This is a genomic window from Bradyrhizobium sp., assembly GCF_049519115.1.
Classification (GTDB): Bacteria; Pseudomonadota; Alphaproteobacteria; order Rhizobiales; family Xanthobacteraceae; genus Bradyrhizobium.
In genome coordinates this window covers 57,152-114,530 of the sequence record NZ_JBEKRB010000013.1, presented here as the reverse complement: position 1 = coordinate 114,530, position 57,379 = coordinate 57,152, and the positions used below count along the sequence as shown (strand labels likewise).

49 protein-coding genes and 1 tRNA gene (2 of these 50 cut by a window edge) are annotated in these 57,379 nt (G+C 61.3%); 21 read left to right on the top strand and 29 right to left on the bottom strand.

Going from position 1 to position 57,379, the window contains the following annotated elements; all coding sequences use genetic code 11:
• The 3 genes in view from pxpB to ABSE61_RS13025 are tightly spaced (at most 27 nt apart) and all read left to right on the top strand, a layout consistent with a single transcriptional unit that may run on beyond the window.
• Positions 1–417, top strand: partial view of a 5-oxoprolinase subunit PxpB gene (gene pxpB, locus ABSE61_RS13035; protein WP_423871522.1) — the 3' portion only. Its footprint begins 315 nt before the window's first position; only the last 417 of its 732 coding nucleotides appear in the window; the start codon falls outside the window, past its left edge; its stop codon occupies positions 415–417.
• Entirely contained in the window at positions 414–1,478 is a 1,065-nt protein-coding gene (locus ABSE61_RS13030) for a 5-oxoprolinase subunit C family protein (protein ID WP_423871521.1), read from the top strand. Before pxpB ends, ABSE61_RS13030 begins: the two co-directional genes overlap by 4 nt.
• A 27-nt stretch (positions 1,479–1,505) precedes the next feature.
• Positions 1,506–2,273: a LamB/YcsF family protein gene (locus ABSE61_RS13025; RefSeq protein ID WP_423871520.1), complete on the top strand. Its 768-nt coding sequence runs from the start codon at positions 1,506–1,508 to the stop codon at positions 2,271–2,273.
• An 18-nt stretch (positions 2,274–2,291) separates the two neighbouring features.
• Here the strand turns inward: ABSE61_RS13025 and ABSE61_RS13020 are convergent, their stop codons facing one another.
• The 5 genes from ABSE61_RS13020 to ABSE61_RS13000 form a co-directional block, all read right to left on the bottom strand.
• Entirely contained in the window at positions 2,292–2,444 is a 153-nt protein-coding gene (locus ABSE61_RS13020; RefSeq protein WP_423871519.1) for a hypothetical protein, read from the bottom strand.
• A 194-nt stretch (positions 2,445–2,638) separates the two neighbouring features.
• Positions 2,639–4,231 carry a sulfite reductase subunit alpha gene (locus tag ABSE61_RS13015; protein ID WP_423871518.1) on the bottom strand — a complete coding sequence of 531 codons (1,593 nt, stop codon included), beginning with the start codon at positions 4,229–4,231 and terminating at the stop codon, positions 2,639–2,641.
• Positions 4,228–6,009: a NirA family protein gene (locus ABSE61_RS13010; protein WP_423871517.1), complete on the bottom strand. Its 1,782-nt coding sequence runs from the start codon at positions 6,007–6,009 to the stop codon at positions 4,228–4,230. Before ABSE61_RS13010 ends, ABSE61_RS13015 begins: the two co-directional genes overlap by 4 nt.
• A gap of 352 nt (positions 6,010–6,361) precedes the next feature.
• Positions 6,362–7,528 (bottom strand): CmpA/NrtA family ABC transporter substrate-binding protein, encoded by a 1,167-nt coding sequence (locus ABSE61_RS13005; RefSeq protein ID WP_423871516.1) that lies wholly within the window; start codon positions 7,526–7,528, stop codon positions 6,362–6,364.
• The gene (locus ABSE61_RS13000; protein WP_423871515.1) at positions 7,525–8,115 is read right to left on the bottom strand and encodes an ANTAR domain-containing response regulator; all 591 of its coding nucleotides are present in this window, start codon (positions 8,113–8,115) and stop codon (positions 7,525–7,527) included. Before ABSE61_RS13000 ends, ABSE61_RS13005 begins: the two co-directional genes overlap by 4 nt.
• A 110-nt stretch (positions 8,116–8,225) precedes the next feature.
• Between ABSE61_RS13000 and rimO the strand changes: the two genes are divergently transcribed.
• From rimO to ABSE61_RS12985, 3 genes are all read left to right on the top strand, one after another.
• Positions 8,226–9,551: a 30S ribosomal protein S12 methylthiotransferase RimO gene (gene rimO / locus ABSE61_RS12995; protein WP_423871514.1), complete on the top strand. Its 1,326-nt coding sequence runs from the start codon at positions 8,226–8,228 to the stop codon at positions 9,549–9,551.
• Positions 9,552–9,785: 234 nt separating this feature from the next.
• Positions 9,786–10,982, top strand: coding sequence for an acetylornithine transaminase (locus ABSE61_RS12990; RefSeq protein WP_423871513.1), 1,197 nt, complete (start codon positions 9,786–9,788; stop codon positions 10,980–10,982).
• 2 nt (positions 10,983–10,984) lie between these two features.
• On the top strand, positions 10,985–11,473 hold the full coding sequence (locus ABSE61_RS12985) for a GFA family protein (protein WP_423871512.1): 489 nt from the start codon (positions 10,985–10,987) through the stop codon (positions 11,471–11,473).
• On the opposite strand, the gene ABSE61_RS12980 is transcribed toward ABSE61_RS12985, so the two are convergent.
• From ABSE61_RS12980 to pcsA, 3 genes are all read right to left on the bottom strand, one after another.
• Positions 11,463–12,437, bottom strand: coding sequence for a quinone oxidoreductase family protein (locus ABSE61_RS12980; RefSeq protein ID WP_423871511.1), 975 nt, complete (start codon positions 12,435–12,437; stop codon positions 11,463–11,465). The two genes, ABSE61_RS12985 and ABSE61_RS12980, sit on opposite strands and share 11 nt — an antisense overlap.
• Before the next feature lie 103 nt (positions 12,438–12,540).
• Complete coding sequence (locus ABSE61_RS12975) at positions 12,541–13,260, bottom strand: TerC family protein (protein ID WP_423871510.1); 720 nt, start codon at positions 13,258–13,260, stop codon at positions 12,541–12,543.
• Positions 13,257–13,991 (bottom strand): phosphatidylcholine synthase, encoded by a 735-nt coding sequence (gene pcsA, locus ABSE61_RS12970; protein WP_423871509.1) that lies wholly within the window; start codon positions 13,989–13,991, stop codon positions 13,257–13,259. Before pcsA ends, ABSE61_RS12975 begins: the two co-directional genes overlap by 4 nt.
• Positions 13,992–14,249: 258 nt before the next feature.
• Here pcsA and ABSE61_RS12965 point away from each other — a divergent pair, with 258 nt between their 5' ends.
• Positions 14,250–15,482, top strand: a complete 1,233-nt coding sequence (locus tag ABSE61_RS12965; protein ID WP_423871508.1) for a UbiH/UbiF family hydroxylase — start codon at positions 14,250–14,252, stop codon at positions 15,480–15,482.
• Here ABSE61_RS12965 and ABSE61_RS12960 read toward each other — a convergent pair.
• Positions 15,451–16,404 (bottom strand): AEC family transporter, encoded by a 954-nt coding sequence (locus tag ABSE61_RS12960; protein WP_423871507.1) that lies wholly within the window; start codon positions 16,402–16,404, stop codon positions 15,451–15,453. The two genes, ABSE61_RS12965 and ABSE61_RS12960, sit on opposite strands and share 32 nt — an antisense overlap.
• A 119-nt stretch (positions 16,405–16,523) precedes the next feature.
• Here ABSE61_RS12960 and hspQ point away from each other — a divergent pair, with 119 nt between their 5' ends.
• Positions 16,524–16,856, top strand: coding sequence for a heat shock protein HspQ (gene hspQ / locus ABSE61_RS12955; RefSeq protein WP_298101889.1), 333 nt, complete (start codon positions 16,524–16,526; stop codon positions 16,854–16,856).
• 244 nt (positions 16,857–17,100) lie between these two features.
• On the opposite strand, the gene ABSE61_RS12950 is transcribed toward hspQ, so the two are convergent.
• Positions 17,101–17,919, bottom strand: a complete 819-nt coding sequence (locus ABSE61_RS12950; protein ID WP_423871506.1) for an invasion associated locus B family protein — start codon at positions 17,917–17,919, stop codon at positions 17,101–17,103.
• 342 nt (positions 17,920–18,261) lie between these two features.
• Between ABSE61_RS12950 and ABSE61_RS12945 the strand changes: the two genes are divergently transcribed.
• The 4 genes from ABSE61_RS12945 (at position 18,262) to ABSE61_RS12930 (ending at position 23,340) form a co-directional block, all read left to right on the top strand.
• Positions 18,262–20,001, top strand: a complete 1,740-nt coding sequence (locus ABSE61_RS12945) for an extracellular solute-binding protein (protein ID WP_423871544.1) — start codon at positions 18,262–18,264, stop codon at positions 19,999–20,001.
• A gap of 36 nt (positions 20,002–20,037) precedes the next feature.
• Complete coding sequence (locus ABSE61_RS12940) at positions 20,038–21,540, top strand: AMP-binding protein (RefSeq protein ID WP_423871505.1); 1,503 nt, start codon at positions 20,038–20,040, stop codon at positions 21,538–21,540.
• Between the two features lie 92 nt (positions 21,541–21,632).
• Complete coding sequence (locus ABSE61_RS12935; protein WP_423871504.1) at positions 21,633–22,868, top strand: GGDEF domain-containing protein; 1,236 nt, start codon at positions 21,633–21,635, stop codon at positions 22,866–22,868.
• Positions 22,869–22,944: 76 nt separating this feature from the next.
• A complete protein-coding gene (locus ABSE61_RS12930) occupies positions 22,945–23,340 on the top strand; it encodes a PRC-barrel domain-containing protein (RefSeq protein WP_423871503.1) in 396 nt (131 codons plus the stop codon).
• Positions 23,341–23,392: 52 nt separating this feature from the next.
• On the opposite strand, the gene mfd is transcribed toward ABSE61_RS12930, so the two are convergent.
• A complete protein-coding gene (mfd, locus tag ABSE61_RS12925) occupies positions 23,393–26,911 on the bottom strand; it encodes a transcription-repair coupling factor (RefSeq protein WP_423871502.1) in 3,519 nt (1,172 codons plus the stop codon).
• Complete coding sequence (locus ABSE61_RS12920) at positions 26,908–27,198, bottom strand: FAD assembly factor SdhE (RefSeq protein WP_423871501.1); 291 nt, start codon at positions 27,196–27,198, stop codon at positions 26,908–26,910. Before ABSE61_RS12920 ends, mfd begins: the two co-directional genes overlap by 4 nt.
• 159 nt (positions 27,199–27,357) lie before the next feature.
• Here ABSE61_RS12920 and recG point away from each other — a divergent pair, with 159 nt between their 5' ends.
• On the top strand, positions 27,358–29,466 hold the full coding sequence (recG, locus tag ABSE61_RS12915; RefSeq protein ID WP_423871500.1) for an ATP-dependent DNA helicase RecG: 2,109 nt from the start codon (positions 27,358–27,360) through the stop codon (positions 29,464–29,466).
• Positions 29,467–29,479: 13 nt separating this feature from the next.
• On the opposite strand, the gene ABSE61_RS12910 is transcribed toward recG, so the two are convergent.
• The 4 genes from ABSE61_RS12910 to glmU form a co-directional block, all read right to left on the bottom strand.
• Entirely contained in the window at positions 29,480–31,111 is a 1,632-nt protein-coding gene (locus ABSE61_RS12910; RefSeq protein ID WP_423871499.1) for a tetratricopeptide repeat protein, read from the bottom strand.
• A gap of 114 nt (positions 31,112–31,225) precedes the next feature.
• Positions 31,226–32,005, bottom strand: a complete 780-nt coding sequence (locus ABSE61_RS12905) for a DUF502 domain-containing protein (RefSeq protein ID WP_423871498.1) — start codon at positions 32,003–32,005, stop codon at positions 31,226–31,228.
• 97 nt (positions 32,006–32,102) lie between these two features.
• Positions 32,103–33,929: a glutamine--fructose-6-phosphate transaminase (isomerizing) gene (gene glmS / locus ABSE61_RS12900; RefSeq protein WP_423871497.1), complete on the bottom strand. Its 1,827-nt coding sequence runs from the start codon at positions 33,927–33,929 to the stop codon at positions 32,103–32,105.
• Positions 33,930–34,057: 128 nt separating this feature from the next.
• Positions 34,058–35,413 carry a bifunctional UDP-N-acetylglucosamine diphosphorylase/glucosamine-1-phosphate N-acetyltransferase GlmU gene (gene glmU, locus ABSE61_RS12895; protein WP_423871496.1) on the bottom strand — a complete coding sequence of 452 codons (1,356 nt, stop codon included), beginning with the start codon at positions 35,411–35,413 and terminating at the stop codon, positions 34,058–34,060.
• Positions 35,414–35,621: 208 nt separating this feature from the next.
• On the opposite strand from glmU, the gene ABSE61_RS12890 reads away from it, so the two are divergent.
• Positions 35,622–37,091 carry a hypothetical protein gene (locus ABSE61_RS12890; RefSeq protein ID WP_423871495.1) on the top strand — a complete coding sequence of 490 codons (1,470 nt, stop codon included), beginning with the start codon at positions 35,622–35,624 and terminating at the stop codon, positions 37,089–37,091.
• Positions 37,092–37,247: 156 nt separating this feature from the next.
• On the top strand, positions 37,248–37,628 hold the full coding sequence (locus tag ABSE61_RS12885; RefSeq protein ID WP_423871494.1) for a hypothetical protein: 381 nt from the start codon (positions 37,248–37,250) through the stop codon (positions 37,626–37,628).
• Here ABSE61_RS12885 and ABSE61_RS12880 read toward each other — a convergent pair.
• Positions 37,588–39,213: a glycoside hydrolase family 17 protein gene (locus tag ABSE61_RS12880; RefSeq protein ID WP_423871493.1), complete on the bottom strand. Its 1,626-nt coding sequence runs from the start codon at positions 39,211–39,213 to the stop codon at positions 37,588–37,590. The genes ABSE61_RS12885 and ABSE61_RS12880 overlap by 41 nt on opposite strands.
• A 310-nt stretch (positions 39,214–39,523) precedes the next feature.
• Here ABSE61_RS12880 and ABSE61_RS12875 point away from each other — a divergent pair, with 310 nt between their 5' ends.
• From ABSE61_RS12875 to ABSE61_RS12865, 3 genes are all read left to right on the top strand, one after another.
• Complete coding sequence (locus tag ABSE61_RS12875; protein WP_423871492.1) at positions 39,524–40,075, top strand: beta-1-3, beta-1-6-glucan biosynthesis protein; 552 nt, start codon at positions 39,524–39,526, stop codon at positions 40,073–40,075.
• Between the two features lie 174 nt (positions 40,076–40,249).
• On the top strand, positions 40,250–43,081 hold the full coding sequence (locus tag ABSE61_RS12870; RefSeq protein WP_423871491.1) for a glycosyltransferase: 2,832 nt from the start codon (positions 40,250–40,252) through the stop codon (positions 43,079–43,081).
• Positions 43,082–43,217: 136 nt separating this feature from the next.
• Positions 43,218–43,293 (top strand) — tRNA-Lys (locus ABSE61_RS12865).
• Between the two features lie 354 nt (positions 43,294–43,647).
• Here ABSE61_RS12865 and ABSE61_RS12860 read toward each other — a convergent pair.
• On the bottom strand, positions 43,648–43,842 hold the full coding sequence (locus ABSE61_RS12860) for a hypothetical protein (RefSeq protein ID WP_423871490.1): 195 nt from the start codon (positions 43,840–43,842) through the stop codon (positions 43,648–43,650).
• Positions 43,843–43,907: 65 nt separating this feature from the next.
• Positions 43,908–44,111 carry a cold-shock protein gene (locus ABSE61_RS12855; protein WP_423871489.1) on the bottom strand — a complete coding sequence of 68 codons (204 nt, stop codon included), beginning with the start codon at positions 44,109–44,111 and terminating at the stop codon, positions 43,908–43,910.
• A gap of 304 nt (positions 44,112–44,415) precedes the next feature.
• On the opposite strand from ABSE61_RS12855, the gene ABSE61_RS12850 reads away from it, so the two are divergent.
• Positions 44,416–44,712 (top strand): hypothetical protein, encoded by a 297-nt coding sequence (locus tag ABSE61_RS12850; RefSeq protein ID WP_423871543.1) that lies wholly within the window; start codon positions 44,416–44,418, stop codon positions 44,710–44,712.
• A gap of 1,054 nt (positions 44,713–45,766) precedes the next feature.
• Here the strand turns inward: ABSE61_RS12850 and ABSE61_RS12845 are convergent.
• The gene (locus tag ABSE61_RS12845; RefSeq protein ID WP_423871488.1) at positions 45,767–45,979 is read right to left on the bottom strand and encodes an HNH endonuclease; all 213 of its coding nucleotides are present in this window, start codon (positions 45,977–45,979) and stop codon (positions 45,767–45,769) included.
• A 1,332-nt stretch (positions 45,980–47,311) separates the two neighbouring features.
• On the opposite strand from ABSE61_RS12845, the gene ABSE61_RS12840 reads away from it, so the two are divergent.
• On the top strand, positions 47,312–47,521 hold the full coding sequence (locus ABSE61_RS12840; RefSeq protein WP_423871487.1) for a hypothetical protein: 210 nt from the start codon (positions 47,312–47,314) through the stop codon (positions 47,519–47,521).
• Positions 47,522–47,706: 185 nt separating this feature from the next.
• Here ABSE61_RS12840 and ABSE61_RS12835 read toward each other — a convergent pair whose 3' ends face one another.
• The 9 genes from ABSE61_RS12835 to ABSE61_RS12795 all read right to left on the bottom strand — a co-directional run bounded on the left by ABSE61_RS12835 (position 47,707) and on the right by ABSE61_RS12795 (position 56,853).
• Positions 47,707–48,153 carry an SRPBCC family protein gene (locus ABSE61_RS12835; RefSeq protein ID WP_423871485.1) on the bottom strand — a complete coding sequence of 149 codons (447 nt, stop codon included), beginning with the start codon at positions 48,151–48,153 and terminating at the stop codon, positions 47,707–47,709.
• 15 nt (positions 48,154–48,168) lie between these two features.
• Positions 48,169–49,005, bottom strand: coding sequence for an XdhC family protein (locus tag ABSE61_RS12830; RefSeq protein WP_423871483.1), 837 nt, complete (start codon positions 49,003–49,005; stop codon positions 48,169–48,171).
• Between the two features lies 1 nt (position 49,006).
• The gene (locus ABSE61_RS12825) at positions 49,007–50,218 is read right to left on the bottom strand and encodes a vWA domain-containing protein (protein WP_423871482.1); all 1,212 of its coding nucleotides are present in this window, start codon (positions 50,216–50,218) and stop codon (positions 49,007–49,009) included.
• On the bottom strand, positions 50,215–51,087 hold the full coding sequence (locus tag ABSE61_RS12820; RefSeq protein WP_423871481.1) for an AAA family ATPase: 873 nt from the start codon (positions 51,085–51,087) through the stop codon (positions 50,215–50,217). The genes ABSE61_RS12825 and ABSE61_RS12820 overlap by 4 nt, the downstream gene beginning before the upstream one ends.
• Positions 51,087–53,510, bottom strand: coding sequence for an aerobic carbon-monoxide dehydrogenase large subunit (locus ABSE61_RS12815; RefSeq protein WP_423871480.1), 2,424 nt, complete (start codon positions 53,508–53,510; stop codon positions 51,087–51,089). The genes ABSE61_RS12820 and ABSE61_RS12815 overlap by 1 nt, the downstream gene beginning before the upstream one ends.
• Positions 53,507–54,007 carry a (2Fe-2S)-binding protein gene (locus tag ABSE61_RS12810; protein ID WP_423871479.1) on the bottom strand — a complete coding sequence of 167 codons (501 nt, stop codon included), beginning with the start codon at positions 54,005–54,007 and terminating at the stop codon, positions 53,507–53,509. The genes ABSE61_RS12815 and ABSE61_RS12810 overlap by 4 nt, the downstream gene beginning before the upstream one ends.
• Before the next feature lie 13 nt (positions 54,008–54,020).
• Positions 54,021–54,884: an FAD binding domain-containing protein gene (locus ABSE61_RS12805; protein ID WP_423871478.1), complete on the bottom strand. Its 864-nt coding sequence runs from the start codon at positions 54,882–54,884 to the stop codon at positions 54,021–54,023.
• 177 nt (positions 54,885–55,061) lie between these two features.
• Positions 55,062–56,246, bottom strand: a complete 1,185-nt coding sequence (locus tag ABSE61_RS12800; RefSeq protein WP_423871542.1) for an MHYT domain-containing protein — start codon at positions 56,244–56,246, stop codon at positions 55,062–55,064.
• 211 nt (positions 56,247–56,457) lie between these two features.
• Positions 56,458–56,853, bottom strand: coding sequence for a nuclear transport factor 2 family protein (locus ABSE61_RS12795; RefSeq protein WP_423871477.1), 396 nt, complete (start codon positions 56,851–56,853; stop codon positions 56,458–56,460).
• Positions 56,854–56,986: 133 nt separating this feature from the next.
• Here ABSE61_RS12795 and ABSE61_RS12790 point away from each other — a divergent pair, with 133 nt between their 5' ends.
• Positions 56,987–57,379, top strand: the 5' portion of a protein-coding gene (locus tag ABSE61_RS12790) for an Lrp/AsnC family transcriptional regulator (protein ID WP_423871541.1). The gene runs 87 nt beyond the window's last position; only the first 393 of its 480 coding nucleotides appear in the window; it begins with the start codon at positions 56,987–56,989; its stop codon lies off the right edge, out of view.

Genomic DNA, 57,379 nt, shown 5'->3' with positions numbered 1-57,379 from the left:
GTCGATCTTGAAGACGTCGCCAAGATGCTCGGCACCACGCCTGAGGACATCGTGGCGCGGCATGTCGCCGGCGATTATCGCGTCGCCATGATCGGGTTCACGCCGGGCTGGTCCTATCTCAGCGGTTTGCAGGATTTCCTGCATACGTCGCGGCGGCAGAATCCACGGCTGCTCACGCCGGCCGGTACGGTTTCGATCGGCGGCGTGCAGACCGGGATTCAATGCATCGCCGGCCCGAGCGGCTGGCATTTGTTGGGCTGCACGCCGGTTCGGACCTATCAACAGCATCGCGACCCGATCTTTCTGCTCGAACCTGGCGATCGCGTGAAATTTTATCAGATCGACGCCAAGACCTATGCCGAGCAGGACCGCGCGGCCGAACATGGCGAGATCATCGCCGAATTGGTCGCGGCATGAGCAAGCTCGTCATTTCGTCGATAAGTCCGGCAAGTTCGGTGCAGGATGGCGGACGCTTCGGCGCCCAGCGTTACGGCCTGACGCCAAGCGGCGCCATGGACCGGCTGGGATTAGCCGCCGCTAACTGTCTTGCCGGCAATTCACTGTTTGCGCCCGCGATAGAGATCGGTCCCTATGGCGCGGCCTTCAAGGCGCGAGAGGGGGCAGTTCGGGTTGCGATGGCTGGTACGCCGCGCACTGCGGAGATCGCCGGACGAACGGTCGCTTGGGATACATCCCTCATGATTGCCGATGGCGAGACATTGAAGCTCGGCATGGCGCAGGATGGCGCTTTCAGCTATCTCGCGATCGAGGGAAGCCTTCGCGGCGAGCCGATGTTCGGAAGCTTTTCGGTAAATGCACGCGTTGGTCTCGGCAGCCCCTTTCCGCGGCCTTTGCAGGGCGGCGACGAATTGGATGTTGCGCCCGCAAGTGGGCCGACGAGTTTTGGGCCGGAACGCCGGATCGATTTTCGCGCGCCGGTCGCCGGTCCAATCCGCGTTGTCCTCGGACCGCAGAACGATGAGTTCAACGACGAGGCCATCAGGCTTTTTCTCGACAGCGAGTGGAAGATATCGGCGACCAGCGATCGCATGGGCTATCGGCTCGAAGGGCCGGTCATCAAGCATCTTTACAGCCACAATATCGTTTCCGATGGCACGGTGAACGGCAGCATCCAGGTCCCCGGCAATGGGCAGCCGATCGTGCTGATGTCCGATCGCGGAACCAGCGGCGGCTATCCCAAGATTGCGACTGTGATTACGGCTGATTTCGGAAGGTTTGCGCAAACGCCGGCCGGAAGGGCTTTCCGGTTCAAGGTTGTCACCATGGATGAGGCGCAAGCCGAAGCGCGCAAATTCGCAGAGCTGCTGCGCACCCTGCCCGGTCGGCTTGCCTCGGTCGAAAGCTTTGATCTCAATATCGAAGCGCTGCAAGATGCCAATGTCGCCGGCGTCGCCGTCAGTGCGGTCGACGCCCGCACATGGCAAATTCCGGCAGACGCGGTGAAGCAAGAATCCTAAAGACTAACCAGCAAAACGGACAACAACATGAAAACGGTCGATCTGAATAGCGATCTCGGCGAGTCCTTCGGTGTGTGGCAGATGGGCAATGACGCTGCCATGATCGACGTCGCTTCCTCTGTCAACGTCGCCTGCGGCTTTCACGGCGGCGACTATGACGTCATGCGCAAGACGGTAGAACTCGCCAAAGCGCGCGGCGTCAGCGTTGGCGCTCATCCCAGCTATCGCGATATTCACGGTTTTGGCCGCCGGCCATTTTACGGCATGAGCGCTTCTGAAATCGAAAATCTCGTCGCCTATCAGATCGGCGCATTGCAAGGCGTCGCGGCGCTCGCCGGCTACAAGGTCACCCACGTCAAGGCGCACGGGGCGCTGTCGAACGTCGCCTGCGAGGAAGAAACCACCGCGCGGGCAATTGCATCGGCCATCAAGGCGGTCGATCCGAATCTTGTTTTTGTCGTGCTCGCCAACTCCAAGCTGGTTGAGGCGGGAGAAGCCGCAAACCTGCCGATGGCGCATGAGGTCTTCGCCGATCGCGCCTACGAGGACAACGGCAATCTGGTTTCACGCAAGAAGCCAGGTTCGGTCCTGCATGATCCCAAGCAAATCGCCGACCGTGTGGTGCGGATGGTGCAGGATGGTGCGGTGGTGTCGGTGACGGGCAAGGTCATCAAGATGCGCACCGACACGATTTGCATTCATGGTGACACCCCCGGTGCGGTCGATATCGCACGCGGGGTTCGTCAGGCGCTGAAAGACGCAGGCATCGAGGTCGCGCCATTCAAACGCGGCTAGGTGCCAAGCGGCCAAGCGTCAAAACGGGTGAACCGAAAGCGTTCCGAACACGATGCCGGCGATCAATGCAAAGGCGCCGTAGAGCGCCGCGGCATGAAATCCGTTGCCGTTTTTGCGGGACAGCGAACGCGCATAGAGATGCAAACGGGCTTCCGACAACAGTTCGCGCATGGCCGTTCTCCAAAGTGATCTGCACCCAGTCGAATGCCGATTGACGGCCGAAACAAGTCAGAGTCTGAAATAGCGATAATGCGACTCCCGTGGAGCCGAATTCCGGATGAAAATTCTCCGCAAGCGATTCCAGCGGAAATTTTATTCGTTCAATTTTGCACGAACGGGAACCGGTTTCACCGCCTACGCGCTGATCAATAGACGTCCTGCTGGAACCGGCCCTTCTTTTTCAGCTCACCAATGAAGCTCACGGCCTCATCGGTGGAGCGGGCGCCGTGCTGCGCCACGATGTCCACCAACGCGCGTTCGACGTCCTTCGCCATCCGCTTGGCGTCGCCGCAGACATAGACGTGCGCGCCTTCCGCAAGCCACGACCATAATTCCCGGCCGACCTCGCGCATGCGATCCTGCACATAGAATTTCTTGTCGCCGTCGCGCGACCATGCCAGCGACAATCGCGTCAGGAGCCCTGCGGTCTTCATGGCGTTTAGTTCGTCGGCATAGAAGAAGTCGCAGCTCGATCGCTGGTGGCCGAAGAACAACCAGTTGCGCCCGGTCGCGCCGGTCGCCCTGCGGTCCATCAGGAAAGCTCGGAACGGCGCAATGCCGGTGCCGGGGCCGATCATGATGATCGGAGTCTTCGTATTTTGCGGAAGGCCGAAGCCATGCGCCTTCTGCACGTAGACTTTCATCTCCTCTCCGGGCTGCACGCGCTCCGCCAGGAAAGTCGAGGCCAATCCGAGCCGTTTGCGCTTGCCGATCACATAGCGCACGCAGTCGACGGTCAGTGACAGTCTGCCGGGCGTGGCGTTGTGCGACGACGAGATCGAATAGAGCCGCGGCTGCAAGGGCTCGAGCGCCTCGATGAAGGCCTCCGGATGTGGCCGGACGCCGGAAAACTTCTGCAACGCGGCCATGACATCGAGGCTTGCAGCATCGCCATCGGGGTCGTCGCCCTGCGCCAAGGCGCGCGCTTTCTCGCGCTGTGCGCCGCCGGTGATGAAGGAGATCAACTCGAACAGGGAATCCGGCGCGGGCGCGAGCGAGACTTCGTCGGTCAGGACTTCGCGCAGCGTACGCCCCCGCACGGCGGTCGTGTGGGACGCACCGAGCAGCGCGATGATCTGGTCGACATGGCCGAGTTCGTTGCGGGCGAAAATGCCGAATGAGTCCCCAACTTCGTAGTCGAGGCCGCAGCCGGAAAGATCGAACTCGATGTGCCAGGTTTCTTTTTCCGAGCCATCCTTGTTGAGTAGGCGCCGCGACAGGAATGTCGCCGGCGCAGGATTGTCGCGGGAACGGCCAAGCTCGCCGATCGGAATAGGCGCAGCTGCAGAAGGCGCCGCGCCTGGCGAAGGCGCCTTGTCCAGTTCTTCATACAGCGTCTTCAGCATCCGGGCGGTTTCCTTGCCGCCGGGGACGCAGAGGTTCAGCCGGCCTTCGGCCTTGGTCGCAATCGCGTCGGAATAATCATGGCAGTTGTAGCCGCACTGGCCGCAATCCTGTTGCGCCATGGCCGCCATCATCCGCCGCCGCAGCGGACGTCCGTCGGCAAGTTTCATGCGATCGGCGATCGGCATGGTCTGATCGTGCCACGGGGCCTCGCCGTCATCGCCATCGCCCGCGGGGCCTTGCAGGACGGCGGCGCCCTGCTCGGCTGACAATGGCGTCGGAGCATCGCTCAGCAGGCCGGCAAAGAAGCCGTTGAGCCAGGAGCGCTGCGCCTCTGAGAATGGCGCGCTCGACGGGATGATCTCGATTTTGGGCGGGGGCGTGATCTGGTTCATGACGAGGTCTCCGCTCCCGCCAATTTGCGCAAGCTCTCGCCGTCGTGGCGGCGGGCGAATGTCAGGAAGGTTTCGGATGGGCTGGCGCGATGCGCCAGATAAGCCTTGAGCAATTTCTCGACCGTTTGCGGCGCATCCTCGGCTTTGAGGTCGTGATAGACCTCCTGGCCGATGTCGGCGTCCGGGCCGAAACCGCCGCCCGCAAACAGATGATAGCCCTCGACCGTATCGTCGGTGTCGCCGATCGGCACCTTGGCGGCGATCAGGCCGATATCGCTGATGTAATGTTGCGCGCAGGAATGGTGGCAGCCGGTCAGATGGATGTTGAGCGGCGTGTCGACTTCGATACGATCATCGCACCAGTCGCCGATCGCGGCCGCATGCGCCTTGGTGTCGGAGGCGGCAAACTTGCAGCCGGCATTTCCGGTGCAGGCAATCAAGCCGGCGCGAACTTGCGAGGTCTTGACCGCCAACCCGATTGCCTCGATGGCCTTGGTTGCCAGTCCGACATTGGCGTCGCTCACGCCGGAAATCAGAAGGTTCTGCCACACCGTCAGACGGATCTCGCCATCGCCGAGGTCGGCCGCGATCTTGGCGAGCCCACGCATCTGCTCGCACGTCACCTTGCCGAGCGGAAGTGCCACGCCAATCCAGTTCAACCCTTCCTGCTTCTGCTTGTTGATGCCGATATGGGCCATCCGGTCGAAAGCCGGGCGCGGCGTCAGCGCCTCAGCCGGGACGCGCGCGAAAGTCTGGCCGAGCTTTGCCTCCACGAGCTCGAGGAATTTTTCAATTCCGAGTTTGTCGATGACGTATTTCAGGCGCGCCTTGAGGCGGTTGGTCCGGTCGCCAGTGTCGATGAAGGCCCGCACGATCGCGTCGGCAACTTTCGTCGCATCCGCCGGCTTGACGACGATGCCAGTTTCCTTGGCAAAGTCCTTATGTCCGGTGATGCCGCCGATGCCGAGCCGAAACCACACGCCCGGCTCGACGCCGAAGCCATCCTTGACCTCAACAGCGGCGAAGGCGATGTCATTCGTGTCTTCTAGCACTGCGATTTTGCCCGCGCCGTCGAACGCGACGTTGAACTTGCGCGGCAGGCCGTAGAGCGAGCGGTCGTTGAGAATATGAAAATGCCATTCGCGGGCATATTCGCGGGTGTCGATCAACTCCTGCGGATCGATGCCCGCCGTCGGCGTGCCCGTGACGTTGCGGATGTTGTCGGCGCCGGAACCGCGCGAGCAAAGGCCGAGATCCTGAATGCCCTCGATCAGTGCTACCGCGTTCTTGGGCAGAATTTCGCGGACCTGAAGGTTGGCGCGGGTCGTCACGTGGCAGAAAGGACCGCATAGCCGCTCGGCGAAATCGGCGAGCCCCGCGAATTGCCAGTGCTTGAGAATGCCGTTGGGAATACGCAGGCGGCACATATAGGAGTCTTGCGCGGGAGCGACATAAAACAGGCCGTAATAGCGCCAGCGAAAATTGTCCGCCGGCGACGGCGGTGCGTTGGTCAGCGCTTGTTGCTTGAGCCGCGGATAGGCATCGAAGGGATGCTCCTCGCGCTTGAACTTTTCCTGATCGACAAGTTTCTTGCCCGAGGCCAGAACCTGATCCTGCGCCTTGATGTGCGCGGCCTCCGGGCCGACAGGCTCGGCTTGGGTCCTAGCGCCGCCACCGAGGCCACGCCCGACCTTGCTGATCTGCAAACCAGTCGTGAAACCTTCGAGGTAACGCTTCTGCTCGTCGGTAAATTCGACGGAGAGGGTGTCAATCTTCATGGCACGTATCGAAGCTCCTGCTGCCGCAAACCTGCGGCCTTCACGGAAAGGCACTTGGCGGAGCAAGCATTGGTTCGGTGAAAATCACCGCCCTTTGCTTCATCCAGCCCGACCAGCTTCGTTGCTGTGAGAGTCCATCTCGGACCAAAGCCAGCGGGCATCAGCGGTGCTGGCTGCACTGCAACATTCAAGTTGTGTGCCACGACGATTCCTTGATGGAATAGGCGTTATTTCAGTGGCTTAAAGAAAAGATATGAAGCTCGGTTCGCCCGGCCGATCGACGATTTTTGGGCAGTGCGCCCAAAAACTAGCCGAACTTGGCAATTGCCTGTTTTTCTTTCAGCGAGCGGCGTTAGGGCGTTCCGGGGCCGGCACGCAATGCAGCGAAGTAGGCTTCGAGATTCTCAGGGTCGAATACCGGTCCGGCGAAGGCGCCGATGGCTTGAGAGACCATTTGCGGCTTGTGGGAACGCCCAAATGCAGCCTCGTAGAGGTCCGGCCGGAACACGTTTTGCGCAGCTTTCAGCGCCTCGGGGCTCATCTTCGTCTGACGCCAGCGGACCATTTGCGCATAGAGCCATGCCGCCTGGAGCGGATCCGGGCTGGAAGTGTCCTCCTTCGCCAGCAGCAGGTAACGGTTGCCTTCGCGGATGGTGCCGTCCATGGCGATCTTCAAGCGGCCTCCCAGCGTTCGCAGGATCACGCTGGCATCGACGCCGATATATTCGGGCTTCGCCAGAATTCGCGCGACCTCGCCCCGGTTGTCGGGCGCCTCGGCGAACTCGGCAGCATGGACGAGCGTCCGGACCAGGGTCGCCAGCGTTTGCGGATTTTTCTCCGCCCATTGCTCGCGGACCGCCAACACTTTTTCTGCCGCACGCCGCATGATATCGGAACCGAAGTGCAGGATTCGGCCGACGCCGCGGTCGACGGCAATCGAGTTCCAGGGCGCGCCGACACAGAACCCGTCGATCTGGCCGCCCGCGATGCTGTCGACCATGAAGGGTGGTGGCAGCACCACAAGACGAACGTCCTCGTCCGGATCGACGCCACCCGCGGCCATCCAAAAACGCAACTGGTAATTATGGGTTGAAAACGGAAACGTCATGCCGAAGGTCAGGGGCTCGCCGCCGCTCCTCCGCCGCGCGGCAACGACCCGCGACAGCGCCCGCGCGGTCGCCATCGGATCAAGCGGGTCGCCGTCTATCTCGGCCGTGATCGCTGCGTGAAGCGCCGCCGACACGGTGATGGCGTTACCATTGAGATTCAGCGTGAGCGGCACCACGATCGGCACCTTGATGTGTCCAAGCCCAAGGCTTGAGGCGACGGGAACCGGGGCCAGAATATGCGCGGCATCGAACAGGCCGATGTTGAGCTTGTCGCGGACGTTCGACCACGACACCTCACGAACGAGTTGCACGTCGAGCCCTTCGGCGTGGGTAAAGCCTTTCTCGACCGCGACGATCAGCGCCGCGGCATCGATCAGGGGGATAAAGCCGATCTGGAGCGGTGTCGTCATTTCAGGAGCTCCGAAGCCGTCAGGATCGACTGGGCGATCTCTCCGATTTTTTTCTTCTCGCGCATCGCAGTCGACCGCAGCAGCACATAGGCCTCGTCTTCGGTCAGGCCCTTCAGCTTCATCAGGATGCCTTTGGCCCGCTCGATCACCTTGCGGTCTTCCAGCGCCGATTTGGTGCGATCGAGTTCATCCTGGAGCTTGGCGAAGGCATTGAAACGGGAAATGCAGAGGTCGAGGATCGGCTTGAGACGTTCTTTCTTCAGGCCGTCGACGATATAGGCGGACACCCCGGCATCGACGGAGGCCTGGATTGAGGCAGCGTCGCTCTGATCGACGAACATCGCAACCGGCCGCCGCACCGCGCGGCTGACCTGGAACATCTGCTCCAGGATGTCGCGGCTGGGGTTTTCCAAATTGATGACGATGACATCGGGATCCAGCGCATAGATCCGGCTCAACAGGCTCTGCATCTCGTCGATGCGCACAACGTCGGTAAAGCCCGCCTCCCGAAGTCCCTCCTCGAGAATCGCGGCGCGGATCGGGCTTTCGTCGACAATTGCAATTTTAGGAGACGACTCGGAGGCCATCGATCACCTGTTCCGGCAAGCGCATTGATAACATGCCGCAAGCCGGGTCAAAGCCTTGTAATTGTAGCCAATTGGGGTTAGCTCCTGCCCAATTATCGGACAGAATCAGAATGTCGCAGGCCGCCGCGCCTAAAGTTAGCTTTGTCTCGCTCGGATGCCCCAAAGCGCTGGTGGATTCCGAACGCATCATCACGCGGCTGCGCGCCGAAGGCTATGAGCTGGCGCGCAAGCATGACGGCGCCGATCTCGTCATCGTCAACACCTGCGGCTTTCTCGACAGCGCCAAGCAGGAGTCGCTCTCAGCCATTGGCGATGCGATGGCCGAAAACGGCAAGGTGATCGTCACCGGCTGCATGGGGGCCGAGCCCGATCAGATCGAGATGGCCTATCCCGGCGTGCTCTCGATCACGGGGCCCCAGCAATATGAAAGCGTGCTCGACGCCGTGCATCGCGTGCTGCCACCGGCACACAATCCGCATCTCGATCTGGTGCCACCGCAGGGCATCAAGCTGACGCCGCGGCACTACGCTTATCTGAAGATTTCCGAGGGTTGCAACAACCGCTGCTCGTTCTGCATCATCCCGAAATTGCGCGGCGATCTGGTATCGCGGCCAGCCAACGACGTGCTCCGCGAGGCGGAGCGGTTGGTTGCAGCCGGCGTGAAGGAAATGCTGGTCATTTCACAGGACACGTCTGCCTATGGCGTCGACATCAAATATGCGGCGAGCCCCTGGAAGGACCGCGAGGTCCGCGCGAAATTTTTCGACCTCGCACAGGCGCTGGGCGAATTCGGCGTCTGGGTGCGGCTGCAATACGTCTACCCCTACCCCCATGTCGACGAAGTCATCGGACTCATGACCGAGGGCAAAGTGCTGCCCTATCTCGATATCCCGTTCCAGCATGCAAGCCCGGAAGTGCTCAAAGCCATGAAGCGACCGGCCGCGCAGGAAAAGACGCTGGCGCGGATCAAGAGCTGGCGCGCGCAATGTCCTGAGCTCGCGCTGCGCTCCACCTTCATCGTCGGCTTTCCCGGCGAGACCGATTCCGATTTTACCGAACTGCTCGACTGGCTCGAGGAAGCCGAGATTGATCGCCTCGGCTGCTTCAAATATGAGCCGGTTCGGGGCGCGCCCGCGAACGCGCTGGGCCCAGTCGTGCCCGACGAGATCAAGCAGGAACGCTGGAATGCGTTGATGGCGCGACAACAGAAGATTTCGGCGCGCCGGTTGAAGCGCAAGGTCGGGACCCGCCAGCAGGTGATGATCGATGAGGTCGGTCCGACCGTCTCCAAGGGGCGATCAAAAGCCGACGCGCCGGAGATCGACGGCGCGGTCTACGTCTCAAGCCGCCGGCCGCTTAAGGTCGGCGAAATCGTCACGGCGAAGATCGAGCGCGCCGACGAATACGACCTGCATGGCTCGGTCGCGGGCTTCTAAATCTTGACAACGCGTGCCTACGCGCTGTATGAGCCCGTCCCATGAGTTTCAACCGGACCCTCGCTTGCGCCGCCTGCCGCCGTCACCGCCGTGACGACGATGGGGTGCGCCATGTCCGACGACCAGGCTGAATAACTAAATCAGCAGCGTTTTCGAGAAGGCCGCAACCCAAAGTTGCGGCCTTCTTGCTTTTTGGCTCATCCCCTTCACCGCAAACGACCAGGAGAGTTCGACATGACCGACGTCACGCATCCGTATCACGCTTTGATGGAAATCACGTCGCGCCCGGGACAGGTGTTCGTACGCGGCGAAGGCTCTTTCCTCTGGGACGATACCGGCAAACGCTATCTCGATTTCATCCAGGGCTGGGCGGTGAACTGCCTCGGCCACTCCCCGCCTGCGATCGCAGAAGCGATTTCGGCGCAAGCGCGGCGGCTGATCACGCCGAGTCCGGCCTATTACAACGACACCAGTTTGAAGCTCGCGAAGGCGCTCACGGACATGAGCTGCTTCGACCGGGTGTTCTTCGCCAATTCCGGTGCGGAAGCCAATGAGGGCGCGATCAAGCTCGCGCGCAAATACGGTGCCCTGCGCAAGGATGACGCCTACGAGATCATTACCTTCGAGGGAGGCTTTCACGGCCGGACGCTCGCAACCATGTCGGCCTCCGGAAAGAAGGCGTTTGAGCCATTGTTCGAGCCTAAGGTTTCAGGCTTTCGCAAAGCGCAATGGAATGATCTTGCGTCCGTCGAGCGGCTGATCAACGACAACACCGTCGCTGTGATGCTGGAGCCGATCCAAGGCGAGGCCGGCGTCTGGCCGGCGAGCGATCAGTTTCTACGCGATCTGCGCGAATTGACCACGGCGCACGGTCTCCTGCTGATCTTCGACGAGATCCAGACCGGGATGGGCCGCACCGGTAAGCTGTTTCATTACCAGCACACCGGCATCACGCCCGATATCATGACGCTGGGCAAAGGCATCGGCGGCGGCGTGCCGCTGGCTGCGCTGCTTGCCACGGAGGGCGTATCCTGTTTCGAGCATGGCGATCAGGGCGGCACCTTCAACGGCAATGCGCTGATGTGCGCGGCGGGGTTGGCCGTGCTGGAACAGGTTGCGGCTCCGAAATTCCTGAGGACCGTGACGACGAACGGACTTTATCTGGAGAGCGAGCTGCAACGTCTATCGGCGCACCATGGCCTTGGCGAGGTCCGCGGCCGGGGCCTGCTGCTGGCGCTGGATCTGCGGGTGCCGATCGCGCCGTTGATCGTGGCGGCGGCGCTGGACGACGGTGTTCTCTTGAACGCGCCGCGTCCGGATACGTTGAGATTCATGCCGGCTCTCAACGTCACGCGCCAGGAGATCGACCTGATGATCAGGTGCCTCGACTCGTTGCTGAACACGGCCGGCATTGCGCGCAGGGTGGCGTAGCCATGGGTAAACTATTTTCGCCGCAGCTACCGCTTGGCGGAGACTGTCCTTGCGAAGCGGTACGGTTCTCAGTCAACGCCATGCCGCTTCTCGTATATGCCTGCCACTGCGCCGATTGCCGACGTAGCGCTGGCAGCGCCTTTAGCATGGCGATGCCGGTTATGGCCGACAGCTTTGCCCTCACCCGCGGTCAACCGAAATCCTGGCGTCAGATGGGCTCAAGCGGCGTCGCGATCACCCATTGGTTTTGCGGCGAATGCGGCGGACGCCTGTACGGCGTAAAGAACGCGCGTAACGACGTTGTTGTCGTTCGCGCGGGTACCCTTGACGATGCATCCTGGCTACGGCCGATCGCCCACATCTATTTGCAGAGCGCGCAGGCGTGGGAGCGGATTCCAAACCAAGCGGAGCGCTTCGACATTATGCCGGAGGATTTTGCGCCGCTCAGCGAGAAATGGCAACGAATGTGGCAGCATTCCCCTACGGTTTGAGGATCGAGGCGCCAGTGGTCGCCCGGCTCTCAAGATCGGTATGGGCCTTGGCGGCGTCCTTCAGCGCGTAGGCATGGTTGATCGGCACGTGCAGTTTGCCGTTGATCACGGCGGCAAACAGCGTGTCGGCGCCTTCCAGCAATTCGGAACGCTTGCCGATATAGTCGTTGAGCTTCGGCCGGGTCGCAAACAGCGAGCCGTGATTGTTGAGTTCGGCAATCGCAAACGGCGGGACCGGGCCCGACGCGCTGCCGAAGCTCACGAACAGGCCGCGAGGCTTGAGGCACGACAGCGAACCCGGAAAGGTCGTTTTGCCGACGCCGTCATACACGACATCGCACAATTCGTTGCGGCTGATCTGTTTGACGCGCGCAACGAAATCCTCCTCGTTGTAGAGGATGACGTGATCGCAGCCGTTGGCGAGCGCGAGATCCGCTTTGGCCTTGGAGCCGACGGTGCCGATCACATGCGCGCCGAGCGCCCTCGCCCATTGGCAGGCAAGTAACCCGATGCCGCCGGCAGCTGCATGAATCAGCACGCGATGATGCGGTTCGACCTTGAACGTCTTGTGCAGGAGGTACCAGACGGTCAGCCCCTTCAGCATCAGCACGGCACCCTGCTCGTAGGTGATATGATCGGGAAGTTTGACCAGCCTTTCCCAGGGGATGTTGCGTTCGTTGGCATAGGCGCCGAGGTTCACGTAATAAGCCACGCGATCGCCGGGATGGAAATTCGTCACCCCCGATCCCACCGCGAGAACTTCGCCTGCGGCCTCGTTGCCGACGATGAACGGCAGGCCGGGCGCCTTGTAGAGGCCAGTGCGATAGTAAGTGTCGATGAAATTCAGGCCGACCGCATGCTGACGGATGCGGACCTCGCCGGGGCCCGGCGCCGGTAATTCGGTGTCCTCATAGACCAGGGCCTCCGGACCTCCCACCTTGTGCACCCGCACGGCCTTGGTCATTCGCCCCTCTCCTCACGTGTTTCCATCGTCGCGAGCGAATGACATCGAGGCCGCCTTGTCAACTCGGCGCGCGGTCACGCCACGCGTCAAGACGGTTAACTATTTAGGCTTTGCTGCGGTTGCGCCGGGCCAGCACGTTGAAGAGCTCGACCAGCGCGGAAAACGCAATCGCAAAGTAGATATAGCCGCGCGGAATGTGGAATTTGAAACCATCGGCAACCAGCGCCACGCCGATCAGGACCAGAAACGCCAGTGCCAGCATTTTGGTGGTCGGATGCTCCGCGACGAATCGCGCCACCGGACCCGATGCCGCATACATCACGACGCAGGCAACGACGACCGCCGAGATCATGATCGGAAGGTCCTGCGCCATACCGATCGCGGTGATGATCGAATCCAGCGAGAACACGATGTCGATGATGGTGATCTCGAATATCACCCTGAAAAAGGCACCTCTGCCTGACTCTGGCGCTGGCGCATCGTGCCCCGCTTCGACCTCGCGGTGGATTTCGTGGGTGGCCTTGGCGATCAGAAACAGCCCGCCAGCGATCAGGATGATGTCGCGCCACGAGAACGCGAGATCATGTACGGTCAGGACGGCGCGGGTCAGCCCGATCAGCCATACGAGAAGGCTGAGCAGCAGAATCCGAAACACCAGCGCCAACGCCAGCCCGATCTGGCGCGCGCGCTTGGCCTGTTGCGGCGGAATGCCGGAGACGACAACCGAAAGGAAGATCACGTTGTCGATACCGAGAACGATCTCGAGCGCCGTCAGGGTCAACAGGGCCGCCCAGGCCTCCGGGCTTGTCAGAAGCGCCATCATGCGTTGAGCGACCTGATGAGCCGGATGGCGCTGTCGCTGCCGACGACATAAAGGCCGATCGCGCAGAGCGCGATGGTCACGGCGGTGCCTGGTTCGAAATCGTCAATCAGCGTGAGTATCGCCAGGACCGTCCCGGCGCCGATCAGGCCCAACGTCAGCCAACGCAGGCGCGCGACGCGGACGGGATGAACGACATGAAACGGCATGAAGGTGAGAACGATCAGGATTGCGACCGCAAGACTGGAAGCGGCCGGCGGCCAGTGCAGCAGAAACAGATAGAACGCCGCCATGTTCCACAGACCGGGAAAACCGCGGAAATGATTGTCGTCCGATTTCATGCGGCGGTCGGCAAAATAGAGCGCGCCCGAGACCGAGATGCCCACTCCGAGCACCGGTGCGGCGAGTGGCCACAGCATGCCGCTGGCCGTGATGGCATAAGCGGGCACAAAAACGTAGGTCACGAAGTCGACCACGAGATCGAGCACCTCGCCCGACCAGTTCGGCTGGAGGCCCACGACATCAAGACGCCGTGCCATCGGACCGTCCACGCCGTCGATCACCAGCGCCACGCCCAACCACCAGAACATGGCGGTCCAGTGCTCGCGAACGGCTTCCATTAGCGCGAGAAGTGCGACACCAGCGCCCAGCGCTGTGAAGACGTGCACCGAAAATGCCGCAGCCCGCTGCATGGACGAACCCTGGGGAAGTGGCTTTGGAGTCCGTTGATCCATTTGAGATGATGTGCCGATTTGCGACATGGCTGTCAGCAACTGCTATCAGGAATCTCCGCGTTTGCACATCTAGTGGTCCGATTCTAACATTTGCATCCCGGTCTGGTATCAAAGGACCACTGGCAAATTGGGTTTCTAGTGGAGTTTTGGATTTGACATTCGCTTTACGAGTCTGCGGCCAATACGGCAGCGAATTTCAAATCCACCTCCAATATGAGCGGGCTTGAAAATGCCGCAGGGAAGGTCAAATGTCGCAGCATGAGCGATCATTCCTCGACCTATGACGTTGCCGTTATTGGCGGCGGACCTGCCGGGTTGGCGGCGGCCATTGCGATTGCGCAATCGGGCGCGAACACCGCGCTGGTCGCCCGGCGATCGCTTTATGCCGACAACCGCACGACAGCGCTTCTCGGCGGATCGATCGATTTTTTGCAGGCGCTCGAGATCTGGCCGCACTGCCAGGACAAGGCCGCCGAGCTGCGCGTGATGCGTTTGATCGACGACACCGGCCGCCTGATCCGGGCGCCGGAGGTCAAGTTTTCCTGCGACGAGATCGGCCTCGATGTGTTCGGGTATAATATCGAGAACCGCGTCCTGGTGTCGGCGCTGGAAGAACGCGCGGCGACGCTTTCAAACCTGACGCGGCTCGACGATGAGGCGGCTACGGTTAGTGCCGGGGATGATTTCGTTACGATTGAGTTGGCGGGCGGCGGATCGATATCGGCGCGCTTGACGGTTGGCGCCGACGGCCGGCACTCGCTCTGCCGGGAGGCCGCCGGCATTACCGTCAGACGCAACGAACTACCTCAGGCGGCGCTGACGTTCAATGTCAGTCATTCCCGCCCGCATCACAACATTTCGACCGAATTTCACACGCCGCAGGGACCTTGCGTCTTTGTACCGCTGCGCGGAGGCCGCTCCAGCGTGGTGTGGGTATCAGAGCCGAAGGAAGCCGAACGGCTGATGGCGCTCAGCGACGAAGAATTGTCGGACGCCGCAGAACTGCGCTCACATTCGATCCTGGGAAGCTTGCATGTCGAGCCCGGTCGAAACCGATTTCCGCTTGTCATCGAGCAGCCGAGGCAGTTCGCAAGGACGCGTATCGTGCTGGTCGGCGAGGCCGCGCATGTGCTGCCGCCGATCGGCGCGCAAGGCCTCAACATGGGGCTGCGCGATGCGGCCGATATCGCCGAGATCGTGCGAAATGCTCTCGCCTCGAGCGAAGATCCAGGCTCGCCTGTTGTGATGAACCGTTATGCCTCGGTGCGGCGCCCCGATGTCATGAGCCGCACGTTTGCGATCGATATGGCCAACCGCTCTCTGTTGAGCGCATTCCTGCCGATGCAGTCGCTGCGCGCCGCCGGCTTGCATCTGATCGGCTCGGTCGGACCGCTTCGTCGTTTGGCGATGCGCGAGGGCCTCGCGCCGTCATGGCGCACGTCGCCTGCCGGCCGCAGCGTTACGGAAACACCAGCCGCCCGGTCTGAATAAGCCACATCGCACCCGTCAGGGTGACGACGGAGGCGAAGGTCCCGATCATCACCGCAACCGAGGCCGGCTCGATCCAGGCGTCGTTCTGTCGGGCGATCACAAAAACGTTCAAGGCCGGCGGAAGCGACGCCATCAACACGGCGGTGGGCGCCCACGAAGTCGGAAAAGGGCCCATCAAGAGCATCAGCGCGAATACGATGAGCGGATGGATCAGCAGTTTAACCGCGACCACCGCGGGCGCTTCCCAGGGCACGCGGCCAAACGGGCGCAGCGCGACCGTCACCCCCAGCACAAACAGCGCCATCGGCGCAGCCGCGTTTTGCAAAAACAACAACGTATTGTCGATGGCGACGGGCGGATGAAAATGAAAAGCGGCTGCGAGCGCGCCGGCACAGGCCGACATGATCAGCGGATTGAGCGCGATCTGTTTGACCAAAAGGCCAAGCGCATGCAGCCAGTGGTGGTCACTGTTATCGGTCAGAGCGATCAGCAGCGGCACCACCGAAAACAGGAAGATGCTGTCGCAGCAGAAAATCAGCGCCGTCGGCGCGGACGCTTTCGCACCAAGCACCGCCAATGCCAGCCCAGGGCCCATATAGCCGATATTGCCGTAGCCGCCCGCAAGTCCGGCAAGCGTCGCGTCGCGGAATGAAATACCGCCGATCAGCCGTCCCGCGCCCATGGCGAGAAAGAATGCGAGCGCTGTCCCGCATGTGGTCGCGATCAAAAACGGCGGGTTGTTGAGTTCTTCAAAAGGCGTTTTCGCCGTGATGCCGAACAGAAGTGCCGGCAGCGAAACATACACCAAAAAGAAGTTCATCCAGGCCAGGCCCTGCTCGGGCAACTGGCGGAATTTGCCGCAGGCAAAACCAATGAAGATCAGACTGAAATAAGGGAGGGCAAGGTTGAGAATATCGGCCATGCGAGAGGGGCTCTTTTTGTCATTGTCGGCCCCGATTTAGCGTGTGAGATCAGCGGCTAACGTTAATTTCGACCGTTTGCCTCTAGCATCACGCGCCATCATGGTCTATTCGACGAGGTATGATTAAAACGCGCACCGCCAAGTTCCAGATCGGACAGATCGTCCGCCACCGGATCTTTTCTTTCCGCGGCGTCATTTTCGACATCGATCCGGAATTCAACAACACCGAAGAATGGTGGCTGTCGATCCCCGAAGAGGTCCGCCCTCACAAGGATCAGCCGTTCTATCACCTGCTCGCCGAAAATTCGGAATCCGAATATGTGGCCTATGTTTCGGAACAGAATCTTCTGCCCGACGATTCAGGTCAGCCGATCCGGCATTCGCAGGTCGCCGAGATTTTCGTGAAGGACAAGTCCGGCGGCTACCGGCCGCGCAATCCGTCGCTCAACTAGTGGAGTGGATTTGACATTCGCGACCCCGTGGTCGGGAATGCGTGAAGCGAATGTCAAATCCAAAACTCCACTAGAAGCTTATATTTGCTAGTGGTCCTTTGATTCTAACATTTGCAAAAGTGCCTGCCAGATCGGGATGCAAATGTTAGAATCGGACCACTAGCGACGAACAACTTTAAAAGGGCAGCACAAAAGAGAAAGGCGCTCGGTTCGAGCGCCTTTCTTGTTCGTGATGCCAGGAAGCTTACTTCGCGGCCGGATTGGCGGCTGCGCCGCCAGCTTCCAGTTTCTTACGGGCTTCCTCGGCGCGCTTCTGCAATTCTTCCTGCAGCTTCTTCTGGTTCTCCTCAAACACCTTCGGGTCGGTCGGAGGACCATCATAAGCTTTGGCGAAATCGGAAAGCGGCAGTGCCAGTGTTACCGGCTGACCGTTCGAGCTGATCGCCTGAACGACGAGGTTCTGCCCCTTCTTCATGTTGGCGACCATATCCGGGGTCACGTCATAGTCGGACATACAGCCGTTCTGGAAGCAGATCACATAGGGGCTCTGCGCCGGCGGGTTGTTGTCGATGATGATGCGGGTGCCGTGAACGAGCAGCATGCCGAGCGGCAGCGTGACGCGAAGAATCTTTTTCGGCTCGCCTTCGGGCTCGATCACGACGGCTGCGACCACTGGCTGGCCGGACTCGATTCGACCGTCCTTGCCGGTGAAGCAGACCTGCTTGGCGTTGGCGTCCTGGCCCTTGAGACAGAACTTGGTCCAGGGCGCGTAAATCAGTTGAACCTGCTGGTCGGCTGGCGGGGCCGCCGCGGGCGCACCTGCCGGCGGAGCTGCCTGAGCCGCTGGCGCCGCCGGTGCGCCAGGCGCAGCCTTCGGGGCGCCGGCCTTCGGCGGAGCGGCCTTGGGAGCGGCCTTCGGTGCCGCAGGAGTGGCCGGGGCAGGCGCCGGCGCCTGAGCCCAGACGTCGGTCGCGAGGAACGCGGCTCCCAGGGCGGTGACCGCCATCAAGGCGAAGACGCGGCCGCGCGGCCAGGCTGGCGCGGCCAACATACGGAAATTCATTGCGGAAAACCCTTTCTGAACGGAAGCGCCGAAAACCGCTGCAGGCACCGAAACCCGGCCATTTTGGCGGCTGTCTCCTTGCCAATTGAGGCGGATGCGTGACATGCCCCTGCCCGATTGGTCAATTGGACGCCTTCATACAGAGGCGGACGAAAAGATCAATGCCGAGGTCGCTCGTAAGCATGTCACCGTGAGAAACGAATGCTCGTGGTACAGGAAAGTGTGAACCAGCCCCAATCAAATCGGCGCGCCAAATGGCTGATATCGGCGCGCTGGCGTATCGAAGCCCTTTTCTGCGCCTTCCTGGGTTTCGTCCTTTTGGGTTTGGCCGGCCGCGGGGCCATGGCTGGGGAAAGCTACGCGATTGCCATGCATGGCGAGCCGGCGCTGCCCTCCACGTTCACCCATATGCCCTATGCCAATCCCGACGCCCCGAAGGGCGGACGGCTGGCGCAGGGTATTCTCGGTACCTTCGACAGCCTCAACCCATTCGTGGTGCGGGGATTGGCGGTTCAGCAGATCAGGGGCTACGTGGTCGAAAGCCTGATGGCACGGGGCAACGACGAGGCCTTCACGCTCTATGGGCTTCTGGCCCGAAGCGTCGAGACCGACGAGGCGAGAGGTTACGTCACCTTCCATCTCGATCCGCGGGCGCGCTTTTCCGACGGCAAGCCGGTCTCCGCCGACGATGTGCTGTTCTCTTGGGCTTTGCTACGCGACAAGGGCCGCCCGAATTACCGCACCTACTATTCGAAGGTCGCCAAGGCCGAAGCGCTGGACCCGCTGACGGTGCGGTTCGATTTCGGCGGCGCGCAGGACCGCGAACTCCCGTTGATCCTCGGCCTGATGCCGATCTTGCCGCGCCATGCCATCGATCCCGTAACTTTCGAGGAGACCTCGATGACTTCCCCGATGGGCTCGGGGCCTTATCGGGTTAGCGCCGTGAAGCCTGGCGCGAGTGTGACATTGATGCGAAACCCCGACTATTGGGGGCGCGATCTCGCACTCAATCGCGGTTTATGGAATTTCGATGAAATCAGGCTTGATTACTATCGCGAGGCCAACGGCTATTTCGAAGCCTTCAGGCGTGGCCTCTACGATTTCAGGGTCGAGACCGAGCCGCTGCGCTGGCATGACGGCTACGACTTTCCGGCCGCACGCAATGGCGAGGTGATCCGGGACACCATCAAGGCCGGGATGCCGCAGCCTTCCGAATATCTGGTCTTCAACACGCGCCGGCCGGTGTTCTCCGACATTCGGCTCCGGCGGGCCCTCACCCTTTTGTTCGACTTCGAATGGATCAATCGCAACTACTTCTTCGGGCTTTATGGCCGTTCGGCGGGTTTCTTCGCCGGTTCCGAACTTTCGGCCTATGGCCGCGCTGCCGACGAGCGTGAACTTGGGTTCCTCAGGCCGTATGCCTCGCATATCCCCTCCGACATCCTCGACGGCAGCTACCGCCTGCCGGTCAGCGACAGTTCGGGCCGGGATCGGGCGAACTTGCGCGAGGCGCTGAATTTGCTGTCACAGGCCGGTTACGAACTTGACGGCACGGTCCTTCGGCAGCGCAGCAGCAAGACGCCCCTCGCCTTCGAAATTCTGGTGACCTCGCGCGACCAGGAACGCATTGCGCTCGCCTTTTCGCGCGATCTCAAGCGCGCTGGCGTCGAGGCAACCGTCCGCGCGGTGGATGCCGTGCAGTTCGATCAGCGCCGTCTCGGCTTTGATTTCGACATGATCCAGAACCGCTGGGATCAATCGCTGTCGCCCGGCAACGAGCAGTTCTTTTATTGGGGGAGCGAAGCGGCCGACAATCCGGGTACGCGAAATTATATGGGTGCCAGGGACCCGGCGATCGACGCCTTGATCGGCGACATGCTGGCGGCTCGGGATCACGGCACCTTCGTCTCGGCGGTTCGCTCGCTCGACCGGTCCCTGATGTCGGGATTTTACGCCATCCCGGTTTTTAACATTCGGGAGCAATGGATCGCGCGGTGGAATCGAATAGAACGTCCGCAAGCCACAGCTTTGACGGGGTATCTCCCGGAAACTTGGTGGTATCGGCCGCAGCAAACGAAGTAGGCTCGACCGAGACGATTCGCACCCGAGCCAATTTCCGTGATCCAGACCAACGTATCGCCAACGCTCGACGGCTTGTTTCAGAGGATTTTGGCGCGTCATCCCGACGCGCCGGCGTTGCTCGACCCGCTCAACAAGTCCCGTGTCACCGGCCAGGCGCCGCGGCGAATGACCTTCGCCCAGGCCGACCGGGCGATCTCGGCGCTGGCGGCGCATTTCGTCGAAGCCGGCCTGCCGATCAATTCCGTGGTCGGCGTGCAATTGCCGAATACCGTTGAGTTCGTCCTCACGGTGCTGGCGGCCCATCGCGCCGGATTGATCGTGGCCCTGCTGCCGCAGCTTTGGCGGCAGGCGGAACTGACGGCGGCGCTCAATCGCACCGGCGCGCGGGCGATCGTGACGTCGTCCAAAATCGATGGCGTCAGCCATGCCGACCTTGCCATGAACGCAGCGGCGGAGGCGTTTTCGATCCGCCACGTCTGCGGGTTCGGCGAGGATCTGCCGGAAGGCATGGCCTCCCTCGACCTGGCCTTGAAGAACGCATCGTCGAGCGAGCGTCCTGTGGTTCAGGACGGCCGCAAGGCCGCGCTGATCTCCTTCGACGTCACGACTGACGGCCTGCGAGCGGTGCCGCGGACCCACCTCAACCTGATCGCGGGGGGACTAGCCATTTTCCTCGAAAGCCGCGTGCCCCAGGGGGCGCGGCTGATGTCTGCATTTGCGCCTTCGTCCTTTGCAGGGGTGACTTCATCACTCCTGCTCTGGCTGTTGTCCGGCGGGATGCTTGCCTTGCATCACCCGTATGATGGCGAAGCGCTGGAGCGGCAGATCAACGAATGCGGCTGCGACACGCTGGTGGCGCCGGCCGCGATGGCGTTGCGGCTGACCGACGCCGACATGGCCTCGCGGCTGCCGACAATGCGTCATGTGATTGGTCTTTGGCGCATGCCGGAACAGGTCGCCTCCAGCGCGCACTGGACGGCGGAGCAGGCGAGGTTCACCGACGTCTATCTGTTCGGCGAGGTCGGTTTGTTCGGGGCGCGGCGAACCGCCGATGGCACGCCGGTGCCGATCATGCCGGGCCCGCATGGCGCTCCGCGCGACGTGCCGGGCACCTCGATTGCCGGAGAGACCGTGCTGACGCCCAAGGGCACGCTGGCCTTGCGGGGTCCAATGGTGACGGTGGCTGCCTATGCGCCTCCGCTGCCGGCGGCTGACTCATTGATCGCACCCGCTCCTGTCGATTGCGCCGACACCGGTTATGCGGCTCGGCTCGACCGTGCCTCTGGAGCGATCTGCATCACCTCGCCGCCTTCCGGAATTGTCTCCGTAGGCGGCTACCGTTTCCTGTCGCAGGATCTTCAGGAATGGGCGAGGCGGCTCGGACAGGGCGCGTTGTTGACGGCGCTGCCCGATCGGCTCTGCGGGTTCCGTCTCGCCGGTCGGGCCCAGGACAATGCGCGCGGCCGCGAAGCGTTGAACGAACTCGGGCTTAACCCTCTGATGTCGGAAGCTTTTCGGGACCGAACGATCCCCGGCTAAAGCCGGGCGTGATAGCTTTGTTGACACGGCATTAAGACCGCCAAATTAGGATCGCGCCGCCGAACCAAGCGTGTGTTGAGTCCGAATTTCCAATGTCCCTGCAACAAGGCCCGATCATCGTCGTGTCTGACGACAAGCGGCCGGCCTTCATGGCGGCGCTTGGCGAAGGTGGCTTGTTCCCGGTCATTGAAGCGAGTTGGGCAGAAGCGTCGCGCGCGATCGCGCAGTTGCATCCTGCTCTCGTTCTTGCGGCGGCCTCGGAAGGCGCAACCGCGGAACTCGATCTGATCGCCAGGCAAATCATCGGTATTCGGCCTTATCTTCCGCTGCTTGTGACGGACCCAAAGGGCGCGCTGCCGGAAAACGCCATCCCCTTCTCGCAAGCAAATGGCAATTGGGACCGTCTGCTTCCGCGCTTGCGGACCGCACTCAGGGTTCGAACCCTCCATGCCACGGTCTTGCGCCGGCTGAGTGATCAGGCGGTAAAAACAGCGATCGCCGAGTTCGATCCGGTTCGCGATGCGACGGTGCTTTTGGTCGGACGCGCCGGCGCCTATCCGGCGCTTTCCGTTGCGCTCGGTGAGCGCATGGGAGTGGTCGGGGCGCTGAGCATTGAGGCGGCGGCCAAACACCTTAATATGCGCGATATCGACGGGATCGTGCTCAGTGAAGGCTTTACTGACCGGGTGGTCGATGCCTTCCTCACTGTGCTCGGCGAAGATGCGCGCTTTCGCAATCTGCCCATTGTGGTGACGCGTGCGGGACTAGCGCCTGCCTATGATCTCCCGAACCTTGAGATCATCGCTGGCGACCCCGTCTATGTCGCGGCGAATGCTCGGCCGCTGATCCGCCAACACGCTCTTGAAGCTTATTTCAGCCGCACGCTGCGGTCGATCGACGCCGGCGGCCTGCTCGATCCGCTCACCGGATTATTGACGGCTTCAGCTTTCGACCGCGATTTTGCCAACGCCGTTCGCCAGACGCTTGCGAATGGCGGTGGACTGTCGGTGGCGCGCTTTGCCTTCGATCCGGCTCATTCGCGCGCGCGGCTCGACGGGGCGCGGCTCTTGAGCCGGCTGATGCGGCAGATGGATTTCGGCGCACTGCGCGAGGACGGATCGGCGCTCGTCGCGTTCGCCGAGACAGATTTGCGCACGGCGCATGTGATCGCGCGCCGCCTGTTCAGCGTGATGCGGCATACCGCTCACGACAACAGGGACGCGCGGCGTAACGAGCCGACTGTATCGGTCGCTACGCTTCTGCCGCAGGATACGGTGCAGTCGCTACTCGCACGTCTTGACGACGAAGGGCGCCGCGCGGCGTCGTAAAGGTTCCGAATTTAAATCGCGGAACGTTTGTTCCCGCCTCGCATTATCAGTCATATATGCAATGGAGGAGGAACTTATGAAGAAGATTGCGTTGATGGCGGCGTCACTCGCGATTCTGGCGACACCTGTTCTGGCTCAGGATAACAAGACCACGGGCAAAGCGACCGCGGAAGCCAAATTCTCGACGGTCTCCAAGGACGAGATGTTCAGCTCCAAGCTGAAGGGTCTGAGCGTTACCAATCAAAAGGACGAAACAGTCGGCGAGATCACGGACATCGCGATCAAGAATCACGAAATCGATGCATTGATTCTCTCGGTCGGCGGTTTCCTCGGCATGGGCGAGCGTTACGTTGCAGTGTCGCCCGCCTCGGTCAATGTGCGCTACGATGCCAAGGACAATAAATGGCTGGCGTCGATGAACACAACCAAGGAGGCGCTCAAGGATGCGCCGGAATTCAAATATCCGAAGTAATCCTCAAGCTTTGACTCGTTATCGACCGCCGGCAGCGATGCCGGCGGTCACGTTATGCGGCCTTGCGGTCCTCGGCGAGGTTGGCGAGCTGACGCAGGATTTCGGTCGTTCCCAACAACCGCTCCTCGGCCGTTTCCCATTCCTGGAAAAACACCACTTTCATGTCAGGCCGCACGCGAGCCGCCTGGCCGTGTTGCCGGATGAAAAACACCAACCGGTCCGGTTGGGCGAATTTGTTGTCGCGGAACGTGATCACCGCGCCCTTCGGCCCTGCGTCGACCTTTTCGACATTGGCCCTTCGGCAGTAGTTCTTGATCGCGGCGACCTTGAAGAGGTAGCGGACCTCGTCCGGCAATACGCCGAAACGGTCGCGCAGTTCGGCGGCGAAATTGTCGATCTCTTCGTCGGTCTGGAGATCGGCGAGCCGCCTGTACAGCGACAGCCGCACCGAAAGGTCCGCGACGTAGTCCTCCGGAATCAACACCGGCATGCCGATCGTGATCTGCGGCGACCAGCGGTCGGCCGCGGGCTCGACGACGCCGGCCTTGAGGTTGACGATCGCCTCCTCCAGCATCGACTGGTAAAGCTCGAAGCCGACTTCCTTGATGTGGCCGGATTGTTCCTCGCCAAGCAGATTGCCGGCGCCGCGGATATCGAGATCGTGCGAAGCAAGCTGGAAGCCAGCGCCTAACGTTTCCAGCGATTGCAGCACCTTGAGCCGCCGCTCGGCCTGAGCCGTGATCTTCTGCTGGGCCGGCAGCGTGAACAGCGCATAGGCGCGCAGTTTCGACCGCCCCACCCGTCCACGCAATTGATAAAGCTGCGCCAGACCGAACATGTCGGCGCGGTGCACGATCAGCGTGTTGGCGTTCGGAATGTCGAGGCCGGACTCGACGATGGTGGTCGACAGCAGGACGTCGTATTTGCCGTCGTAGAAGGCCGACATGATGTCTTCGATCGTGGTCGGCGGCATCTGGCCATGAGCGACCGCGACCTTTATCTCCGGAACGTTCTTGTCGAGGAAATCCTTGACGCCCGCGAGGTCTTCGATTCGCGGCACCACATAGAAAGCCTGCCCACCGCGATAGCGTTCCCGCAGCAGCGCCTCGCGGATCATCAGGGGATCGTGCGGCGCGACGAAGGTGCGCACCGCCAGCCGGTCGACCGGCGGCGAGGCGATAATGGAGAGTTCACGCACGCCCGTGAGCGCCAATTGCAACGTGCGCGGGATCGGCGTGGCGCTCAGCGTCAGCACATGTACTTCGGCACGCAGTTGTTTGAGCCGCTCCTTGTGGCTGACGCCGAAATGCTGCTCTTCGTCGACGATCAGAAGACCGAGGTCTCTGAACTTGATCGCCTTGCCGAGCAGCGCATGGGTGCCGACCACGATGTCGATCGAGCCGTCCGTCAGGCCTTTTTTGACCTGCGTGAGTTCCTTCGGCGCGATCAGGCGCGAGGCCTGAGCGACATGAACGGGGAAACCGCGAAACCGGTCGGTGAACGTCTTGGCATGCTGCCGCGCCAGGAGCGTCGTCGGCACCACGACGGCGACCTGCTTGCCGTCGAGCGCGGTGGCAAACGCCGCACGCAAGGCGACTTCAGTCTTGCCGAAGCCGACGTCGCCGCAGATCAGCCGGTCCATCGGACGGCCGGTCTCGAGGTCCTTTAAGGTCGCATTGATGGCCGTGAGCTGGTCTTCGGTTTCCTCATAGGGAAACCGCGCGCAGAATTCGTCATAGACATGCGGCTGCACCGGCAATTTCGGCGCCTCGTGCAGATGCCGCTCGGCGGCGATCTTGATCAACTCGCCGGCAATCTCGCGGATGCGGCTCTTGAGTTTGGCTTTACGGGCCTGCCAGCCGCTGCCGCCCAAACGATCCAGTTCGACATTGGCGCTGTCGGAGCCATAGCGCGACAGCAGCTCGATGTTCTCGACCGGCAGAAACAGTTTTGTTTCGGCCGCATAGCGCAGTTCGAGGCAATCATGCGGCGCGCCGGCAACATCGAGCGTCTGCAACCCGACGAAGCGCCCGATGCCATGCTCGACATGCACGACGAGATCGCCGGCGGCGAGACTTGTCACCTCGGAGATGAAGTTATCGAGCTTGCGGCTGGCCTTGCGGGGTCGCACCAGACGGTCGCCGAGAATGTCCTGTTCGGTGATGACGGCGACCTGATCGGTCTCGAACCCGGTTTCCATGCCGACCACCGCCAGCATAGTTTCGTTGCGCGGCGTCGCCTGCACGGTGCGCCAGACATTGACACTGGTCAGATTGAGCAGCTTGTGATCGCGCAGCATGCTTTCCATGCGGTCGCGCGAGCCTTCGCTCCACAGCGCGATCACCACTTTCTTGCGCGCAGCCTGCAAGGCCTGGACGTGACTGACGACGGCTCCGAACACATTGACCGTGCTGTCGTTGCGTTCAGGTGCAAAGCTGCGCCCCAGCCGCGCGCCGGCATCGACCGTATCGGCATTTCCTTCCGGCATCGCGAACGGTGTCAGCCGTACCAACGGTGCTTCCGCTAGCAGTTTGTCCCACTCCTCCTCGGTCACATAGAGCCGTTCGGGCGGCAGCGGCTTGTAGATCGCACCGCTGCCGGGATGATCGAGTGCTTCGCGCCGGGCCTCGTAATAGTCGGCGATCTGCTTGAAGCGCTCGCGGGCGGCGTCCTCGCCTTGCGGCTCAATCGCGATCGGCGCATCGCCGAGATAATCGAACAAGGTATCCATCTTGTCCTGGAACAGCGGCAGCCAGTGTTCCATGCCGGGATGACGGCGGCCTTCGCTGACGGCCTCGTAAAGCTGGTCGTCGCGCTCGGGCGCGCCGAAAGCAGCGACGTAACCCATGCGGAAACGCCGGATGGTCTCCGTGGTCAATTGGAATTCGGAAATCGGCACCAGATCGAGCGAACGCATATCGAGCATCGTGCGCTGGGTCTCGGCATCGAAGCTGCGGATTGATTCGAGGCTATCGCCAAAGAAATCGAATCGCACCGGCAGGTCGAGCCCGGCCGGGAACAGATCGAGGATGCCGCCGCGCACGGCGTATTCGCCTGGCTCTCGGACGGTCGACGCGCGGCTGTAGCCATTATGCTCCAGCCAGGCGACGATGGAATCCATCGGCACCACGTGGCCGGGTGCCACTGACAACGCCTGTGCTGCCACGATGTCGCGCGCGGGCACCCGTTGCACGATGGCATTGACGGTCGTGAGCACGATCAGCGGCTTCGCGCTACCGACCAGGCGAGACAGCTGGGCGAGCGTCGTCAGCCGCTGGGCGAGGATGCCGCCATGCGGCGACACCCGGTCGTAGGGCTGGCAGTCCCAGGCCGGGAATTGCAGCACCGGCAGATCAGGCGCGAAAAAGGATAGCGCCCGTGCCAGTTGTTGCAGGCGCGGCCCGTCGCGGCACACCACCGCGAGACTCACGGCCGGCGGCTTTGGCCGCGCGGCGACCGCGCGCGCCAAATCCGAAATGATAAGACCCTCGGCGCCCTCGGCGACGTTGGCAAATGTCAACGCGCGACCGGGAACGAGCGATTGCGCGGGCGATTGTCCCTGTTGTTTCATTCGCCCTGATCCCCAGGACGGAACGATTTGATCCGGTTGAACATCGGCCCGGCATAGGGCGAATCCAGCGGCGCATCGCCGCTCAGCGCGGCGTAGAGATCGGGATCGGGAAGTTCGATCAGATGCTCCAACTCGGTCACTTCATCGTCAGTCAGGCTGGCAATCGTGGTGTCGGCAAACCGGCCGAGGATGAGGTCCATCTCACGGGTGCCGCGATGCCAGCAGCGAAACAGAAGCCGCTTGCGGCGGTCGTCGAGCCCCCCGCTCGATCGTGTCGTACCCGTCATTTTTCGATTCCCATCCAACGCCAAACGCCCGGACGTGCCGGGCGGGGGTGATATAGCGGTGTGATGGCCGAAAGTCAGCCCTTTGATGGACTAGAATTATCACTGTGTGGTCATTGCCGGGCCTTGACCCGGCAATCCATCGCCATTTGAAGAGGATGGATGCGCCCTCTCCCGCTCAATCCATTGTTTGCGCCGGTCACGAGCCTTACCGGCATCGGCCCGAAGCAGGACAAGCTGTTTCGTTATCTGCTCGGGCGGGAGGAGACCCCGCGGCTGGTCGATTTGCTGCTGCATCTGCCAGCAAGCGTGATCGACCGGCGCGCCCGGCCGAAAATTCGCGATGCGGCACCGGGAACCGTCGTCACGCTGGAAGTGACGGTGGATCGCCACCGGCCGTCGCCGCCCCGCAACGCCCGCGCGCCACACCTGGTCTATGCCAGCGACGACACCGGCGATGTGGTCCTGACCTATTTCCGCGCCAAAGCGGATTATATCGAGAAGCTGCTCCCGGTCGGTTCGAAGCGCTACGTCTCCGGCACGTTGCAAATGTTCGACGGGGTGCCGCAGATCGTGCATCCCGATCGCGTCGTCGATGAAGCCGGCTTTGCCCAATTGTCCGGGATCGATCCCGTGTATCCCCTCACGGAGGGGCTGGCGCTGGGCTCGCTGCGGCGGGCGATCGCGCAGGCGCTGCAAAAACTGCCCGAGTTGCCCGAGTGGATCAGCCCCGAGGTGATCCGACGCTGTCATTTCCCGCCGATCAAGGAGGCGTTGAACCGCGTCCACATTCCCGTCGAACTGACTGACATCCTGCCCGATGGGCCGTTTTGGTCGCGTCTGGCTTTTGACGAACTGCTCGCCGGTCAATTGGCGCTGGCTCTGGTGCGTTCGCAACTACGACGCCCCGCCGGCGACCGTCATGCCGGCGACGGTCATTTGCGCAACAAAATCATCGACGCGCTGCCCTATGCACTGACGTCCTCGCAACGCGAGGCGGCTGCCGCCATCGCCGAAGACTTGCGGCAACCGGTCCGCATGTTGCGGTTGCTGCAAGGTGACGTCGGCTCCGGCAAGACCGTGGTCGCGTTACTCGCGGCTGCCGCCGTCACCGAGGTCGGCAAACAGGCCGCGCTGATGGCGCCGACGGAAATTCTGGCGCGCCAGCACATCAAGACCATCACGCCGTTGGCCGAGCGGGCGGGATTAAGGGTTGCGATCCTCACCGGGCGCGAAAAGGGCAAGGAACGGCGGGACATTCTGGCGCGTCTGGAATCCGGTGAAATCGATTTTCTGGTCGGCACCCATGCGCTCATTCAGGACGACGTGATTTTCCAATCGCTCGCGCTTGCGGTGGTCGACGAACAACATCGGTTTGGCGTGCGCGAGCGGCTGGCGCTCACCGACAAGGGCGATGCCGTCGACGTGCTGGTGCTGAGTGCGACGCCGATCCCGCGCACGCTGGTGCTGACGTATTTCGGCGACATGGATATCTCCGAATTGCGCGAGAAGCCGGCCGGCCGTCAACCGATCGACACCCGCGCGGTTCCGATGAGCCGCCTTGAAGAGGTAACGGAAGGGATCGGGCGGGCCTTAAGCGCGGGCAAGCTGGTCTACTGGATTTGTCCGCTGGTCGAGGAATCAGAAGCCGAAGGCATCGGCCATCTCACCAACGCGACCGAACGTTTCGAAAGCCTGCAAAAGCGGTTCGGCGACAAAGTCGGTCTCGTCCACGGTCAGATGAAGGGCACGGAGAAGGATCGCGTGATGGCGCAATTCGCCGCGCACGACATCGGCCTCCTGGTCGCGACCACGGTCGTCGAGGTCGGTGTCGATGTGCCCGCCGCCACCATCATGGTGATCGAGAATGCCGAGCGCTTCGGGCTGGCCCAGCTGCATCAATTGCGCGGCCGGATCGGCCGCGGCTCCAAAGCCTCGACCTGCCTCCTGCTCTATCGGGAGCCGCTCGGGGAAATGTCCAAGGCGCGGCTGAAAGTGATCCGGGAAACCACCGATGGCTTTCGGATCGCGGAGGAAGATCTGAAGCTGCGCGGCGAAGGCGACGTACTGGGGGTGCGGCAAAGCGGTCTCCCTGGTTATAGGATTGCGCGTCCCGAATCCCACGGCCAACTGATCGCACAGGCCCGCGACGAGGCGCTGCGTATCCTGAAGGAAAACCCAAAATTGACCGGCCCGCAGGGCGAGGCTTTGCGCTGTCTGCTTTATTTGTACGAACGCGGAGAGGCCATTCCCCTGATGAGCGCGGGATGACCTGAGCGTCCTGTCACTCGGCGCCGTTGAGCTTTAGTTCCGCCTTCGCGCCGGCGTATTCCACGAAGTCCTGCGGACAGTCAGCCGCCGCCTTTTTTAGGAGCGGTAGGGCGGAGTCTTTTGCTCCCTTTTGTAGCTGCAGCTCGGCGCTGTAGAAATTGATCTCGCAAAACCGTCCCTGGCGAGCGACTGCGCTGAGGTTAGCGTTATCGGTACCCGCAGTCGCCGCTTCTGGCGTGAGCTGTCCCGTCGCGTATAGCCTGAGCAACGGCGCAGGCCACCCTTTTGTGTCAACGGCGCCAAGCGAATCCGCAATCCGGCTTGGTTGATGGTCGCGCTGCGCGGCGATGTCGCGCCATAGCGCCGTGTAAGAATCCTTCGGATTGAGAGCGAGCGCAGAATCGAAATCGGCCAGGGCTTTCGCGGCGCTCACGCCATACAGATTGGCGATGCCACGGGAGAAGTATGCCGCAGGGTCTTTCGGATCGAGGTTCAGCGCCTGGTCGTAATCGGCAATGCCGCGCGCGAAGTTGCCGGTGCTGACGTAGGTGGCGCCGCGATGGATCCAGTAGCCTGCGATATCGGGCTTGAGCTTGATCGCCGCGTCGTAATCGGCGATGGCGTGGTCGAAGTCGCCGGTCTGGACGTAGGATTCGGCGCGGCTCTCAAAGGCCGTGACAAAATTCGGATTGGCCGTGATCGCCTCGCCAAAAGCCGTGATGGCAGCCGAGCGGTTGCCCTTTTTGGCATAGACGAGGCCACGATTGCGCATCGCGTCGACCATGCCGGGTTCGATCCGGATCGCGTCGTTGTAATCGGCAAGCGCGCGATCGTAGTCGCCTTTGGCGTAATAATTATTGCCGCGGGCGTTGTACGCATAGCCATATTTCGGATTGATCCGGATCGACTCCGAGAAGTCGGCTATCGCATGATCCCGGTCACCTTTCGCTGAATAGATGTTGGCCCGCAGGACATAGGCCCGCGCGTAATTGGGATCGAGCCGGATCGCCTCAGTGTAATCGGCAAGCGCGCGATCGTAGTCGCCTTTGCCCTCCAGGGCCCGCGCCCGGTCGGCATAGACGGCCGCTAACGGTCCCCAGCGCCAGAGGCCCGAATATTTCGGCGCTAGCGCGATAGCCGTCGTGTCGTCGATGACGGCAAGATCAAAGTCCCCTTTCGCCCTGTAGACGTCGGCGCGGGCCGAATAGCCGCCGGGATAGGTCGGCGCGCCGTGGACGGTGACGTTGGCGTCGTTGATCGCGCTGTTGACGTCGCCCTTGCCGAGATAGGCGTTGGCGCGATTGGCATAGGCGAGCACGTAGTCGGGATAAATGCGGATCGCGTCGTTCGCGTCGCTGATAGCACGATCGTAGTCGCCATGGAGGCGATAAGCGTTGGAGCGGTTGGTGAGCGCGACGGCGCGGTCGATCTGGGTGATCTGCGACTCCAGCATGCGGGTGCAGCCGGCAATGACGCGGTCGAAATCATCGGAGCGGCAATCCTCCCAGTCGGCGGGAAGGTAGGTAGCTTGCGACGGGTTCACAGCCACCGTCAGCAGCGTTACGGCGGCAAGCAGCGTGATGTCGATGGCGAGGCGACGGCGCGCATGCGTTGAGGTGTGGGTCCCTGAGAGAGATGGCTGCATGGCTTTTCTCCCACCACTGGCCAACCGTAACGGCCGCGCCAGCGTTCACAGACACCGAGCTAATCCGGTTTTGGACGAAGGTTCAACGGAGCGCAGCCGAGACGAAGGGCGGCTTCACTCGACTTTTGCCGGCTCCGGCAACAGCGTCGATGAATTCGCAGCCCGTGCCGCATTCGCCATCCCGGCCAGAGCGGCCATCTTTTTCTGCGGATCAGAACCGGAGCCGGGCTGCACCACGCCGCAGGACATGATTAGCGTTGCGGCATCCTCTGTACTCATCTCGACTTCGATGACCTTGCTCCTGGGCACGTAGAAGAAAAAACCCGTGGTCGGGTTCGGCGCGCAAGGCAGGAATACGGAGATATGCTCTTCCTGGCCGGGAATGCTTTCAGCGATATCCTCGCTGGGCGCCTGCGAGATCAGCACGATCGACCACATGCCGGGCGAAGGAAATTCGACCAGACCGACGCGGCGAAAGCTCGATCCCTTGCCGGAGAACAAGGTCTCGAACACCTGTTTGAGGCTGCGGTAGATCGCGCGCACCACCGGCATGCGGCCGAGCAGCCGCTCGCCGAGATCGACCAGCGTGCGTCCGATCAGGTTGGCGGTCAGAAAGCCGAGAAGCGTCAGTGCAATCACCGCGACGATCAGCCCCGATCCCGGCAGGCCGAACGGCAGATAGGTTTCAGGCCGGTAGGCGATCGGAACGAAGGGCCGCACCAGCCCGTCGACCCAGGTGACGAACCACCAGGTCAGATAGAAGGTGATCGCGATCGGGCCAGCGACGATCAGGCCGGTGAGGAAATAGTTGCGAAATCGGGCCACAAAGCCGCTGTGGACATCAGGCGCGGGTTCTTCCGGCGGTCCAGACTGGGGCAGATCGTCGAGGTTCATCGGGGTTCCAGGTCGGTCGAAGCGGCACTTCTCATACGCCAGCTAAGCCATCCTAGCAGACTTTTGAAGACCCCCACCCGGCCTGGCCGGGAATGCGTTATTCGACGGTTACCGATTTGGCCAGATTTCGCGGCTGATCGACGTCGGTCCCCATGACCACGGCGGTATGGTAGGCCAACAGCTGCACCGGGACCGCATAGACTATTGGAGCGAAAATCGCCCCCATATCCGGCAGCACGATCGTGACCAGCGACTGGATGGTCGCTTCCGCGGCGCCCTTGGCGTCCGTCATCAGGATGATTTGGCCGCCGCGGGCCGCGACTTCCTGCATGTTGGAGACGGTCTTCTCGAACACCTGGTCGTACGGAGCGATCACCACCACCGGCATCTTCTCGTCGATCAAGGCAATCGGCCCGTGCTTGAGCTCGCCTGCCGCATACCCTTCCGCATGAATGTAGGAGATTTCCTTGAGCTTCAGCGCGCCCTCCAGCGCCAGCGGATAGCTGGTGCCGCGGCCGAGATAGAGCACGTCGGTGGATTTGGAGATATCGCGGGCGAGTTTCTCGATTTGCGGCTCGGTCGCCAACGCGGCCGCCATCAACCGCGGAATTTCGACGAGGCCATGAACAAGCTTGCTCTCGTCGGCCTCGGACAAAGCGCCGCGCGCCCTGCCGGCAGCAACCGCGAGCGCGGCCAGCACCATCAGCTGACAGGTGAAAGCCTTGGTCGAGGCGACGCCGATCTCAGGCCCCGCCAGCGTAGGCAGCACGGTCTCGCTTTCGCGCGCAATGGTCGAGGTCGGCACGTTGACAACGGAGAGCGTGTGCAGACCTTGCGATTTGGCGTAACGCAAAGCGGCGAGCGTGTCGGCGGTTTCGCCCGATTGCGAAATGAAAATCGCGAGATCACCCTTGCTCACGGGCGGCTCGCGGTAGCGGAATTCCGAGGCGACATCGAGCTCTACGGGGACGCGTGCCAGCCGTTCGAACCAGTATTTGGCGATGTAGCCGGCATAGCTTGCCGTGCCGCAGGCCGTGATCGAAATTCGCTGGATGTTCTTGAAGTCGAACGGTAGCGCCAGCGGCAGCGAAACCCGTTCGGTGGCCATATCGACGTAACGGGCGAGCGTATGGCCGACCACTTCCGGCTGCTCGTGAATTTCCTTGGCCATGAAGTGGCGGTAATTGGCTTTGTCGACCAAAAACGAGGAAGCGCCGGACTTCAGAACCTCGCGATTGACGGCCGCATTATGCTCATCATAAATCACGGCGGTTTCGCGGGTCAGCACCGCCCAGTCGCCGTCTTCGAGATAGCTGATGGTGTCGGTAAACGGCGCAAGCGCAATCGCATCCGAGCCCAGATACATCTCGCCTTTGCCATATCCGATCGCGAGCGGAGAACCACGGCGCGCGCCGATCAAGAGATCGCCATGGCCGCGAAACACAAAGCCGAGCGCGAAGGCGCCGCGGAGCTGCGGCAGCGTTGCCTTGACGGCCTCCTGCGGTGAAGCACCCTTGACGAGATAGGCGTTGACAAGATGGGCGACGACCTCGGTGTCGGTTTCGCTGGCAAACTTCGCACCCTGCTTCTCGAGATTTTGCCGCAACTCGCGGAAATTCTCGATAATGCCGTTGTGAACCACGGCGACGTTCGCGGTGGCGTGGGGGTGCGCATTACTTTCGGTCGGCTTGCCGTGGGTGGCCCAGCGCGTATGCCCGATGCCGGTATGGCCCTTGAGTGGCGCATCCTTCAATCGCGTTTCGAGATTTCTGAGCTTGCCCTCGGCGCGGCGGCGATCCAGGTGATCGCCTTCCAGCGTCGCAACGCCCGCGGAATCATAGCCGCGATATTCGAGGCGCTTGAGCGAATCCACCAATTGTTCGGCGACCGGTCCGCGCCCGAGAATGCCGATGATCCCGCACATGCGGTTGTTATCCCTGCTCCATTAATCCCCGGCCATTCCTTAACGAAATTCGGCCGCGCCAACATACTCAATAATTATTGCCGATTGAGACAGCGTTAAGTGGAAGGCTTAACGAACCGCATCAATCATCAGGCCTTCGGCGCCTTGGTGCGGGTTTTGATCTCGCGGTAACGCTTGGCGCCGCCTTCCCGGTTGGTCTGCTGGTTGCGCTCTACCGCCATGGCATCGTCGGGAACGTCACGGGTGATCACCGATCCAGAGCCGACATAGGCACCGCTGCCGATTTTAACCGGTGCCACCAGCGACGAGTTAGTACCGACAAAAGCACCTGCGCCGATCTCGGTCCTGTGCTTGCTGAAACCGTCGTAGTTACACGTGATGGTGCCGGCGCCGATATTGGCGTTGGCGCCGATATGGGCGTCACCAACATAACTCAGATGATTGACCTTGACGCCGGCATCAAGCGTTGCCGCTTTCGTCTCGACGAAGTTGCCGATTTTGGCGCCATCGCCGAGCGAGGTCCCCCGACGCAGCCGCGCATAGGGGCCGACCGAAACCTTCTTTCCGATCGAAGTCTCGACGATATGGGAAAAGGAATGGATGACGGCGCCGTCGCCAATCGAAACGCCGCGTCCGATGACCACGAACGGCTCGATCGTGACGTCGTTGCCGAACGTGGTGTCGGCGGCGAGATAAACCGTCTCCGGCGCGATCAGGGTCACGCCGGCCTCGAGGGCCGCTTTGCGCAAACGTTGCTGCATCACCTGCTCGGCTTCCGCCAACTGCGTCTTGGTATTGATGCCGCGCACTTCATCCTCGCTGGTCTCGATCACGACAGCCTCCAATCCCAGGTCCCGAACGATAGCAACCGCGTCGGTCAGATAATACTCGCCTTTGCTGTTGGCGTTACCGATCTTCTCGATGATCGACAGCGCCTTGCGGCCGTCAAAGGCCATGACGCCGGCGTTGCACAGCGTGACTTCCCGCTCGGCTGGGCTCGCATCGGCCTGCTCGCGGATCGCCATCAAGCGTCCGCTTTCGACGAGTAGCCGGCCGTAGCCGGTCGGATCGGCGGCGCGAAAGCCGAGCACCGCGAGGCTAGCGCCCTGCTTCAAGGCCGCGCGCAGCCGTGCGAACGTAGCGGCCGAAATCAGCGGCGTATCGCCAACGGCGATGATCAGATCATCCGCCCCGCGCTTCAGGGCCTCACGCGCCGCCAGCACCGCATGCGCGGTTCCTTTTCGGTCGCGCTGAACAAACGTCTCGACATCCCCTCGACAGCGCTTCGCTTCCTCGGCAACCGCGTGATGATCCGGTCCGATCACGACTGCAAGCGCGCTGCCTGCCCCCGTGGGCGCGGCCGACAAGACGTGGGCCAGCAGCGACTGGCCGGCGACGGGATGCAGGACCTTTGGCTGCGATGACCGCATTCGTGTTCCCTCGCCGGCTGCGAGCACGATGGTCAGGCTGGTCCTGCCGCTCATCCGAATTCCCTTATACAACGTCCTTGCATGGCCGAGGTCGCGTTGCGCCAGTGGACCACCAGCGCCCTCATAGAGCGTTTTCGTGCCGGATGGAAACCTGATTCGCCATGGGACTTCGCCACTCAGGGATTCAGGATGACGGTCCATTTCCTGTTAATGTTTACCGGTTGATTCGGTTGGGGCCTTAAGGGGGGCCGAAGACATAATCATGGCGAAGGATTCCGACAGGCTGCGCGGCGGCTTCGACGTTGGCGAAACCGGCGGCGCGCTTTCCGGCTTGCTCGCCGAGGAAGACGAATTTGACCGGCGCTCGCTCTGGCGGCTCGGAACCTGGGCGGCCGTCTCGGTCGGCGCGGTTGTTGTGGCTCTCATCGCCAACCAGTCCTCAATCGGCATGCGGCACGAACAGACCGCATCGGCCGACCTGTTGAAGCAAGCGCAACAGCTTCAACTCACCGCGAGGGAAAGCCAGAACGAAACCCGGCGATTGGCCTCGGCGGTCGACACGCTCAATAGCGATCGCGACCGGCTTTACTCGCGCGTTGCCGTCATTGAACAAGGACTTGATTCCGTGACCGGCGCGATCGCGCGGCAAGGCCCCGCCGCGTCATCTCCGCAAGCTGGTGCAAATCAAACTGGTTCGAGTCAAACCGGCTCAAGCCAGGCGAGCGCAAATCCGGCCAATGCAAATCAGGGGAGTGCAAGCCAAGGCAATACGAGCCAGGCCCATGCCAGCGTGACCCCGCCGGCCAGCGCTTCCTCCAGCCCGCAAGCCTCGGCTCCTGTCTCGGTTGTGCCCGCAGCGATAGCGTCCGTTGATCCGCCGGCCGCGAAGCCGTCGCCGGCCCCGCCGGTGGTGGCAGCGGTCGCCGCGACGACTCCCGCTGTTATCGAAAAACAGGACAAGGAAAAACAGGATAAGCAAGCCTCGAAGCCGTCGACCCCGGCCGAGCCGGTGCCCGCCGCGGTTGCGTCGCTCTCCATTCAGCAGCCAGCGCCGGGGCCGCAGCCGTCTGGCTCGCTGGTGGCGTCGAAATCGATGATGGGGCCGCCCGATCCCGCAGCCGGAAAACTGATCGAGCCGGCCACACCGCCGAAGGCGGTGACCAGCGCGCCGCTGCCCGAAATCGCAGCCGTGGCACCGAAGGCGCCGACAGACACTGAGCGCGAGCTTGCTTCGGCGACGCCCGAACTCACGGTCCTGCGCACTGAATTTGGTGTCGATGTCGGCGGCGCCAATTCGATCCCCGGTTTGCGCGCGCTGTGGCGCGGGCTCATCAAGTCGAAGACGAATGCCGCGCTCGCGAAATTGCGTCCGATCATCGTGATCAAGGAAAACAGCAATGGCCTCGGCATGCAGTTGCGGCTGGTCGCAGGCCCCATCACCGATGCCGCCGCGGCAGCAAAAATCTGCGCCTCGTTGACGGTGAGCGATCGGAGCTGCTCGACTGCGGTTTTTGAAGGTCAGCGTTTGGCCGTGGATGCCGACGAGGCCGGTAAAACCGCGCCCGGCAAAGCGGAGGCGGAGGGGGACAGCAAACCGACCTCGGCCGGGTCCAAATTTTCGGGCCACCGGCATTACTACGCCGGGAAGCATCCGAGGGCCGAAGAGGATCCCCCAAAACCGGAGCCTTCGACCTTTTCGTCCCTGATCTTCGGCAAGCGCAAGCAAGACTGATCCGATCAGCCGCAAGCCCAACCCTGAGAAAAGCCCAGCCGTGAGAGCGGATTGGCGCCATCCCTTGATGTGCTTTCAAGGGCACCATCTCAAAATGGCCTTGCGCGGCGGAGCCAAAAGCGGCAAACCGGCTTTCACTCCCTTAAGGACTTATCCGTGAAGAAAACCCCGTTCCGGCTCACCCCCTATCAGGTGCAATGGCTGCTGGTCGTGGGCTTCGTCACTGTCGGCTACGCGATCTATATTCGATATCTCGCGATCGAGTTTTCCGGCACGGCGCTCGCCTGCGATGCCGGGCTGCAATCCCTGCTTTGCAAGGCGCGAGCGCTCGCCACCACCCTGTTTCGCAATTCCGTTTTCGGGATCACCGCCGTGGTGATCGCGACGCTGCACCTGATCCGGCCATCGATCGTGCTGCTGACGCTCGGCCTGATCGCCGCCGGTCTCGGCATCGTGCTCTACAACGTCGTGTTGTCCGGCCTTGCGATAGGCCTGCTTATTTTGGGATTTGCACGGCCCGCGCCCGCCACAGCGTAGCCGCCAGCAGGACATAAATCGCGCAGGTCCACAGCGACTGCCAATTGTCCGGGCCTTCGTCAAAGCCGGTGTAGATGGCGGCGATCACGAGCAACCCGGCAAAGGTCGTCTCCGCAAGGGGACGTACTCCCTCTTTTGGGCGATTAAGCAGGCTCAGCATCGCGAACGGCACGACGGCCATGGTGAGCGCCGCAAAGGGGAAATCCTTGTAGCGGGGGTCGAACGCCAGGCCGAGCGCGGTATCGGCGCCGATCACCGTGGTGACGGCCAGAACGAGACCCAGGATCACCGCCATCCACGTCCGGTCGCGATGGTCGGTAGGACCGAGCAGTTCCAGAAACGTCGGTGAGCTTCGGCCCGACATCAAGGCGTGCGAGCCAAGTACAGGCGAGGCGATGCCGGCGGCCAAAAGACAACCCCAAAACAGCCAGCCGCCGAGGCCGTAGCTTTCGTAAAACATCTTGTCGGCGGCCACCCCCAACAGCGTCCCGGCCGAGGTTGCCGAAATGCCGACGGCAATCCAGGACGCCAAACGGGGTGTCCAGGGCTTGCGCCGCAATGCCAGCAAAGCCACAGCGAACACCAAAACCGCCAAACCCATGCCGCCGGCCATGTGCAGCTTCCAGGCGGGATAATTGCTGATCGCGATACCCGGCGGATATTTCAGCGCCCGATGGACGGAATCGATCAGGCCCCAATAGCCGCCCATGGTTCCTTCCAGCTCGCGCTTCCACGGCTGGTCATAGGCTTCGATCAGGTTGACGCGAAAGTTTTCGCGCTTGGCGAGGTCGAGGATTTCTGAGACCACCCGCGCCTGATTGGTGCGCGAAGGCAACGCCGCATCGCGCATGCGGCCCGCGCTCGGCCAACCTGTTTCGCCGATCAGGATTTCCTTGCCCGGAAACGCCACTTCCATCCGGCGGCGGATCTGTTCGACATGGGCGGCGGCGTATTTCGCCCGGATCGGAAAATCCTCCCAGTATGGAAGGATGTGAATCGTGACGAAATCGACCGCGTCATAAATCTCACGATAACGCAGCCAGAATTCCCAGACGTCGGCATAGGTCACGGGCACCGGTACCTGCACCTTGACCGAGCGGATCGTGGCGGCAAGGTCGGATTGGGTCATTTCGCCGCGCAGGAGCACTTCGTTGCCGACCACAAGCGCGGTGATGATCGACGGAAATTCCTTCGCCAGCCGGATACCGGTCGCGATCTGAATCGCATTCTTCTGCCGGTTGCCGCTCAGCCAGATTCCCTGAATGACCTTCAGCCCCACTTTGGCGGCGAGTTCCGGCACCTGATCCAGCCCGTTTTCGATCGAATAGGTGCGGACGCAGTCGGATATTTTGGCGAGCTGGGCCAGGTCTTCGGAAATCTGCCCGGCGGAAATATGGGTTGTCGGCGACAGCGGCGTCTGGTCGCCGCGGAAGGGCGCATACGACACGCACAGGAGTTTGGCGTTGGGATCGATCGGTGCGCGCGCCAGCGAAATCGGCGTGGCAAGCCACCACCACACCGCGGCGATTGAACCTAAGGATAATAAGAGGAGCGCCAGCGGCGTGCGAAAAGAAATCGGTTCCATCCTCGTCAGGCAGGGACCGTCGATTAGCCGGTCATCGGCCGTCTGCCAAGGGCGGGAAAGGCCGCGGCCAGCCCTCTCGCCTCCGACTGGTTTTACCAAACTACGATAAAGTTGTGGGTTTGCTGGACAAAATCCAAAATCTCCGTCATGGGATTCCAGCATGTGTCGCCGCCGCATTCGGGACCTATTTGGGCGGCAAGCGTAACGAGCGGGTTCGTATCCGGCAGGACGTGTCGAACGGGATTTCCGGCGAGGAATCGACAAGAATCTAGGCAGGAACGGCTTGGGCAGGAACCAAATCGGGGAATTTATGCGTCAGCGGGTGCTTCAGGGTCGGTTTGCGGTTTTGCGCTATTTCGTTGCTCCCGGATTGGCCTTGATGCTCGGCTTGGGTGGCGCCCTGGCCCAAAGCGGGCCTGCCAACCCTGACCAGTCCGGCAAGCCGGCCGCTGGCGCAGCGGATGCCACGCGGGATAATCAGCGCAAAACCGACGAATTCGCCGAAGCCGCCCAAGCCATCAACGGTCCGGCCGGCAACCCGGAATGCGTCTGGCTCGGACGGCGCGTGGTTCGCTTGATGTGGCGCGATGACCTCGATACCGCCTTCCGGCACCTCGACCTGTACGACCGGTTTGGCTGCCCTGGCGGTCACGTTCAGGCGGCCTTCCGCTGCCTGACCCGGTTTGGCGCCCAGATCGACGACAAGGTTCCAAAAAGCCTGGACGATCGCGTCCATGCCTGCTGGATCAATCCCAATGCCCAGCCGCAGGCGGCTGCAAACGTCACCCCTGCCCCTTCCGCGACGGCCGGCAGCGCCGCACCGGCTCCTGCCGCGGCCGCCCCTGCTCCCGCCACGAAATAATCCCAGAACTGGACGGTTAGCAGCTTGGCGCCCTTAAAACGCCATCGCTTCATACCACTTCATACTAGTTGTTAAATCGCGTGGCAGCATTATCCTCGGAATCTCTCCCATGCCGGTTGAACCTTGGGGACGGGTTCGCTTTCTTCCACTGCAAGCCCCGTATGGTTAGTTGCGATGCGCGCCGTCGTCGCCGTTTTGCTGTTGGTTGCTGCCGGTCACGCCGCGTTATGGGGCTTTTTTCAGGAAAAACAGCAGGCGCCTGATTTTCGCGGCATCTTGCCGAGCATTTCCTACGCGCCGTTTGAGCCCGGTCATACCGTGGCCGACCCTGCCGCCGATTCCGAGAAGATTCGCGACGACTTAAGGAAATTCTCCACGATCACGCGGGCGGTCCGCCTTTACACGTCAACGGAGGGCAGTGAACTGGTGCCTCCGATCGCCGCCGAGTTCGGCGTCAAGGTGATGGTCGGCACCTGGATCAGCAGGGACACCAATCGCAATGATCGGGAGATCGATGCCGCGATCGATCTTGCGCGGCGCAACAGCAACGTCATTGGCGTGATCGTCGGCAACGAGACGATCTACCGCGGCGAACAAATTCCGATCGACAATCTGCTACCGGTCTCGGAGCGTGAGCCAGGCTCCGATGAATTCAAGCGAATTCTCGCCGAGGAAGCTCAGCGAACTAACGACGCTGAAACTCAGCCGGAGGAAAAAAGGTCTCTGGCGCTGAAATGGGCGAACGACGAGAACGATGTTCATCGGCTCATCCGGCTGATCCAGCGCGTCAAAAAGTCGGTCAATGTACCGGTGACGACAGGTGAAATTTACAGCGTCTGGAGCGAACATCCCGAGCTCGCTTATTCCGCCGACTTCATCGGCGCGCATGTGCTGCCTTACTGGGAACAACACGCCTCGACCGAAGCCGTCGATCAAGCCGTCGACCGCTACCAGTTCCTCCGCAACCAGTTCCCGGGCAAGCGCATCATGATTGCGGAGTTCGGCTGGCCGAGCGCGGGTTACAATCTCGGCAGCGCCGTCCCCGGCCGCTTTGCGCAGGCAGCGGTGCTGCGCAACTTCGTCACGCGCGCTGAAGCCATCGGCATCGACTACAACATCGTCGAGGCGGTCGATCAGCCCTGGAAGTTTTTTGAAGGCGGCGTCGGCCCCTATTGGGGAATTTTGACCGCCGCGCGTGAGCCGAAATTCGGCTGGACCGGCCCGATCGTCAACCCGGACTACTGGAAGCTTGCCACCATCGCGGTGCTGGTCGGCATCCTGATGTCGCTGCCCATTCTGGGGCTGGCGCAGCCGACCGCGTTGCAGGCGCTGATGCTGGCGTCGGCAGCCAACGGCGTCGGAGCGTGGGCTGCGACCGTATTCGCCTATTGGACCGAGCACTATTTTGTTTTGGGCTCGGCCTTCGCGCTGACGCTCGGCCTGACCCTGCTGGTGCCCCTGGTGTTGATCGCGATGGCGCGGGTCGAGGAGATCGCTGCCATCGCCTTTGGCCGGAAACCGCAACGCCTCATCGTCAAGGGCGCACCGACCGTGCCGGCGACGATTGGCGGCGATGTGAGTTTTCCGAAAGTCTCGATCCATATTCCTGCTTATTTCGAGCCGGTTGAGATGCTCAAAGCCACGCTCGATGCGGTGGCCCGGCTCGATTATCCGAACTTCGAATGCGTCGTGATCATCAACAACACGCCCGATCCGGCATTCTGGCAACCGATCCAGGATCATTGCCGCGCGCTTGGCGAACGCTTCAAATTCATCAATGCCGAGAAGGTGCAAGGATTCAAGGCGGGTGCTTTGCGCATCGCCATGGAGCGCACGGCCGCGGACGCCGAGATCATCGGCATCATCGATGCGGACTATGTCGTGAGTTCGGACTGGCTGAAGGATCTGGTGCCTGTGTTTGCCGATCCGCGCGTCGGCCTCGTGCAGGCGCCACAGGATCACCGCGATGGCGACCGTTCGCTGATGCACTACATCATGAACGGCGAATATGCCGGCTTCTTCGATATCGGCATGGTTCAGCGCAACGAAGAGAACGCCATTATCGTGCACGGCACGATGTGCCTGATCCGCCGCGCGGCGATGGACATGGCGGGGGGATGGGCCGGCGACACGATTTGCGAAGATACCGATCTAGGCCTGAACATCATCGAGCATGGCTGGCTTACTCATTACACCAACCATCGTTACGGCCACGGCCTGTTGCCGGACACCTACGAGGCGTTCAAGAAGCAGCGCCATCGCTGGGCCTATGGCGGCTTCCAGATCGTCAAGAAGCACTGGCGGCGTTTCCTGCCCGGTGCGAGCCGGCTGACGCCCGATCAAAAGCGCGAATTTTCGCTCGGCTGGCTGAACTGGCTGGGAGCGGAAACGCTGGGCGTGGTCGTCGCCATCCTCAACCTGATCTGGGTGCCGATCGTCGCCTTTGCCGGCATCGCCATTCCGGACAAAATTCTGACGCTGCCGATCATCGCGGCCTTCGTCGTCACTCTGGCGCATTTCCTCGTGCTTTACCGCCTGCGTGTGCCGGTGAAATGGGGGCAGATGCTGGGTGCGATGATCGCCGCCATGTCGGTGCAGTGGACGGTGTCGCGCGCGGTCGCCCAGGGCCTGATCACCGAACATCTGCCGTTCGCGCGGACCTCCAAGGGTGGCTTGTCGCGGATGTCGATCGAGTTTCAGGCGTTTTGGGAGGCCGTGATTGGGGTGCTCCTGTTGATCGGTGCCGCCGTTCTCGTCGTCACCAACGCCACCAACCAGGTCCGCGAGATCTATATTTTCGCCGGCGTACTGGTGCTGGAAAGCCTGCCGTTCTTGTCGGCGGTGGCGATCGCCATTTTGGAGAGTTCGCGGATCAACTCGTTCAAGTTCTGGCACGACGCCGGCGTCCGCACCGCCGAGCTGATCGGCCTGCGGCCCGCAGCGCTGCCGACGGTGGCCGCCCCCTCTCAACCGGTTGCCAGCGAAATCCGTTCCGAGGTGAGCTAAAGGGCGTGCTTATTGCGTGAGCTGCGCCGCTTTGAACCGGCGCAATCCTCTCGGGAATTCAACGGTTAATCCAATAGCCCGGGAAAGCTCTGCTCTTGACCCGCAACCGCCCGCCCCCTACACAGCGGCCTTGAGCGAGCGCGTAGCTCAGCCGGTAGAGCACGTGACTTTTAATCACGGGGTCGTGGGTTCGAGCCCCACCGCGCTCACCAAACAAATCAAATACTTAGGCGGAATTTCAGAGCTTCGCTTAAAGCGTCATGTCTGTACTGTGTCTGCAAATCGATTGCCCGCTACATGCGATCAGCGATCTGCCGTCGGCGTCGCCGCAATTCGATTACGTCTTCATCCGGAAACGGACGACGACATGCGAGGCTCAGATATTGGTGCAGCATCTGAAGCGTCGAACGAGAAATAGACATTAGCGATCTCCAATGAATTTGGCTGACCCAGCATACGGCTTTTGGCGGGGTCAATTGGAAACGGCTCCCCCTGACTCCAGGAAGGCCGCTGGTGCGTGCTTGATTTGCGGGCCGCGACGTGCCGGCCGTCCGGCGCCGACGAATCTAGTGTGGCTTTCTGAGTCCGGGCGGCAATTCCTCGCCGTTTGACTCGTCGAGTTCCAGATCGCGGGCAAGCTCGACAACGCCGCGTATGGCGTCATCCATAAGATCCCGCTCGGCAGTCAACCGTTCCGCGTAGCGCTTAATTATCTGCTTCTCGGTCTCGAAGGGATGCTCTAGCCGCAATTGGTCAATCAAACCGACCGTGGCTGCTTTGGCCTTCTCGTCCGTCGGTGCTCTCTCAGGTTATGAGCGCTGGACACTTAGCCGATCCGCAGATTTTCCGCGGATGTTTTCCCCCGATTTTCCATCTCTTCGTAGCTCACCTTGGCACCCTCATTGAGGCTGCTCAGGCCTGCTTTTTCGACGGCTGAGATGTGTACGAATACATCTTTGCCGCCTTTGTCGGGCTGAATAAATCCATACCCCTTGGTCGCGTTGAACCACTTCACCGTTCCTGTCGCCATTCCGCACTCCCTTTTGCCGCGCGACCGCAGCTTAAGGCGCTCAGGCACGGCATCGCAAGCAAAACCCGACGGGGTTGAGTCCGGCGGGTTCAGTGAGTTTGTTCCAGAAAAGATCGCGCTACCTCCGCGACGTCAGCAATCTACAGAAATCTATTTGACGCTCTGTTACCGCGCCTGACCGAAGCCCCGCGGCATTCCCGATCAGTCTCAACACCTTTTCGAAACCATTTTTCCAAAGCCGTGAAGCAATCCGGAAACAGAGGTGGGCCTAGCTTCCGTCACTGATCAACAACGGAGTTCGATCATGACAAAGTCAATTTGCAAGGCCGCTTTGATTGCAGCGTTCGTCGTTTCTTTTTCAACATTGCCGACGTCGAGCTACGCCTTTAGTCCGGAGGCGCAGCAAATGTGCACCGGAGACGCTTTCCGGCTTTGCAGTTCGGAAATTCCAGATATTCCCCGGGTCACAGCTTGCATGATTGCGAACCGCGCGAGTCTAAGTTCAGGCTGCAGGACTGTGATGGACCGCGAGGCCCAGCCGTCGCCAGCAGTCGCATCAAAAACTTCGATCACGATAGCGAAAAAGCCGCCGCTGGGTTGAGGTCAGCGCCTACCCAAGTCCGCACGTCAATTAACTTTTCGTTAACCAGAATCACCCGAGCTACGAATCATAAAAAGTAGTGTCACGGACGTTAGTCCGAAGGCGATTTGATCCGTCATCCTAGGGCAACGAGCGGAATGCTCGTGGGGGCTTGTAGGAGTGGCATCATGTCGGTTCGTAGCGTGAAGCCCAATGGAAACCTGCTCTCTGACGTCGCGCTCACAATTTTCGGCATAGCGAGCATAAGCGTCCCATTGGCATTAGTTATTATTTTGATCTGTCGCTGAGCAATTTTCAGCATCACAAATAGAAGCGCGGGACCGAAGCCCCGCGTTAATTCGTCGACTTTTTGTATGTGAGCAATATTGACCACCGCGCTCATATTGCGACGCGGCATGATGGGTCATCATCACTGCGTATCGAGGGGAGCATCATGCCCCAGTCCGACCGAAAGAACGCCTCACCACGCCTTTATACCTATCCCGAGTTGATCGAACTGCGTCGGCAGATACTCCGGTTCGCCCGGTCATTACCGCCCGGACCAGAGCGGAATAACCGCCGGCAGACTGCCAGATCATTGCGTAGCTTTTTCAGAAACAAGAAGTGGCTAGACGCTCACACCGTCGAAGGAGGCACAATGCCAGATCGCATGCAATACCAAATCACCCCGTAAAAAGATGGTCGATTTGACACTTATGAATCTGGTTCGGTGTTTGCGGCATCGGACGATGATGCGGTCCAGAAAGCGAAAGACTGGGCCCACTCTTTCGATTCAGCCCACGAGGACGCTTGGCTGCTTGTCGTCATGAGCGGCAAAAGTATCGCCACCATGCGGCCGGGCGAGTTCTAGCGCTAATTGGCAAACGAAAAAGCCGCCGCTGGGGTAGGGATCAGCGACGGCTCTTACGCACACGTGACCAAGCAGAAGGTCACAGACGACGATGGGCCTCGGAAGTTAATCTCGAGTTACGCTGTCACCGATTGGCTGGATCGCGATCGGAGTGTTTGCGCGGCCAAGATCGTCGCAACGAAAACCGCCCGAGTGTCGCCTGCCTCAGCGAAGCCGGTACAGCCACGACGCAAGCGATTTGCTGCCCTTGTCGCTATTGCAGCGCTTGCAAGCCAGCACCTTGTTGCCCTCTTCCAGCGTGCCTCCCCTCCACCTGGGGTGGATATGATCGCGGGTCGGCGCGGCCATCGGATTCCCGCAATAGGCGCAAGGCTTGCCGATGGCCGCCACCGATGCGGCACGGCGGACGTCTCGCACGGTTGCGCCGGACTACTGGAAAACGTCTCCCTCGCCTTCCAGCAGCCAAAGCCCATTGACGCCGTGCGCGGCGCAGAAACGGCCAACATCTTCGCAGCGACGTTCTAACCGGTGTTGCACCAAAGCATCAACCCGGATCGAAATCGGGTTTGTGAGTAATAACTCTTTGACTGTGCAAGGGCACGGTCGTTCCCTCAGCGCCGGGGCCGCGACAGGTGGTGTACCATGCGTGAAGAATTCGCGTCATACAGCTTCCTCGCTGTGACCATTGCCGGCATCGTCATGCTTTGCTCTGGCTTGGTCGCTCTCGCAATTACCTAATTCTGGTTTGGACAGCAGCGATCGGCTAATCGCCGCGCATAACTAACAGCCTTCCCGCGACTCCAGGAAGGCCGTTGGTGTGTGTTTGATTTGCGGTCTGCATTGTGTCCGTCGACCGCACCGGCGAATCCGCGAGCCGTTAAATGGCGCGGGGCTGCGGTCCCGCGCCATTTCCTGCTCCAGGCAGTGCGCGGGATTGCGCATGCGAAGCGGGCGCCTGGGGCGCGGCAAGCCTTCGGCTGAAAGGCGGCAGATCGAACAGATAAGGTGATCGGGTTGCGTCATGCGTGCTGCTTGTGCCGACTCATTGGCAACCCACGCCGTATGGCCACCAAACATTGAAACATCACGTTCTCTAAAAATGTTTTAGGAATCTGGGTGGCGACTTTCGACGATACTCCTCCGTTATTCGAGTCCAGCGGAGGGAACCAAAATGACTTTCAAGCTGATCAGCGCCATGGCGCTCGCGATTTCGGTTCTTGCTGTGCCAGCCTTTGCGCGCCCCGTCGGTGCGCGCCCGGTCGGCGAAAGCATATACTGCGCTACCCGACAGCCGGGCAACCCGCATAGTCGGCTGTGCGATTACATCATGTGGAGCAAATGGCGAGAGCGCGGCGGTTGGGACCCCACACTCGATACCGCTTGCTTCCACAATCCAGCTTTCGTTCCGGGTGAATGCGGCCTGGATCCGCGGAGCAGACAGTCAGCTTGGTAATCAAGATGCCGGGCGGAGCGTATCCGCAGTCACGCCGCCTTTCCGCTAGTCACCGGCTTGGCTGCGGTGGGCACGCTTTGACCGGACCTGTGTGAACTGGGACACATCTCCAGCAAGCGAATCGACCTACTGTTTTGATGCCGTCTCACGGCGGTAACCTCCCTAGACTTGCGCCCGCCGCGAATGGCGGGCCTTTTTTGCCAGGCCTTCACGGGCGGACTTCGCTGTTTTTAATTCCCCGACTCACGCGAAGGTGGCATCTTTCGCGAGGGGTAGGTCAAAGCGAGGACATCGCGATGACTCATAAAACTGCTGCTTTCAAATTCGTTGTTTGGACGACGATTGCTGTTGCGCTGGGAATACTTTCTTGGTCCGGCACCGCCAAACGTTCCCCCTCCATCGATCAGGCCAGAGCAAAGCAGGCTGTCGATAGTAGCTCGGAGATCACTGAGGTGCCTAACCCCCAGTTCTCGCGCGTTCGTCTGCTGATTTCAAATCTCAACTGAACCCCGCTCGGTCGAGGCTGAGGAAAACCACCCATAAACCGCCCCCAAGCGGATAGCTTTTGCGCGCGCAGTATTGCCGTCGCAAACCAAACCGGCCATCCGACGATCCCTACGACGCCAGCAACGACGTTTCGGGCGGTTTTCATGCCCGGCCCGCCGCCAGAAAGGCGCGAAGCAGCCGGGGTTCAGTTGGCTGCACTGCCAACCAACTCGCCGAACGAAGTAAAGAATTGGCCAGCCAGCTTCTTTGCGGTGGAGTCGATCAGCCGACCGCCAAGCTGCGCGAGCTTACCGCCAATCTGTGCGTCAACCTGGTAGGATAAAACGGTCGTGTCCGGCCCCTCCTCGCTTAACTTCACCGCCGCACTGCCTTTCGCAAACCCGGCGATGCCGCCGTTCCCCTCGCCGGTGATACGATAGCCGCTTGGAGGATCGAGATCGGACAGCGTCACTTTGCCTCCGAAAGTTGCTTTTACGGGTCCGACCTTAATCACGACCGTTGCAGTCATCTCGTTCGACGCGGACATTTCGAGGGACTGGCAGCCGGGTATGCACTGCTTGAGAATCTCGGGATCGTTTAGCGCGGCCCACACTTTTTGTTTCGAAGCGGGGATGCGCTGGCTATCGTTCATTTGCATTTTCTTGTTTCAACTCCCTGGATCAGAATTCATATCGCGTTGCCCGCGGCGCCGCTCGACCGTTATTTCAGCGAGAATGGACATGGCAATTTCCTCAGGCGTGATAGCTCCGAGGTCGAGTCCTGCCGGCGCTTTGACAAGGTCGATCGCGGCGGGATTGAGCCCGATGGCGATCAGCTTGTCGCGCAACACGGCCATCTTGCGCTTGCTGCCGACAAAAGCGTGGTAGGACGCCTCGATGGCGAGCGCCTGCTTTAGCGCAGCTTCATCGCCCTTGCCCTGCGTCGATACGACCACGAAGCGGCGGGCATTGTTGAGATGGCGAGGTTCGAAGCCGTCGACGACGACATCGGCATCGGGCACAGTCGCCAGGTCGACTGCGGGCGCCGCGAGCGTCACGTGGTAGCCGAGCTGGCGCGCCTGTGCGGCCAAAGAAAGCGCGACGGGGCTTGCGCCGAGCACCACCAGTGAAGGGTGCGGGAGAACCGGCTCCACGAAAATATCCATCGTACCTTTGCTCGGGCACATGTTCGAGGCGAAACGCACGCTCTCCCTCGTCTCGCCGGGCTTGACGCCCAGTTCGGCCAGCAGGTTTTCCGGCTGAACCGAAACCATGCGGGGCTCGCCATCGGCGAGCGCCTCGCGAGCCGCTTTCAGCACTGCACCTTTGGCGCAGCCGCCACCGATCCATCCGGCAACGATAGTACCGTCGGGCCGAATAATGGCCTTCGCGCCAGCTTTGGCGGCGGTTACGGACACTGTTCGGACAACCGTCGCCAGCACGAAGGCTTGCTCGGCTGCCTTCATCTGCGCGACGAGATCCATCAACTCGACATGCGCACCCATCTCAAAGCCTCGCAAGGTAAGGTTCGAGCGCCGTCAGGCTCTGTAGCGTGTTGGCTGGCGCATAGAGGTCGATATATGGCAGCGCCGCCTTAATACCGCGCGCTTCGGGCGTGTAACCCTGCCATCCCATCATCGGATTGAGCCAGACAATGCGGCGGCAGCGGCGGCCGAGCGCCGCCATCTCTCGACCGAGCAACGTGGCGTCGCCGGTCTCATAGCCATCAGAAACGATCATCACGCAGGTGCGCGAATGAATCACGCGTGCGGCATGCCAGCGATTGAAAGTTTGCAGGCTCTCGCCGATTCTGGTGCCGCCACCGGCGCCTTGGGCCATGATCGAGAGGCGATCGAGTGCGCGGCTGACGTTCCTCTCTTTCATGGCGTCCGAGACGTGAGCCAATCTCGTGTGGAACAGGAATGCTTCGGCCTCGCGAAATTCGTCGAGCACACCGTGGATGAAGCGCAGAAAGATGCCGGTATACATGCTCATCGAACCAGAAGCGTCGAGCAGAACCACGAGCCGCAGGGGTTTTTGCTTGCGCTGCCGTTTGACGAGACTGATCGGCACGCCGCCACGGCAGATATTGCCATGAATGGTACGGCGCAGGTCGATCCGGTAACCGCGCCGCCGCGCTAGATCGCGCCGGGTCAAGCGTGTGCGCATCACACGGGCCAATCGTACCGCAGCAACATGCGCCTGCTTGATCTGCTCGGAATCGGCCAAATTGCGAAAATCGGTCTGGGCGACGTTCTCCGCGCGTGAGGCGCCTTCCATGCGTCCCTCGCCCGAACGATCATGGTCAGCATCGTCGGTGGAAGGGATTTGATCGGTCGCCGTATTGCCCTCGGCACGGGGCTCGTCGGAGTAGCCCGGCAGGTTTTTCAGCGAAGGGGTGTTCGCTGACCTCGCGGAGCCGGTGATGACCGAACGCGACCGCACCCGCCTGCCGAGCCAAAACGCATCGAAAATGCCGTCGAACTTCTCCCAGTCCGATTTTCGCGCAGAGAACAAATGTTTGAAGGCCGTGCGGAGCAGGCCCGGCCGCGCCGCATAACCGGCGGCCATCAGGGCAGCTGCATCCCGGCCTTCGGCGAGACCAATGGCGAAACCACTGTCACGCAGGGTCCGCAGGAACGCCGCAAGCTTGCTTGAAATCAGGCGCGACAGCTCGTTGATGTCCTCGATATCGGGAGGTGGGCCGCAACAACTCATGCAACCCTCCCCAGCAGACGTTCGCTGACCTCGCGCGTCACCCGCGCCCGGTCCTCCTTCGTCTTAAGCAGGCACATCAACGTCTCGTGCACGGTCTCGGGTGAATCATGCAGATCCTTGACGTCGAGCCCGACCAGCGCCGCCGCCCAGTCCAATGTCTCTGCGACACCCGGCACCTTGCGTAGCTCTTCCTTGCGGATGCCTTCGACCATCCGCGCGATCTGCAGCGACAGCGAAGCACCGGCGCCATCGATGCGCGCCATGACGATGCGCGCCTCGCGCTCGGCGTCGGGATAGTCGACATAGTGGTAGAGGCAACGGCGGCGCAATGCGTCCGACAGCTCCCGCGTACCATTCGATGTCAGGACGACATGGGGTATCGACGTAGCCTTGATCGCGCCAAGTTCCGGAATCGAGATCTGGAAGTCCGAAAGCAACTCCAGCAGAAATGCCTCGAACTCGTCATCGGCGCGGTCGACCTCGTCGATCAGAAGCACAGGCGCTTTATCGCGGCGGATCGCAGCGAGCAGCGGTCGTTCCAGGAGATATTTCTCCGAGAAGATTCGGTCCTCGACCGCGTCCGCATCGGTACCACGATGCGCCTGGATCGAGAGCAATTGGCGTTGGTAATTCCACTCATAAAGTGCAGACGATTGGTCGAGCCCTTCATAGCATTGCAGGCGGATCAATTCGGTTGCGTGCACCGTCGCCAGCGCCTTGGCCACCTCGGTCTTGCCGACGCCCGCCTCACCTTCCAGCAATAGCGGACGCCGCAACAGTTGCATCAACGAGATCGCCGTCGCCAGTTCGCCATCGGCAACATATCCTGCTGCGCCCAGCGCTTGCGCGATCTCGTCACGCGTCTTCATCAGGCAGCCAGCACACCGAGGTTCTTCGCGGCCACCCAGTTGCGCCAGTAATCATGCGGCATCTGGATGTGCGTCGAGCCGAGGAACGAGAATGCGTCGTTGACCGCATTGGAGAAAGCCGGAACGCCCCCGACATTCGGACTTTCGCCCACGCCCTTGGCGCCGATCGGATGATGCGGTGATGGCGTGACCGTGAAATCGGTTTCCCAATGCGGCGTCTCCACGGCCGTTGGCATGAAGAAATCCATGAACGAGCCGGTAACCACATTGCCCTCGGGGTCGTAGCGAATCTCCTGGCCCATCGCGATCGCAAAAGCCTCGGTCAATCCGCCATGGACCTGGCCCTCAATGATCATCGGGTTGATGCGGGTGCCACAATCGTCGAGCGCATAGAAGCGCCTTATCTTGTAGACTCCGGTATCGACGTCGATGTTCATGACGCAGATATAGGCACCGAACGGATAGGTCATGTTGGGCGGATCGTAATAACTCACCGCCTCCAGGCCAGGCTCCATCCCGGGCGGCACCGAATTGTAGGCCGCCCAACAGATGTCTTTCATCGACATCGTCTTCTCGGGCAGACCTTTGACGCGAAAACCATCGATATCCCATTCGAGGTCGTCCTCGTGCACCTCGAGCTTGTAGGCGGCGATCATCTGCGCCTTGGCCTTGATCTTGCGCGCCGCCATGGCAATCGCGGCGCCCGCTACCGGCGTCGAGCGTGAGCCGTAAGTGCCGAGACCGTAGGGCGCGGTATCAGTATTGCCTTCCTCGACCATGATATTGTCGGCGGGAAGGCCAATCTCGGTCGCGATGATCTGCGCCCAGGTGGTCTCGTGACCCTGGCCGGTGCTTTTCGTGCCGACCCTGGCAATGCCCGCGCCGGTGGGATGCAGCCGGATTTCGCAGGAATCGAACATCGCAATTCCCAGAATGTCGCAATTCTTCGAGGGACCGGCGCCGACGATTTCAGTGAAGAAGGATACGCCGAGGCCCATGATCTCGCGGGTCTCGCCGCGCCTGAAAGCCCCGCGCATTGTCGCCTGCTCGTTGCGCAAACCGGCATAGTCGACCGTCTCCATCATCTTGCGCATGGCGGTGTGGTAATCACCGGAATCGTATTCCCAACCTAACGCCGAGTGATACGGAAACTGCTCCTTCCTGATGAAGTTCTTCAGGCGTAGTTCCGCCGGATCCATTCCCAGTTTTTGCGCCAGGATGTCCATGCCGCGCTCGATGCAATAAGCTGCCTCGGTAACGCGGAACGAGCAGCGATAGGCGACGCCGCCCGGCGCCTTGTTGGTATAGATGCCGTCCACCGACAGATGCGCGGTCGGGAAGTCGTAGGAGCCGGTGACGATGTTGAAAAAGCCCGCCGGCCATTTCGACGGATCGGCGCAAGCGTCGAACGCGCCGTGATCGGCGAGCACATGAACGCGAAGAGCTGTGACCTTGCCCTCTTTGGTCGCGGCGATTTCGGTGGTCATGTGGTAATCGCGCGCAAACGAAGTGGCGGTAAGGTTCTCGATGCGGTCCTCGACCCATTTGACCGGTTTGCCCGTGACGATGGACGCTACCGCGGCGCAGATATAACCGGGATAGGCGCCAACCTTGTTACCGAAACCGCCGCCGACGTCAGGCGAAATCACGTGGATCTTCTGTTCCGGCAACTTTGCGATCAGCGCCACCACAGTACGGATCACATGCGGCGCCTGGAAAGTGCCCCAGATCGTCAGCTCGCCCCCAATCTTGTCGAACGAACACACGCACTGGCAGGTCTCCAGCGGCGACGGATGGGTGCGGTGATAGGAGATCATTTCCTTGACCGTGACCTCCGCCTTGCGGAATGCGGCGTCGGTCAGGTCCTTGTCGCCGACGGTCCATTCGAAGATGTGGTTGTGGTGCTTGCGCGGCCCGTGCGCACCTGAAGTCTTGCCGGCGAGGTCCTCACGCAACACCGGCGCGTCCTTGTCCATCGCCTCAAACGGATCGATCACCACCGGCAGCGGCTCGTATTCAACCATCACCTTGTTGATCCCGTCATCGGCGGCGTAGCGGTCGGTGGCGACCACAAACGCAACCTCCTGGTTCTGGAACAGCACCTTGCCGTCGGCCAAAACCATCTGCACGTCGCCGGCCAAGGTCGGCATCCAAGCGAGGTTGACGGTCTTGAGCGTCTCGGCGGTGATAACGGCTAACACACCCGGCACCTTCAGCGCCTCTTCGCTATTGATCGATTTCACCCGCGCATGGGCATGCGGCGATCTGACAAAGTCGCCGTGCAGCATGTCCGGCAGTTTGACGTCGTCGACGTAATTGCCCTTGCCTTGTGTGAAGCGTGCATCCTCGACGCGCTTGCGCTTGCAGCCCATACCTTCGAGGGCGGCGGCACGTTGTTCCCGCGTGGGAGTCTGGTCGTTCATTCCGCGGCCTCCTTGAATTCAACGCCATTGATCTTGTCGGCGGCGTACTGGATTGCCTTGACGATGTTCTGATAGCCGGTGCAGCGGCAGATATTGCCCGAGATGCCCATCCGGATTTCTGCTTCCGATGGCCGTGGGTTCTCCTGGAGCAGTCGCTGCGCGCGTACGATCATGCCGGGCGTGCAGAAGCCGCATTGCAAGCCGTGCATCATGCGGAAGCCTTCCTGCAGGGCCGACAGCGAACCGTCGGCATTCGCGATGCCCTCGATGGTAGTGATTTCAGAGCCTTGGGCCTGTACCGCGAACATGGTGCAGCTCTTGACTGACATGCCATCGACATCGACGGTGCAGGCGCCGCAATGCGTGGTTTCGCAACCGATATGGGTGCCGGTGAGTAGCAGGTTCTCGCGGATGAAATGCACCAGAAGCGTGCGCGGTTCGGCGAGGCCCTCGACCTCTGCGCCGTTTACCTTCATCGTGATGTGTGTCTTTGCCATATGACTCCTCCCCTCACGCGGCTCTCGCGGCGGCGCGTTGCAGCGCGCGCGTCACCATGATGCCACCGACATGCTTGCGGTATTCGACAGGTCCGCGTGTGTCGGCCGCCGGCGACATGATCGCCTCCGCGGCCGCCGCGGCTTTCTTCAGGGTCGCCGCATCGAGGCTCGTACCAATCACCGCTTTGGCTGCCTCGGTCGCGAGCAGCGGCGTTTCGTGCAGATTGGTCAGGCCGATGGAACAGGTTGCGACTTTTCCACCGGACATCGTCAACACGACGGCGGCGGCCGCGGTGGCGTAGTCGCCGACTTTCCGCTTCAGCTTTTCATAGGCGTAGCCATGTCCGATGGCAGGCGCCGGGACCGAGACCGCGGTCAGCAGTTCACCAGGCTCGATAGCGGTGAAATAGGCACCCTGATAAAAGTCGGCAGCCGCGACCTCACGGGAGCCATTGGGGCCCTCAAGATGATAACTGGCGCCCAGCGTCATCATCAGTGCCGGCATGTCGTTACCGGGATCGCCGTTTGCGACATTGCCGCCGACGGTCCCGCGATAACGGACCTGAGGATCAGCGATCAGCAGCGCTGTTTCGTGCAGGATCGGAATCGATTTGGCGATTTCGCCAGAAGCCAGCAACTCGTGCTGCGTTGCCATGGCACCGATCACGACCTTGTCGCCGTCGCGGCGAACTCCTTTCAACCCATCAATGCCGTGCAGATCGATCAAATGCTCCGGCGTGGCCAGACGGAGCTTCATCATTGGGACCAGGCTGTGACCGCCGGCGAGCGGGCGGGCATCGTCGCCCAGGGTCGAGAGCAATTTCACCGCATCGGCCACCGTCGCCGGCCGGTAATAGCTGAACGGACCAGGGATCATCGTTTCCTCCATCTCGTCCCGTCTTGCCCTTACGGGGCGCGCGGACGTTGAAGTGATGCTCTCGCCGGAGTGGATTGCCTCGCAATCAAAGGGACACGGAGGCCGAAAATTCGCACGAAATGCGGCCCGTTACGCACGAAATGCGTCAGGGTCCGTACCCCAATTAATTCCCGGAACTCAGACCGTCCGGTGCGCGAGCCCTAGTCGGGCTTTCACCTCAGCGATCTTGGCGCGGCTGACCGGAACCCGATGCGGTGCTTGACCATCGAGCTCGACGACCGCGCCGTCACCTTCCTTGCGGACAAGGGTCACATGCGAAAGCGCAACGATATGGCTGCGGTGCACCCGAAGAAACAGGCTGGGATCAAGATGGGCCTCGGCTTCCGAGATTGACCACGGGCACATCCGCTCCCGGACCCCGTCATGGATCTTGGTATAATGTGCGTCGGCCCGCACGCTGCGTACCTCGGCGGTGGCGATAAAATGTGTGCCGTCAGCGCCTTCAACGGGTAATCGGGGTGCGGGCGCGGCGTGTGGAGGCTGGCCAACGCCGCCAAGCGGTACGGGACGCAACCTCGGAGCAGCCGGAGCCGCACCAGCATCCGCGACCGGTGTTTCGGTCGCGTCTTTGACGATGGCCGAGGCCGTTTTCCGCGAGTCGGGTACAAGCGAAAGCAGAAACCCGGCTGCGATCACGAAGCACAGGAGCGCAACGACCAGTGACAGGGTCTGCGGCGACGCCACTAGCCCTTCCATATGGTGGTGGTTGCCCGCGGCAAATGGCACAACTTTCATACCCGCCATCGCGGTGTAGTGCATGCCCGATACGGCAACGCCAAACGCGATCGCGCTCAGCAGCAGCTGTAAGCCGCCCCTTCGCGCCAGAAATGCCTGCAATCCGCCATAAGCCGCCGCAATTGCGATGGCGACCGAGAGCGAAACCATTCCGGGCGCGTGGCCCATCGCAAAGTCGCCGGCTAGACCGTGCATGCCGACGTAATGCATGGCGACGATGCCGAGCCCAAGCAAAGTCGCCGATGACGCCACACGGAGCGTCGATGCCGTTCCGATACTGACAAAGAACAGAGATATCCCAACGACGAGCGCGCAAATCAAGAACGACACGATGGTCGGGAGCACCAGGTAAACGGCGTCGGCGGGCAACGGCGCGGCCAACATGCCGACGAAATGCATTGTCCAGATGCCGATGGCGAGAAAAAATGCTGCACCCGCTAGCAGCAAACGGCGACTGGAATCCGGTGCGCCGCGAATCCGCGCGGCAAGCCCGAAACCAGTGTAACCTCCCAGAATCGCGATCACCACCGAGAGCGCGACGAGATAGGGATCGTGTCCTTCGAACATGACCTTCTCGGCCATCCGTCTCCACGGACGACCTCCTCCCGGCGCCAGCTTATACGGCCGTTCGCGGGAATGACAATCCACCGGCAGTTATGACTGGGGCAAATATCAACGGCCTGATCGGGCCATCGCTTCTACGGATTCAACGCATCACGACGTCAGCCTGGTGCCACAAGCGTTATTGAGGTGGCATGGATTTAAGGCTTCGGCCCGTTCAAATGGACGTTGCTTCAAAGCGGCGCTCGATATGGAACGACTTCGCCGTTACGAGCCATGTCCCGGCAATCAGGTGGTATGAAAGATAGTCAACGTAGAGCACGTCGTCGATACGGACACGAACCTTGATGAGCGCTTGCGACGACGACGCAACATCAATCAAGAGAATTTCCTGCTGACGCGGTGCATTCTTCGACTTGGGCGAAGGACGCGAAGAAAGCAGCCTGCGATACTCGCCTGCCGGCAGCACGCGGACCTGACCGTCCTGCACACCGTGCAACTGGGCTGTAGGGGCAAAAACGGCGTCGAACCGGTTTAGATCCCCATCATACATCATTTCGAGATATTGGCTTGCGGCAGCTAGCAGCGCGCCGTGGGCTGTCGTCTCAGTCATCTTTAGGCTCCGGTAGCGATTGGGTGTGATGAGAGTGTCGCACCGAAGCAGCAAGCAGGTCCTTGCGAAATGTGCTAGATTAAGTCGCTAAAACGCAACAAATAGCCCATTTGATACCCTGCGCTGTGTGGATATGCCAAAATATACTTTTGATGCGCTTGATCGCCGGATCATCGCCGAGCTGCAGGCCGATGCGCGCCTCACCAACGTTGAACTCGCCAAGAAAGTCGGTCTATCCCCGTCTCCCTGCCTGAGGCGGGTAAAGCGCCTGGAAAAGGCAGGGGTCATCGAAGGGTATCGCGGCCTGTTGACCCGCGAGCGGGTTGGTCTCGGCATGACAGTATTTATCAGCATCAAGATTGAAGGGCATGCGAGCGAGGGCGCCGACGACTTCGTGTCTGCCGTCAGTGCCATGGCCGAGGTCATTTCCTTCCATCTCGTGTCTGGTGAAACAGACTACCTTCTGGAGGTCGTGGTGCCGGACCTCGCTCACTATCAACGCTTTCTCCTGGATCGCTTGCTCAAC

Excerpts from the sequence above, each read along its gene's own strand:
- ABSE61_RS12835 (WP_423871485.1), bottom strand. The coding sequence starts at position 48,153 with ATGAACGATAGCCAGCGCATCCCCGCTTCGAAACAAAAAGTGTGGGCC.
- ABSE61_RS12830 (WP_423871483.1), bottom strand. The coding sequence starts at position 49,005 with ATGGGTGCGCATGTCGAGTTGATGGATCTCGTCGCGCAGATGAAGGCA.
- ABSE61_RS12880 (WP_423871493.1), bottom strand. The coding sequence starts at position 39,213 with ATGGAACCGATTTCTTTTCGCACGCCGCTGGCGCTCCTCTTATTATCC.
- ABSE61_RS12985 (WP_423871512.1), top strand. The coding sequence starts at position 10,985 with ATGGGTAAACTATTTTCGCCGCAGCTACCGCTTGGCGGAGACTGTCCT.
- ABSE61_RS12850 (WP_423871543.1), top strand. The coding sequence starts at position 44,416 with ATGACAAAGTCAATTTGCAAGGCCGCTTTGATTGCAGCGTTCGTCGTT.
- ABSE61_RS12805 (WP_423871478.1), bottom strand. The coding sequence starts at position 54,884 with ATGATCCCTGGTCCGTTCAGCTATTACCGGCCGGCGACGGTGGCCGAT.
- ABSE61_RS12890 (WP_423871495.1), top strand. The coding sequence starts at position 35,622 with ATGGCGAAGGATTCCGACAGGCTGCGCGGCGGCTTCGACGTTGGCGAA.
- rimO (WP_423871514.1), top strand. The coding sequence starts at position 8,226 with ATGTCGCAGGCCGCCGCGCCTAAAGTTAGCTTTGTCTCGCTCGGATGC.
- ABSE61_RS12980 (WP_423871511.1), bottom strand. The coding sequence starts at position 12,437 with ATGACCAAGGCCGTGCGGGTGCACAAGGTGGGAGGTCCGGAGGCCCTG.
- mfd (WP_423871502.1), bottom strand. The coding sequence starts at position 26,911 with ATGAAACAACAGGGACAATCGCCCGCGCAATCGCTCGTTCCCGGTCGC.
- ABSE61_RS12960 (WP_423871507.1), bottom strand. The coding sequence starts at position 16,404 with ATGGCCGATATTCTCAACCTTGCCCTCCCTTATTTCAGTCTGATCTTC.
- glmU (WP_423871496.1), bottom strand. The coding sequence starts at position 35,413 with ATGAGCGGCAGGACCAGCCTGACCATCGTGCTCGCAGCCGGCGAGGGA.
- ABSE61_RS13005 (WP_423871516.1), bottom strand. The coding sequence starts at position 7,528 with ATGACGACACCGCTCCAGATCGGCTTTATCCCCCTGATCGATGCCGCG.
- ABSE61_RS12870 (WP_423871491.1), top strand. The coding sequence starts at position 40,250 with ATGCGCGCCGTCGTCGCCGTTTTGCTGTTGGTTGCTGCCGGTCACGCC.
- ABSE61_RS12820 (WP_423871481.1), bottom strand. The coding sequence starts at position 51,087 with ATGAAGACGCGTGACGAGATCGCGCAAGCGCTGGGCGCAGCAGGATAT.
- ABSE61_RS12855 (WP_423871489.1), bottom strand. The coding sequence starts at position 44,111 with ATGGCGACAGGAACGGTGAAGTGGTTCAACGCGACCAAGGGGTATGGA.
- ABSE61_RS12905 (WP_423871498.1), bottom strand. The coding sequence starts at position 32,005 with ATGAACCTCGACGATCTGCCCCAGTCTGGACCGCCGGAAGAACCCGCG.
- ABSE61_RS12800 (WP_423871542.1), bottom strand. The coding sequence starts at position 56,246 with ATGTTCGAAGGACACGATCCCTATCTCGTCGCGCTCTCGGTGGTGATC.
- ABSE61_RS13000 (WP_423871515.1), bottom strand. The coding sequence starts at position 8,115 with ATGGCCTCCGAGTCGTCTCCTAAAATTGCAATTGTCGACGAAAGCCCG.
- ABSE61_RS12825 (WP_423871482.1), bottom strand. The coding sequence starts at position 50,218 with ATGAGTTGTTGCGGCCCACCTCCCGATATCGAGGACATCAACGAGCTG.
- ABSE61_RS12815 (WP_423871480.1), bottom strand. The coding sequence starts at position 53,510 with ATGAACGACCAGACTCCCACGCGGGAACAACGTGCCGCCGCCCTCGAA.
- ABSE61_RS12990 (WP_423871513.1), top strand. The coding sequence starts at position 9,786 with ATGACCGACGTCACGCATCCGTATCACGCTTTGATGGAAATCACGTCG.
- ABSE61_RS12935 (WP_423871504.1), top strand. The coding sequence starts at position 21,633 with ATGTCCCTGCAACAAGGCCCGATCATCGTCGTGTCTGACGACAAGCGG.
- ABSE61_RS12810 (WP_423871479.1), bottom strand. The coding sequence starts at position 54,007 with ATGGCAAAGACACACATCACGATGAAGGTAAACGGCGCAGAGGTCGAG.
- ABSE61_RS12920 (WP_423871501.1), bottom strand. The coding sequence starts at position 27,198 with ATGACGGGTACGACACGATCGAGCGGGGGGCTCGACGACCGCCGCAAG.
- ABSE61_RS12965 (WP_423871508.1), top strand. The coding sequence starts at position 14,250 with ATGAGCGATCATTCCTCGACCTATGACGTTGCCGTTATTGGCGGCGGA.
- ABSE61_RS12910 (WP_423871499.1), bottom strand. The coding sequence starts at position 31,111 with ATGCAGCCATCTCTCTCAGGGACCCACACCTCAACGCATGCGCGCCGT.
- ABSE61_RS13015 (WP_423871518.1), bottom strand. The coding sequence starts at position 4,231 with ATGAACCAGATCACGCCCCCGCCCAAAATCGAGATCATCCCGTCGAGC.
- ABSE61_RS12975 (WP_423871510.1), bottom strand. The coding sequence starts at position 13,260 with ATGATGGCGCTTCTGACAAGCCCGGAGGCCTGGGCGGCCCTGTTGACC.
- ABSE61_RS12840 (WP_423871487.1), top strand. The coding sequence starts at position 47,312 with ATGACTCATAAAACTGCTGCTTTCAAATTCGTTGTTTGGACGACGATT.
- ABSE61_RS12930 (WP_423871503.1), top strand. The coding sequence starts at position 22,945 with ATGAAGAAGATTGCGTTGATGGCGGCGTCACTCGCGATTCTGGCGACA.
- glmS (WP_423871497.1), bottom strand. The coding sequence starts at position 33,929 with ATGTGCGGGATCATCGGCATTCTCGGGCGCGGACCGGTCGCCGAACAA.
- recG (WP_423871500.1), top strand. The coding sequence starts at position 27,358 with ATGCGCCCTCTCCCGCTCAATCCATTGTTTGCGCCGGTCACGAGCCTT.
- ABSE61_RS13025 (WP_423871520.1), top strand. The coding sequence starts at position 1,506 with ATGAAAACGGTCGATCTGAATAGCGATCTCGGCGAGTCCTTCGGTGTG.
- ABSE61_RS12950 (WP_423871506.1), bottom strand. The coding sequence starts at position 17,919 with ATGAATTTCCGTATGTTGGCCGCGCCAGCCTGGCCGCGCGGCCGCGTC.
- ABSE61_RS12875 (WP_423871492.1), top strand. The coding sequence starts at position 39,524 with ATGCGTCAGCGGGTGCTTCAGGGTCGGTTTGCGGTTTTGCGCTATTTC.
- ABSE61_RS12795 (WP_423871477.1), bottom strand. The coding sequence starts at position 56,853 with ATGACTGAGACGACAGCCCACGGCGCGCTGCTAGCTGCCGCAAGCCAA.
- ABSE61_RS13010 (WP_423871517.1), bottom strand. The coding sequence starts at position 6,009 with ATGAAGATTGACACCCTCTCCGTCGAATTTACCGACGAGCAGAAGCGT.
- ABSE61_RS13020 (WP_423871519.1), bottom strand. The coding sequence starts at position 2,444 with ATGCGCGAACTGTTGTCGGAAGCCCGTTTGCATCTCTATGCGCGTTCG.
- ABSE61_RS13030 (WP_423871521.1), top strand. The coding sequence starts at position 414 with ATGAGCAAGCTCGTCATTTCGTCGATAAGTCCGGCAAGTTCGGTGCAG.
- pcsA (WP_423871509.1), bottom strand. The coding sequence starts at position 13,991 with ATGGATCAACGGACTCCAAAGCCACTTCCCCAGGGTTCGTCCATGCAG.
- hspQ (WP_298101889.1), top strand. The coding sequence starts at position 16,524 with ATGATTAAAACGCGCACCGCCAAGTTCCAGATCGGACAGATCGTCCGC.
- ABSE61_RS12945 (WP_423871544.1), top strand. The coding sequence starts at position 18,262 with ATGGCTGGGGAAAGCTACGCGATTGCCATGCATGGCGAGCCGGCGCTG.